Source organism: Sphingopyxis sp. JAI108 (assembly GCF_013410105.1).
Lineage (GTDB): Bacteria > Pseudomonadota > Alphaproteobacteria > Sphingomonadales > Sphingomonadaceae > Sphingopyxis > Sphingopyxis chilensis.
The window spans coordinates 1-56,960 of sequence record NZ_JACCCJ010000004.1; the positions used below are offsets into that span (position 1 = coordinate 1).

Annotated in this window: 51 protein-coding genes (1 of these 51 running past the window's edge); 23 read left to right on the top strand and 28 right to left on the bottom strand. The window is 65.8% G+C overall.

The annotated features are described in order from the left end of the window. Positions 1-127: 127 nt before the first annotated feature. Both HDC29_RS16330 and HDC29_RS16335 read right to left on the bottom strand, forming a co-directional pair. Positions 128-565 (bottom strand): hypothetical protein, encoded by a 438-nt coding sequence (locus tag HDC29_RS16330; protein WP_179499360.1) that lies wholly within the window; start codon positions 563-565, stop codon positions 128-130. A 94-nt stretch (positions 566-659) separates the two neighbouring features. Then, on the bottom strand, positions 660-3,173 hold the full coding sequence (locus tag HDC29_RS16335; RefSeq protein WP_179499361.1) for a TonB-dependent siderophore receptor: 2,514 nt from the start codon (positions 3,171-3,173) through the stop codon (positions 660-662). 198 nt (positions 3,174-3,371) lie between these two features. Here HDC29_RS16335 and guaA point away from each other — a divergent pair, with 198 nt between their 5' ends. After that, on the top strand, positions 3,372-4,958 hold the full coding sequence (guaA, locus tag HDC29_RS16340; RefSeq protein WP_179499362.1) for a glutamine-hydrolyzing GMP synthase: 1,587 nt from the start codon (positions 3,372-3,374) through the stop codon (positions 4,956-4,958). A gap of 131 nt (positions 4,959-5,089) precedes the next feature. On the opposite strand, the gene HDC29_RS16345 is transcribed toward guaA, so the two are convergent. Beyond that, the gene (locus HDC29_RS16345) at positions 5,090-7,183 is read right to left on the bottom strand and encodes a malate synthase G (protein WP_179499363.1); all 2,094 of its coding nucleotides are present in this window, start codon (positions 7,181-7,183) and stop codon (positions 5,090-5,092) included. A gap of 168 nt (positions 7,184-7,351) precedes the next feature. Here HDC29_RS16345 and HDC29_RS16350 point away from each other — a divergent pair, with 168 nt between their 5' ends. Continuing rightward, positions 7,352-7,651, top strand: a complete 300-nt coding sequence (locus HDC29_RS16350; protein ID WP_179499364.1) for a hypothetical protein — start codon at positions 7,352-7,354, stop codon at positions 7,649-7,651. 2 nt (positions 7,652-7,653) lie between these two features. On the opposite strand, the gene HDC29_RS16355 is transcribed toward HDC29_RS16350, so the two are convergent. Further along, positions 7,654-8,829 (bottom strand): GGDEF domain-containing protein, encoded by a 1,176-nt coding sequence (locus HDC29_RS16355; protein ID WP_179499365.1) that lies wholly within the window; start codon positions 8,827-8,829, stop codon positions 7,654-7,656. 239 nt (positions 8,830-9,068) lie between these two features. Between HDC29_RS16355 and HDC29_RS16360 the strand changes: the two genes are divergently transcribed. The 5 genes from HDC29_RS16360 to HDC29_RS16380 are packed head-to-tail and all read left to right on the top strand — an operon-like array spanning position 9,069 to position 14,474. Next, positions 9,069-10,283, top strand: coding sequence for a hypothetical protein (locus HDC29_RS16360; protein WP_179499366.1), 1,215 nt, complete (start codon positions 9,069-9,071; stop codon positions 10,281-10,283). A gap of 48 nt (positions 10,284-10,331) precedes the next feature. Next, positions 10,332-11,543, top strand: a complete 1,212-nt coding sequence (locus HDC29_RS16365) for a hydrolase (protein WP_179499367.1) — start codon at positions 10,332-10,334, stop codon at positions 11,541-11,543. Next, the gene (locus tag HDC29_RS16370) at positions 11,540-12,541 is read left to right on the top strand and encodes an arginine N-succinyltransferase (RefSeq protein WP_179499368.1); all 1,002 of its coding nucleotides are present in this window, start codon (positions 11,540-11,542) and stop codon (positions 12,539-12,541) included. Before HDC29_RS16365 ends, HDC29_RS16370 begins: the two co-directional genes overlap by 4 nt. Positions 12,542-12,544: 3 nt before the next feature. After that, the gene (locus HDC29_RS16375; RefSeq protein ID WP_179499369.1) at positions 12,545-13,795 is read left to right on the top strand and encodes an N-succinylarginine dihydrolase; all 1,251 of its coding nucleotides are present in this window, start codon (positions 12,545-12,547) and stop codon (positions 13,793-13,795) included. Positions 13,796-13,802: 7 nt separating this feature from the next. Continuing rightward, complete coding sequence (locus HDC29_RS16380) at positions 13,803-14,474, top strand: spermidine synthase (protein WP_179499370.1); 672 nt, start codon at positions 13,803-13,805, stop codon at positions 14,472-14,474. 161 nt (positions 14,475-14,635) lie between these two features. Here HDC29_RS16380 and HDC29_RS16385 read toward each other — a convergent pair whose 3' ends face one another. Next, complete coding sequence (locus tag HDC29_RS16385) at positions 14,636-16,201, bottom strand: long-chain-fatty-acid--CoA ligase (RefSeq protein WP_179499371.1); 1,566 nt, start codon at positions 16,199-16,201, stop codon at positions 14,636-14,638. Positions 16,202-16,305: 104 nt separating this feature from the next. On the opposite strand from HDC29_RS16385, the gene HDC29_RS16390 reads away from it, so the two are divergent. Continuing rightward, positions 16,306-17,340, top strand: coding sequence for a 5-methyltetrahydropteroyltriglutamate--homocysteine methyltransferase (locus tag HDC29_RS16390; protein ID WP_373562832.1), 1,035 nt, complete (start codon positions 16,306-16,308; stop codon positions 17,338-17,340). 107 nt (positions 17,341-17,447) lie between these two features. On the opposite strand, the gene HDC29_RS16395 is transcribed toward HDC29_RS16390, so the two are convergent. From HDC29_RS16395 to HDC29_RS16420, 6 genes are all read right to left on the bottom strand, one after another. Further along, entirely contained in the window at positions 17,448-18,140 is a 693-nt protein-coding gene (locus tag HDC29_RS16395) for an alpha/beta fold hydrolase (RefSeq protein WP_179499373.1), read from the bottom strand. 119 nt (positions 18,141-18,259) lie between these two features. Beyond that, positions 18,260-19,180 (bottom strand): NAD(P)-dependent oxidoreductase, encoded by a 921-nt coding sequence (locus HDC29_RS16400; RefSeq protein WP_179499374.1) that lies wholly within the window; start codon positions 19,178-19,180, stop codon positions 18,260-18,262. After that, positions 19,177-20,475 (bottom strand): phosphopyruvate hydratase, encoded by a 1,299-nt coding sequence (eno, locus tag HDC29_RS16405; RefSeq protein ID WP_179499375.1) that lies wholly within the window; start codon positions 20,473-20,475, stop codon positions 19,177-19,179. Before eno ends, HDC29_RS16400 begins: the two co-directional genes overlap by 4 nt. Further along, a complete protein-coding gene (locus tag HDC29_RS16410) occupies positions 20,472-21,449 on the bottom strand; it encodes a phosphotransferase family protein (RefSeq protein WP_373562826.1) in 978 nt (325 codons plus the stop codon). Before HDC29_RS16410 ends, eno begins: the two co-directional genes overlap by 4 nt. Before the next feature lies 1 nt (position 21,450). Continuing rightward, positions 21,451-22,581: a lysophospholipase gene (locus HDC29_RS16415; RefSeq protein ID WP_257018343.1), complete on the bottom strand. Its 1,131-nt coding sequence runs from the start codon at positions 22,579-22,581 to the stop codon at positions 21,451-21,453. Positions 22,582-22,606: 25 nt separating this feature from the next. Continuing rightward, a complete protein-coding gene (locus HDC29_RS16420) occupies positions 22,607-24,241 on the bottom strand; it encodes a long-chain-fatty-acid--CoA ligase (RefSeq protein ID WP_179499377.1) in 1,635 nt (544 codons plus the stop codon). 146 nt (positions 24,242-24,387) lie between these two features. On the opposite strand from HDC29_RS16420, the gene HDC29_RS16425 reads away from it, so the two are divergent. Next, complete coding sequence (locus HDC29_RS16425; RefSeq protein WP_179499378.1) at positions 24,388-24,840, top strand: MarR family winged helix-turn-helix transcriptional regulator; 453 nt, start codon at positions 24,388-24,390, stop codon at positions 24,838-24,840. Here the strand turns inward: HDC29_RS16425 and HDC29_RS16430 are convergent. Next, positions 24,837-25,412, bottom strand: a complete 576-nt coding sequence (locus HDC29_RS16430; RefSeq protein WP_179499379.1) for an NADPH-dependent FMN reductase — start codon at positions 25,410-25,412, stop codon at positions 24,837-24,839. The genes HDC29_RS16425 and HDC29_RS16430 overlap by 4 nt on opposite strands. Positions 25,413-25,478: 66 nt before the next feature. Further along, on the bottom strand, positions 25,479-25,985 hold the full coding sequence (locus HDC29_RS16435) for a MarR family winged helix-turn-helix transcriptional regulator (protein ID WP_179499380.1): 507 nt from the start codon (positions 25,983-25,985) through the stop codon (positions 25,479-25,481). 185 nt (positions 25,986-26,170) lie between these two features. Here HDC29_RS16435 and leuD point away from each other — a divergent pair, with 185 nt between their 5' ends. After that, positions 26,171-26,755: a 3-isopropylmalate dehydratase small subunit gene (gene leuD, locus HDC29_RS16440; protein WP_179499381.1), complete on the top strand. Its 585-nt coding sequence runs from the start codon at positions 26,171-26,173 to the stop codon at positions 26,753-26,755. Here leuD and leuC read toward each other — a convergent pair. Then, complete coding sequence (leuC, locus tag HDC29_RS16445; protein ID WP_179499382.1) at positions 26,752-28,164, bottom strand: 3-isopropylmalate dehydratase large subunit; 1,413 nt, start codon at positions 28,162-28,164, stop codon at positions 26,752-26,754. The genes leuD and leuC overlap by 4 nt on opposite strands. 384 nt (positions 28,165-28,548) lie before the next feature. On the opposite strand from leuC, the gene paoA reads away from it, so the two are divergent. Genes paoA through paoC form a run of 3 tightly spaced genes read left to right on the top strand, consistent with a single transcriptional unit; the run spans position 28,549 to position 32,346 of the window. Then, positions 28,549-29,190, top strand: coding sequence for an aldehyde dehydrogenase iron-sulfur subunit PaoA (gene paoA / locus HDC29_RS16450; protein WP_179499383.1), 642 nt, complete (start codon positions 28,549-28,551; stop codon positions 29,188-29,190). Then, the gene (locus HDC29_RS16455; RefSeq protein ID WP_179499384.1) at positions 29,187-30,137 is read left to right on the top strand and encodes a xanthine dehydrogenase family protein subunit M; all 951 of its coding nucleotides are present in this window, start codon (positions 29,187-29,189) and stop codon (positions 30,135-30,137) included. Before paoA ends, HDC29_RS16455 begins: the two co-directional genes overlap by 4 nt. A gap of 4 nt (positions 30,138-30,141) precedes the next feature. Next, positions 30,142-32,346 (top strand): aldehyde oxidoreductase molybdenum-binding subunit PaoC, encoded by a 2,205-nt coding sequence (gene paoC, locus HDC29_RS16460; protein ID WP_179499385.1) that lies wholly within the window; start codon positions 30,142-30,144, stop codon positions 32,344-32,346. 10 nt (positions 32,347-32,356) lie between these two features. Here paoC and HDC29_RS16465 read toward each other — a convergent pair whose 3' ends face one another. Then, entirely contained in the window at positions 32,357-32,935 is a 579-nt protein-coding gene (locus tag HDC29_RS16465; RefSeq protein WP_179499386.1) for an NTP transferase domain-containing protein, read from the bottom strand. 48 nt (positions 32,936-32,983) lie between these two features. Here HDC29_RS16465 and HDC29_RS16470 point away from each other — a divergent pair, with 48 nt between their 5' ends. Beyond that, the gene (locus tag HDC29_RS16470; protein WP_179499387.1) at positions 32,984-33,976 is read left to right on the top strand and encodes an XdhC family protein; all 993 of its coding nucleotides are present in this window, start codon (positions 32,984-32,986) and stop codon (positions 33,974-33,976) included. Between the two features lie 17 nt (positions 33,977-33,993). Here the strand turns inward: HDC29_RS16470 and HDC29_RS16475 are convergent, their stop codons facing one another. Further along, positions 33,994-34,896, bottom strand: a complete 903-nt coding sequence (locus HDC29_RS16475; protein ID WP_179499388.1) for an EamA family transporter — start codon at positions 34,894-34,896, stop codon at positions 33,994-33,996. Between the two features lie 175 nt (positions 34,897-35,071). Between HDC29_RS16475 and HDC29_RS16480 the strand changes: the two genes are divergently transcribed. From HDC29_RS16480 to cobA, 8 genes are all read left to right on the top strand, one after another. Continuing rightward, entirely contained in the window at positions 35,072-35,653 is a 582-nt protein-coding gene (locus tag HDC29_RS16480) for an ANTAR domain-containing response regulator (protein ID WP_179499389.1), read from the top strand. Then, positions 35,650-36,861, top strand: a complete 1,212-nt coding sequence (locus HDC29_RS16485; protein ID WP_179499390.1) for a CmpA/NrtA family ABC transporter substrate-binding protein — start codon at positions 35,650-35,652, stop codon at positions 36,859-36,861. The genes HDC29_RS16480 and HDC29_RS16485 overlap by 4 nt, the downstream gene beginning before the upstream one ends. A gap of 258 nt (positions 36,862-37,119) precedes the next feature. After that, complete coding sequence (locus HDC29_RS16490) at positions 37,120-38,355, top strand: NarK/NasA family nitrate transporter (RefSeq protein WP_179499391.1); 1,236 nt, start codon at positions 37,120-37,122, stop codon at positions 38,353-38,355. A gap of 2 nt (positions 38,356-38,357) precedes the next feature. Beyond that, positions 38,358-39,560: a hypothetical protein gene (locus HDC29_RS16495; RefSeq protein ID WP_179499392.1), complete on the top strand. Its 1,203-nt coding sequence runs from the start codon at positions 38,358-38,360 to the stop codon at positions 39,558-39,560. Next, positions 39,560-42,037 (top strand): nitrite reductase large subunit NirB, encoded by a 2,478-nt coding sequence (gene nirB, locus HDC29_RS16500; RefSeq protein WP_179499393.1) that lies wholly within the window; start codon positions 39,560-39,562, stop codon positions 42,035-42,037. Before HDC29_RS16495 ends, nirB begins: the two co-directional genes overlap by 1 nt. After that, positions 42,034-42,372: a nitrite reductase small subunit NirD gene (nirD, locus tag HDC29_RS16505; RefSeq protein ID WP_088440948.1), complete on the top strand. Its 339-nt coding sequence runs from the start codon at positions 42,034-42,036 to the stop codon at positions 42,370-42,372. The genes nirB and nirD overlap by 4 nt, the downstream gene beginning before the upstream one ends. Further along, positions 42,372-44,969, top strand: coding sequence for a nitrate reductase (locus tag HDC29_RS16510; RefSeq protein ID WP_179499394.1), 2,598 nt, complete (start codon positions 42,372-42,374; stop codon positions 44,967-44,969). Before nirD ends, HDC29_RS16510 begins: the two co-directional genes overlap by 1 nt. Continuing rightward, positions 44,959-45,744, top strand: a complete 786-nt coding sequence (gene cobA / locus HDC29_RS16515; protein ID WP_179499395.1) for a uroporphyrinogen-III C-methyltransferase — start codon at positions 44,959-44,961, stop codon at positions 45,742-45,744. Before HDC29_RS16510 ends, cobA begins: the two co-directional genes overlap by 11 nt. 171 nt (positions 45,745-45,915) lie before the next feature. On the opposite strand, the gene HDC29_RS16520 is transcribed toward cobA, so the two are convergent. From HDC29_RS16520 to ccoN, 11 genes are all read right to left on the bottom strand, one after another. After that, on the bottom strand, positions 45,916-46,458 hold the full coding sequence (locus tag HDC29_RS16520; protein ID WP_179499396.1) for a cytochrome b: 543 nt from the start codon (positions 46,456-46,458) through the stop codon (positions 45,916-45,918). Between the two features lie 115 nt (positions 46,459-46,573). Next, positions 46,574-47,869, bottom strand: coding sequence for an oxygen-independent coproporphyrinogen III oxidase (gene hemN / locus HDC29_RS16525; RefSeq protein WP_179499397.1), 1,296 nt, complete (start codon positions 47,867-47,869; stop codon positions 46,574-46,576). 56 nt (positions 47,870-47,925) lie between these two features. Beyond that, the gene (locus tag HDC29_RS16530; protein WP_179499398.1) at positions 47,926-48,159 is read right to left on the bottom strand and encodes a hypothetical protein; all 234 of its coding nucleotides are present in this window, start codon (positions 48,157-48,159) and stop codon (positions 47,926-47,928) included. Next, positions 48,156-48,311, bottom strand: a complete 156-nt coding sequence (gene ccoS, locus HDC29_RS16535) for a cbb3-type cytochrome oxidase assembly protein CcoS (RefSeq protein WP_179499399.1) — start codon at positions 48,309-48,311, stop codon at positions 48,156-48,158. Before ccoS ends, HDC29_RS16530 begins: the two co-directional genes overlap by 4 nt. Beyond that, positions 48,308-50,422, bottom strand: a complete 2,115-nt coding sequence (locus tag HDC29_RS16540) for a heavy metal translocating P-type ATPase (protein ID WP_179499400.1) — start codon at positions 50,420-50,422, stop codon at positions 48,308-48,310. Before HDC29_RS16540 ends, ccoS begins: the two co-directional genes overlap by 4 nt. Next, positions 50,419-50,889, bottom strand: a complete 471-nt coding sequence (locus HDC29_RS16545; protein WP_179499401.1) for a FixH family protein — start codon at positions 50,887-50,889, stop codon at positions 50,419-50,421. Before HDC29_RS16545 ends, HDC29_RS16540 begins: the two co-directional genes overlap by 4 nt. Next, positions 50,886-52,343 (bottom strand): cytochrome c oxidase accessory protein CcoG, encoded by a 1,458-nt coding sequence (gene ccoG / locus HDC29_RS16550; protein WP_179499402.1) that lies wholly within the window; start codon positions 52,341-52,343, stop codon positions 50,886-50,888. The genes HDC29_RS16545 and ccoG overlap by 4 nt, the downstream gene beginning before the upstream one ends. After that, entirely contained in the window at positions 52,330-53,262 is a 933-nt protein-coding gene (gene ccoP / locus HDC29_RS16555) for a cytochrome-c oxidase, cbb3-type subunit III (RefSeq protein ID WP_179499403.1), read from the bottom strand. Before ccoP ends, ccoG begins: the two co-directional genes overlap by 14 nt. Further along, positions 53,255-53,413, bottom strand: coding sequence for a cbb3-type cytochrome c oxidase subunit 3 (locus HDC29_RS16560; RefSeq protein WP_179499404.1), 159 nt, complete (start codon positions 53,411-53,413; stop codon positions 53,255-53,257). The genes ccoP and HDC29_RS16560 overlap by 8 nt, the downstream gene beginning before the upstream one ends. After that, positions 53,410-54,174, bottom strand: coding sequence for a cytochrome-c oxidase, cbb3-type subunit II (gene ccoO / locus HDC29_RS16565; RefSeq protein WP_179499405.1), 765 nt, complete (start codon positions 54,172-54,174; stop codon positions 53,410-53,412). The genes HDC29_RS16560 and ccoO overlap by 4 nt, the downstream gene beginning before the upstream one ends. Before the next feature lie 12 nt (positions 54,175-54,186). Then, entirely contained in the window at positions 54,187-55,845 is a 1,659-nt protein-coding gene (gene ccoN / locus HDC29_RS16570) for a cytochrome-c oxidase, cbb3-type subunit I (protein ID WP_179499406.1), read from the bottom strand. A gap of 167 nt (positions 55,846-56,012) precedes the next feature. Here ccoN and HDC29_RS16575 point away from each other — a divergent pair, with 167 nt between their 5' ends. Beyond that, entirely contained in the window at positions 56,013-56,684 is a 672-nt protein-coding gene (locus HDC29_RS16575) for an OmpW family outer membrane protein (RefSeq protein ID WP_179499407.1), read from the top strand. Positions 56,685-56,707: 23 nt separating this feature from the next. Here HDC29_RS16575 and HDC29_RS16580 read toward each other — a convergent pair whose 3' ends face one another. Continuing rightward, on the bottom strand, positions 56,708-56,960 hold the 3' end of the coding sequence (locus HDC29_RS16580; protein ID WP_179499408.1) for a Crp/Fnr family transcriptional regulator. Its footprint extends 440 nt past the window's final position; only the last 253 of its 693 coding nucleotides appear in the window; its start codon lies beyond the right edge, outside the window — the gene reads right to left on this strand; the stop codon is at positions 56,708-56,710.

Sequence of the window (56,960 nt, forward strand, 5' to 3'; positions counted from 1 at the left end):
TTTCCCCATAGCTCTCAGCCTATGACCCCCGCGGTTCGGGCATCGAAGACTTTCCGACGCCTATCGGCGTCCGAAACTCTCAACGATTGCAGACGTTCAGATATCGAAGCGAATTGACGAAAAGCTGTCAATTGGACGGAGCATTGATCACCGGAAATCGTGTCAGAACCGCGTCGCATGACGCGACTAATCCGGGAAGGAAGGACTGATCTGCCTCGACTTCAAAGCTGTGCTGCTGGGTGAGATGGTCGGGCGTAATCTCCACTATGGCTTCGATGCGTCCCAGTTTTTGCATCTTTAACTGCAGTCTGAGGCCGGGTTCCATACCCGTTAGTGCCGCTTCGCCAGTCATTGTATCGACCATCTGCGAAAGGTCGTCACGAAATTGTTCGATGTCGGCAGTCGTGAGTATCGGCCCAGAATGCTCGACGTAAGCACCACTAGCGCGCATCTCAGCGCGTATCATGAGCCAGTTGCTGTCCCAGAAGTCGGTGGCATCGGGAAACTCCCGGCCGTCGACCCACAATGAAAAGCCCAGCAAGCGAATATCCGGTTCGGTTTCCATAGGTTGGGTAGCTATCCGCTTTTAGGTGTTTTCTCCAGTCCCGCCGAAAGCAGTCGTTCCGCTCCCCACCCCAAAGCCGCCTTCCCGCGACGGCCTAGAAGGCCTTGCGCCACTCCAGCTCGACATAGCGGCCGAGCGGATCGGTATAGCCGGGCTGGTAGTTCAGCGGCACGACACCGCTGGCGTCGGTCACCTTGCGCTGCGCGTCGAACAGATTGTTGACCGACAGGCGCAGGCGCGATCCTTTCAGGAAAGGCAGGTCGTCGGTCAGCTTCGGCATCTGGTTGAAATCGGCGAAGAAGCGCAAGTTGAACGTCGCGAGATCGTGGAACTTCAGGTCGCCATTGGCGCCGCCGACGATGCTGCTGCCACTGTCGTATTTCGCGCTGACCCGGGTACCGAAGCCCTTGTAGAACAGGCCGCCGTCGAGTTCGACGAGGTGGCGGTTGGTGCCGCCGCCGCTACCCGTCGCCGATCCGTTCAACAGGTCGAGTTCGGGGACGCCCGGTCCGATCAGCACTTTGTCGGTCAGCTTGACGGTGTGGTAGAGCGACACCTGCCAGCGTCCGCCTTGCTGCTGCCGTCCGCCGAACATGCCGCCACGCCCGCCGCCGCGGCCGCGGAAACCGCCCCCGCCGCCGCCGCGACGCTCCCCTGCTTCGGCCGGGGGCCGCTGTCCTTCGGCGGGCGGCGGTGCGGCCTCGCCGCCCTCACGCGGCGGCGGCACGTCGGCATCGCCCGGGGGCGGACCGCCAGCGCCGGTGCGTCCGCCGCCGAAACGCCCGCGGCCGCCACCCTCGCCCGCGTCGCCCTGGCCAAAGCTCCTGCCGAAATTGAAGCCCCAGCGGATCTGCGAATTGGTCGCGCGTTCGAAATTGACCGGACGCTGGTCGATCGCGAGCAGGGTCCCGTCGTCGTCGCGGATCACACGGCCGGGGAATGCCGCCTCGATCTCCGGGGTCAGCAGCGGGAAATTGTTCGCGGTGTCGTTGCTCTGGTTGCGGTTGTAGTTGATCGAGAAACGCAGGCCTTCGACCATCGGCACCTCCCAGTTCAGCCCGACCTTGAGGTCGCGCCGCTGTTCGGCGAGCAGGAACGGGTTGCCGCCAGTGATCGTATTGATCAGCACCGTCTGACCGGTCTGGAAATCATAATAGGTGACGCCCTCGGTTTCGAGCGGCGCCGCGCCGAGCTGGGTCATGCTGGGCGCCGCTTCGTCGCTGGAGAAGCTCGCGAGCAACGACAGATTGTCGGTGACGCCCCAGTTCAGCGTCGCGCCCCAGCTCGTCAGCGCGGAAAAGTCGCTCGGCCGCTCGGCCTGTGCGTTGAGCGTCAGCGACAGGCGGCCGATATTGCCGATATCATATTCGGGATCGAGCAGCGGAACGGTGAGCGAGCCGAAGACGCTGGGCGTGTCGCGCGCGAGTTCGGTCGTGACGATGTCGATGCCGCGTTCGGTCCGGCTGTCGAAGCGTTGTCCGCTATAGCCGCCGGTGATCGAGGCGCGGATCGGGCCGGCCCAGCCTTCGGTGACGCTGCCCGAAATATTGGCGTTGGTACCGAAGCTTTGCTGGCTGCTGTCGAACCGGTCGAGCGCGCCGCTTTCCTGTTCGGTGAAGGTGCGTTGATCGGCGTCGGCATAATTGCCGGTGACCGACCAGCGCCAGTCGCCGAGCATGCCGTTGACGCTCGCCGAGCTGGTCCAGTTCTGCGAGCGGGTGTCGCGGCGGCGGGGATCGTCGGGATTGCCGTTCCGCGGGCCGAGCAGCGACAGGCTGTCGGTCTGGTCGAAACGCAGGCTGACCGACGCCTCGGTCACCTTGTCGATGTTACGCACGAGCGTGCCGTCGATGACATATTCGTCGCTCGCGGCGGCCAGGCTGCGCGCGGGTGCGCCGGCTGCGAGGACGGGATCGTCGTAAACGAGATCGCGCTCGCTTTCGCGCAGCATCGTCTGATGCTCCCAGCTCGCATTGAGGTTGAGCCGGCCGTTGTCGCCGATCGCCATGAAGGCGGGCTCGAGCTCGTTCTTGAATTGCCCGCCCTGCGTCGGGATCCCGGCTTCCGCCTCGACCGAAATCTGACGGAAATCGGGCTTGAGCACGAAATTGACGACGCGCTCGGTCGCGGCATAGCCATATTCGAGCGCGACTTCCTCAGGGAAAATCTCGACCTTGGCGATCGCTTCGGGCGGGATGTTGCGCACCGCGCCGAAGCCCGAAATGCGCCGGCCGTTGACGAGGATGACCGGCCGCCCGCCGCGCCCGCGGCCCGATCGCGTCTGCGGTTCGAGCGCATCGAGCAATTCCTCGATCGACGAGGCGCCATAGCTCGCGACCGCCGCCTCATCGAGCTCGGCTTCGGCCCTGATGTCGGTGGCGAGCTGGCCCGCGAGCCGCGGGGCCGTGACGATGATCTCGTCCTCGCTATATTCGTCATCCTCCTCCTGATCCTCGGGTGCCGCGGGTGCGGCCTCGGCCGGCTGCTCGGCCACCGCCGTCGCCGCGGCGGGACCGATCGGCGTCGCTGCGATCACCGGCAGCGCGAACGAGGCTCCGGCGGCGAGCAGGGCGGCGCGTGCGGAAATGGAGAGGCGGATGTTATTCATGGGGGAGAGCCTTTGTTTCTTTTCTGTCTTCGTTTTTTTCTTCGCATGGCAGCGCTTAACGCCCGCTGACGCCGCGCTTTGTTCGCGGTTCATCTATGTCGCGCAATTGTCGCAACAATGTGTCGAGGCCATGCCCGTTCGACGGGCGCCCCATATCGACCGCTGGACAGCATGAGCCTTCGCCCTTATCGGCCAGCCATGCCGACTCCAGACTCTTCCACTCCGCCCGAATCCATCCTGATCGTCGATTTCGGCAGCCAGGTGACCCAGCTCATCGCCCGCCGCGTCCGCGAGGCCGGCGTGTATAGCGAGATCGTCCCCTTCACGCAGGCCGAAGCCGCGCTCGAACGGATGCAGCCGAAGGGCGTGATCCTCTCGGGCTCGCCCGCCTCGGTCCCCGCCGACGGCAGCCCGCGCGCGCCGCAGTCGATTTTCGACAGCGGCGTGCCGATCCTCGGCATCTGTTACGGCCAGCAGGTGATGAGCCAGCAACTCGGCGGCCAGGTCGAACCCGGCGGCGTCGATGGCGAACGCGACGGCGAATTCGGCCGCGCCTTCCTGACCGTCACCGAACCCTGCGTGCTGTTCGACGGATTGTGGGAGGTTGGCGAGCGCCATCAGGTGTGGATGAGCCACGGCGACCGCGTCACCCAATTCGCGCCGGGCTTTCGCATCGTTGCGATCAGCGACGGCGCGCCCTTCGCGCTGATCGCCGACGACGAGCGCCGCTATTATGGGACGCAATTCCACCCCGAGGTCGTCCACACCCCCGACGGCGCGAAGCTGATCGCCAATTTCGTCCGCCACGTCTGCGGTTGCAGCGGCGAGTGGACGATGGCCGAGTTCCGCGCCACCAAGATCGCCGAGATTCGCGCGCAGGTTGGCGACCAGCGCGTGCTCTGCGGCCTGTCGGGCGGGGTCGACAGCGCGGTTGCGGCGGTGCTGATCCACGAAGCGATCGGCGAACAGCTCACCTGCGTCTTCGTCGATCACGGCCTCTTGCGCATGAACGAGCGCGAGCAGGTCGAACGGCTGTTCCGCGACCATTACAACATCCCGCTCGTCGTCGTCGATGCCGAGGAGCGATTCATGGCGGGCCTCGCGGGCGTCACCGACCCCGAGAAGAAGCGCAAGTTCATCGGCGCCGAATTCATCAACGTGTTCGAGGAAGAAGCGAAGAAGATCGGCGGCGCCGACTTCCTCGCACAGGGCACGCTTTACCCCGATGTGATCGAGAGCGTCAGCTTCACCGGCGGACCGAGCGTGACGATCAAGAGCCACCACAATGTCGGCGGCCTTCCCGAGCGCATGAACATGAAGCTGGTCGAACCGCTGCGCGAGCTGTTCAAGGACGAGGTCCGCCTGCTCGGCAAGGAGCTGGGGCTCCCCGACATTTTCGTCGGCCGCCATCCGTTCCCGGGCCCCGGCCTCGCGATCCGCATCCCGGGCGAGGTCAGCAAGGACCGCTGCGACATCCTGCGCAAGGCCGACGCCGTCTATCTCGAAGAGATCCGCAACGCGGGCCTGTATGATGCGATCTGGCAGGCGTTCGCGGTGCTGCTTCCGGTCAAGACCGTCGGCGTGATGGGCGACGGACGCACCTATGACCATGTCTGCGCGCTGCGCGCGGTGACCTCGACCGACGGCATGACCGCCGACATCTACCCCTTCGATGCGAGCTTCCTCAGCCGCTGCGCGACGCGCATCATCAACGAGGTGCAAGGCATTAACCGCGTCGTCTATGACTATACGTCGAAACCGCCGGGCACGATCGAGTGGGAGTGATAGGCGAGGCAGGACATAGACGGTCGCCCCGTCCCTGAAACCAAGGGCGCGCCCATGTATCTCGCACCGCCGCTATAAGCGATGGCAGCGCCAGGATCGGCTCATCGGAACCGGAATCGGCCTTGCCCCTTTCAGTCCGCCTTCTTCATCTGGCGATATTTGTGCAGCAGCGGTTCGGTATAGCCCGACGGCTGGCTCACGCCTTCGAAGATCAGCGCGCGCGCGGCGCGGTATGCGATGCCGTCGGGCGACAGCTTCTCATACAGCGGGTCGCCGGCGTTCTGCGCGTCGACCTTCGCCGCCATGCGCGCCAGCGCCGCGTCGACCTGTGCCTCGGTGCAGACGCCGTGGAGCAGCCAGTTGGCGAGCGCCTGGCTGGAGATGCGCAGCGTCGCGCGGTCCTCCATCAGGCCGACGTCGTCGATGTCGGGCACCTTCGAGCAGCCGACGCCCTGGTCGATCCAGCGCACGACATAGCCAAGAATGCCCTGGCAATTATTGTCGAGTTCGCGCGTGATCTCCGCCTCGCTCCAGTTGCGCCCAGTCGCGACGGGAATGGCGAGCAGCCGGTCGAGCGCGGGCACCGCCTCGCCCGCGATTTCCCTCTGGCGCGCGAACACATCGACCATGTGATAGTGTAGCGCGTGCAGCGTCGCGGCGGTCGGCGAGGGCACCCACGCGGTGTTCGCGCCCGATTTCGGATGACCGATCTTCGCCTCGAGCATGCCGCGCATCAGGTCGGGCATCGCCCACATGCCCTTGCCGATCTGCGCTTTCCCTGAAAGGCCGCAGGCGAGGCCGATGCGGACGTTGCGGTCTTCGTAGGAAGCGATCCAGTCGCTCGCCTTCATCTCGCCCTTGGGGATCATCGGTCCCGCGCGCATCGAGGTGTGAATTTCGTCGCCGGTGCGGTCGAGGAAGCCGGTGTTGATAAAGACGATACGGTCCTTCACCGCATGGATGCACGCGGCGAGGTTGGCGCTGGTACGCCGCTCCTCGTCCATCACGCCGACCTTGATCGTGTGGCGCGCGAGGCCGAGCATATCCTCGACCGCGTCGAACAGGCGGTTCGTGAAGCCGCATTCCTCGGGCCCGTGCTGCTTGGGCTTGACGATATAGATGCTGCCGGCGCGGCTGTTGGTTTGCGTGCCGAGGCCTTTGAGGTCGTGGAGCGCGCAAAGGCTGGTGATGACGGCATCGCAGAGGCCTTCGGGCGCCTCGGCGCCGTTCGGCAGCCTGATCATCGGCGTCGTCATCAGGTGGCCGACGTTGCGCACGAACATCACGCTGCGCCCGTGGAGGGTGAAGGGCTCGCCCGATGGCGACGTCCATTCGCGATCCCCCTCCATCGCGCGGGTAACGGTCTTGCCACCCTTGTCGAAGCTTTCCATAAGGTCGCCGCGCATCAGGCCGAGCCAGTTGGTATAGCCGAGCACCTTGTCTTCGCCGTCGACCGCGGCGACGCTGTCCTCGAGGTCGATGATCGTCGTCAGCGCGGCTTCGAGGATGACGTCGGCGATGCCCGCCGGATCGGTTTTCCCGATCGCACTGTCGGGATCGATCACCAGTTCGATGTGCAGGCCATTGTGGCGGAGCAATATGCCGCCGGGCTTGCTGCCCACCCATTGCGACGGGTCGGCGAGCGCCAGCTGTCCGCCCTGCCAGTCGGCCCAGCGGCCCGATGCGAGCGGCGCCGCATCGTCGAGGAACGCCTTGGCGCGCGCGATGACTGCCGCGCCGCGAGCAGGATCATAGCCGCCCGGTTTCGCCGGCGGCGCGTCGAGCGCGTCGGTGCCGTAGAAGGCATCGTAGAGGCTGCCCCAGCGCGCGTTGGCGGCGTTGAGCGCGAAGCGTGCGTTGAGCGCGGGCACGACGAGCTGCGGCCCCGCCATCGTCGCGATCTCGGGATCGACATTCTGTGTGCCGACTTTGAAAGGTGCGGGTTCGGGAACGAGATAGCCGATCTCGCGGAGGAACACCTGATAGGCGGCGGGGTCGTGTGCCTGCCCTTCGCGCGCCTGATGCCAGGCATCGATCTGCGTCTGCAAATCTTCTCGTTTCGCGAGCAAGGCGGCGTTCTCTGGCGCGAACCTGCCCAGCAAGTCCGCGAAGTCGCTCCAGAACTTGGCAGCGTCGAGCCCCGTCCCCGGCAGCGCGCGCTGCTCGATGAAGACGGCCAGTCGCGAATCGACGGACAGGCCGGAACGGTCGAGAAATTCGGTCATGCAAGCACCCTCTGGTCGGCGCGGCTGCGCCAGTGGACCCGGGGAGGAAAGGGCCGCTGCGCTATGCCGCGATTGGATTCGATTGGCAATGGGCGCTTTTCAATGCGCGCCGCGTAGGTTACGTTGCAGCGCACAACGAAATATATATCTCCCCAAACGACCGGATCCATGGACGATACACGACTGAAATTGATGGAAGCCATCGCTCGCAAGAAGCTGGTGACGGCGCAATATAACGGCCAGACGCTGACGCTGGCGCCGCATCTGCTGTTCGAACGCCGCGGCGACCTGTTCATCAGCGCGCTGAATTTGAACAAGAGCTGGCGGTCAGACGAGGATCCGCGGCTCGGCCACTTCAAACTCGGCGGCCTCGCGTCGATCGAACTCAGCGACGAGGGATTCGAGCCCCTCCCCGGTTTCGAGGCCGCGCCGCCGCGCGAGGAAGATACGCCGCTGCTCGCGGTCTGACGTCAGGCAGCGCCCATGGCGGGCGCCGACGACAGTTCGCCGAGCGCGACGCGAACCTGGTTCCTCCCACCGGCCTTGGCGCGATAGAGGGCGGCATCGGCGCGGCGCGACAGTTCGAACAGCGAATCGTCGGACGCGCGCTGGGCGACGCCGAAGGACGCTGTAAAGCCGCGATCGACGCCGAGCACCGGCAATTGCGCCGCAGCAAAGGCGGTGCGCACCGCTTCGGCGTAGATGCGGCCGTCGGACAGCAAGGCATCGGGAAGGAGTACGGCGAATTCCTCGCCGCCGATTCGCCCGACAATCGCATTGGGAGGCGCCGTATCGACCAGCATCGCGGCGAAATGCGCGATGACCCCGTCGCCCGCGGCGTGACCGAAGCTGTCGTTGATCCTTTTGAAATGATCGAGGTCGGCGGCGATCAGCACCGCACTCTCCCCCCCGCGCAGCAACGCCAGTTCGGCATGATGTTCGAAGCCCCGCCGGTTGAGCACGCTCGAAAGCGGATCGGTTTCCGAACGCACGACCATCTCCGCCGTCGTGTCGCGCATCATGATGAGCAGCATGACGAGCGCGATCGCCATCAAGGTGACGACGCTCCCGCTCTGCGAAATCGCAGCATAGGTCGTCGCCATATAACCTTGCGGCGAACTCGCCGTTCCGATCGTCACTGCGATGAACGGCTTGGCGATATAGATGGTCGCCGCGACAAGCTGGAGCGCGATCAGCAGCAGATCGAGCGGCTGGCGGCGGCCCGAACGCCAGATCACGATGCCGATCAGTAACTGCATCGCGAAATAGGGAAGCTGATAGAGTATCAGCCGCGGCATCGAGCCATAGGCCAAGCTGAATATCGCGGGCACGGCGAGGATCGTGAGCACCCATATTGCGGCCATGGCGACCCATGGCGGTGCGGTGCAATAGTGGCGGGCGACACCGACCAGCGCGAAGCTGAGCGCGAGGAGGAAGACGAGGAATATGCCGATGCCGATGGGCGTCGGATCGACCTGCCACGTCAGCAGGAATTCGAGGCCGACATTGACGATACCGAGTCCATAGCCCGCCGCGAGCCACCTGGCGCCGCGCGCGGTGCGGTTCGTCGCCGCAACCACGGCGAAGGCGACGGCAAAAACGCCGGCGACGGACATGTTGATGCCTAGGACGAAGGCGATGGACATCGGCTCACTCAATCTGGTTTCGGCCAGCGTAAGCAGGCTGTCCCGAAGTTTCGGTTAATATATTGCGATCCGGGACGATTCGGGCGCGTTCATAACCGATTATGCGGCCGGCAGCAGTGATTTACCGTATCGCGGCGACATCATTACCCGCGCGCGGACATGGGCCGCAGCACCGCGCCTTGTCGCGAACGGAACCCATGCTATGCGGTCTTTCCCCCGTTCGATCGAGGAAATCGACCATGCCGCATCATGCCCTGGCCTGCCTCCTGCTTTTGCTCGCGGCGGCCTTCCCGCGACCTGCCGAAGCCGAAAAGATCAGGACGCGGCTCGCGATTCTCGGCGTCGACCATAGCGCGCAGCTTGTCGCCGAGAAGGACCAGCCGGGGATGCTCGCGGCGTGGCTCGATCTGGTGAAGCCCGCCGCAGTCTGCATCGAGCGCCCGCCCGAACAAGCGTCGCGGCAAGATTTTTACGAATTCACATACGAGATCCAGGGCATCATCCTGCCTTGGGCGGCGAATAACCCGACCGAGCTTTGCCCGATCGACTGGATGCCGCCGGTCGACGACCAGTTACTCGGCTTCGGGCTCGACCTCGACACGCCGCTCGAAGTGCGCAAAGCACAAGGCTTTCAGGGCTTCCTGACCTTTCCTGACCGCAAGATCCTCGATTGGGATTTCCTTTCCGCCGACGATCCGGCGACGCTTGCGCCGCTGCAGAAATGGGCGGGCGAACCCGCGCCGCGCGCCGATCGCGACCTGCCGCGCCGCCTCTATCTCTATCGCACCTTCATGCAGGCGCAGCGCATCCGCGCGATCGCGCACAAGCGGAAAGGCGAAACCATCGTCGTCGTCGTTGGATATTTCCACAAACCCGACATCGAGGCGATCCTGAAGCATGACCCCGCGATCGAACTCGTGCCGGCCGCGAGCCTCGGCCGCCCCGACGACGCTGCCGTGCGTGCCGCGACGACGGCGGAGCATCGCGGCGCGATCCTTGCCTTCAACCTGCTCGGGATGCAGGCGACTACGGGCGTAGTGAACTGGGGCTGGGTCGAGCGCGTCCTTACCGATTTCACCGGCGCCAATGCATCGCCCGAAGCGCGGCTGTTCCAGACGCGATACGCCGTACTGACGGGCAAACTATCGCTCGCCGAGGCCGCGCGGAGCTATACCGCCATCGCCGGGGACACCGCGAGCACCCGGCCCTTCGCCTGGACCGGGGTCAAGGACCAGGCCCGGATCGATTCCTTCTTCGACCCCTTCGGCAACCTCGACGTGCGGCAGCGCGCGCAGGTCGAACTCGCGCGCACGCTGTTCGCACAGCGCAAGGACGCGCGCGCGCACCAATCGCTCGATACGCTCGCCGCGACGCTTTCGCCGCGCAAGGCGCTGCAACTTCGAGGTTATACGCCGCTGCTCAAACCGGCAGCTCCCGCGGCGAAGACTCCGTAGCGTCGTCGGGGGTGGCAAAAGGGCGGCACGGACGTCTATAGCCGGCGCATGACATCCATCACGACCGCCGAAGCCCCCGTGCTCGACCGCGCCGCCGATGCGCCGATGCTCGCACAGGTCGAGCAATGGGCGGCGGTGAATAGCGGCACGGGCAATCTCGCGGGACTCAAGATCGTCGCGGGCCAGCTTGCCGACGCCTTTGCCGTGCTGCCCGGCGAGATACGGCTCGTCACCCCCGATCCGGTCGAGAACGTCGATGCGGCGGGCCAGATCAAGACCACACAGCGCGGCGACCATCTGCATCTTCGCGTGCGGCCCGACGCGCCGGTGCAATTGCTGCTGACGGGCCATATGGACACGGTGTTCGCCGCCGATCATCCGTTCCAGACGCTGAAGTGGCTCGAACCCGGCGTGCTCAACGGCCCCGGCACCGCCGACATGAAGGCGGGGATTGCGGTAATCCTCGCGGCGCTGAACGCGCTTGAAGCCTCGCCGCTGGCAGGCCGCGTCGGTTACGATGTGATGATCAACAGCGACGAGGAGACGGGCAGTCACGCGTCGGCCGCGCTGATCGCCGAGCTGGCCAAGGGCAAGACCGCCGCGCTGACCTACGAACCCGCGCTGCCCGACGGCACGCTCGCCGGCGCGCGGCCGGGCAGCGGCAATTTCTCGGTGATCGTCCACGGGCTGTCGGCGCATGCCGGGCGCAATCCCGACGACGGGCGCAATGCGCTGCTCGCCGCGGCCGACCTCGCGCTGCGGCTCGCGGCGCTCAAATCGCCGGCGCTGAAGGTCAATCCCGCGAAGATCGACGGCGGCGGGCCCAACAATGTCGTCCCCGACAGCGCGATCCTCCGCGTCAACATGCGTCCGTCCACACCCGAGGCGATGGTCGAGGCGGAGGCGGCGCTGCGCGCGGCGGTGGCAGCCGTCTCGCGCGACCATGACGTGCACTGCTACATTCACGGCAATTTCAACCGCCCGCCCAAGCCGCTCGATGCCGCCGCGACGCGATTGTTCGAACTGGTGCGCGACTGCGGCGCCGCGCTGGGCCTGCCGCCGATCGGCTGGAACGCGACCGGAGGCGTGTGCGACGGCAACAATATCGCGGCGTGCGGTATTCCTGTGGTGGATACGATGGGTCCGCGCGGCGGGGCGATCCACAGCGCGGACGAATTTCTGATCGTCGACAGCCTCGCCGAGCGCGCGCGGCTGTCGGCGCTGACCATGACAAGAATAGCGGAACGGGGGACGGTGTGAATTATGTGATCCGGGCGGCCAAACCGGGCGACCTGCAGAGCATCTACGAGATGGCAAAGCTGACCGGCGGCGGCTTCACCAACCTGCCCCCCGACAAGAAGGCGCTGCGCGCCAAGCTTGAGCGTGCCGAAGCGGGCTTTGCTTCGGAGAAGGAATATCCGGCGGACGAGCTTTACCTGATGGTGCTCGAAGACCTCGACAGCGGCGAAGTGCGCGGCACCTGCCAGATTTTCGGGCAGGTCGGGCAACGCTGGCCTTTCTACTCCTATCGCATCGGCACCGACAGCAAGCATAGCGAGCAATTGAACCGCACCTTCCATGCGCAGGTGCTGATGCTGAGCAACGATCTCAACGGCGCGAGCGAGGTCGGCGGGCTGTTCCTGCACCCGGCGGCACGCGCGGGCGGGCTGGGGCTGCTGCTCGCGCGCTCGCGCTACCTGTTCATCGCGCGCCACCGGCCGCGCTTCGGCGACCGCATCCTCGCCGAGCTGCGCGGGGTGATCGACGAGGCCGGCGGCTCGCCCTTCTGGGACGGTGTCGCGGGCAAATTTTTCGGGATGAACTTCCAGGAAGCCGACCAGTTCAACGCGGTCCACGGCAACCAGTTCATCGCCGACCTGATGCCCAAGCATCCCGTCTATATCGCGATGCTGGGCGAACATGCGCGCAGCGTCATCGGCGTCCCCCACCCGACCGGGCGCGCCGCGATGCGGATGCTGGAGAATGAAGGCTTCGCTTTCGAAAATTACGTCGACATCTTCGACGGTGGCCCGACCATGACCGCGCGCACCGATCAGGTCGCGAGTATCCGCGATGCCCGACATATCGAAATCACCGGCATTGCCGAAGGCGGCGTGGATGCGCTGGTCGCGACGGGGCGGCTTGCGGAGTTTCGCTGCTGCTTCGGAAAGATCGGTGCCGACGGGACGATCGATGCCGAGGCGGCGCGCATTTTGGGCGTCGGCAAGGGCGACGCGATCAGCTGGATCGGACGCTAGGCCATGCTCACCGAAATCAATTTCGACGGGATTATCGGCCCGAGCCACAATTATGCGGGGCTGAGCCGCGGCAATATCGCGTCGGCCAGCCATGCCGGCGATGTATCGCAGCCGCGCGCCGCGGCGCTGCAGGGCATCGAGAAGATGCGCCACAATCTCACGCTCGGTCTGCCCCAGGGCTTTTTCATGCCGCTCGATCGTCCCGACGCGCCGTGGCTTGAAACGCTGGGCACGACGCCGGAGGATGCCGAGGGACATTTGCGCGCGCAGGCCTGGTCGGCGTCGTCGATGTGGGCCGCAAACGCGGCGACCGTTTCCCCTGCGCCCGACAGCGCCGACGGCAAATGCCACCTGACCGCCGCGAACCTCGTCACCATGCCGCACCGCAGCCACGAATGGCCGGGCACGCTGGCGCAGCTGCGGCTCGCCTTCGCCGATCCCGCTTTCGCGGTGCACGCCCCCATCCCCGCTCCCTTCGGCGACGAGGGCGCGGCGAACCATATGCGGCTGTGCGATGGGCATGACGGGCAAGGCGTCGAAATCTTCGTCTATGGCGTCGGGGGCGGTCGCTTCCCGGCACGCCAGCATCTCGACGCGTCGAAAGCGGTCGCCAGGCTGCACCGGCTCGACCCGGCCCGGACGCTTTTCATCCGCCAGTCGGACACCGCGATCCAGGGCGGAGCCTTCCACAACGACGTCGTCGCGGTCGCGAACGAGCATGTCCTCTTCACGCACGAAACCGCGTTCGAGGACCGCGACGCCGCGCATGCGGAAATCCGTGCCGCCTTCCCCCAGGTCGAGATCGTCGAGGTGCCGGCGAGCGCGGTGAGCCTGCCCGACGCGATCAAATCCTACCTGTTCAACGCGCAGCTCGTCAGCCTGCCCGATGGCGGCGGTATGGGACTGGTGCTGCCGACCGAGGCGCAGGCCACGCCCGCGGTGTGGAACTGGCTGCAGGGCATGATCGCGGGCAATGGTCCGATCCGCCGATTGCTGCCCGTCGATGTGCGCCAATCGATGGCGAATGGCGGCGGCCCCGCCTGCCTGCGGCTGCGCGTCGTCGCCGATCCCCGGACGGTCGATCCGCGCTTCATCGCCGACGAAGCGAAGCTCGACCGGATTGCCGGCGTGGTGGCGAAACATTGGCCCGAAGCGATCGTGCCGGGCGACCTCGCCTCGGCGGCGCTGGCAAGCGACGTCCGCAAGGCGCGAAACGCCCTGCTCGCCGAGCTTGGGCTGAGCGAGCTGAACTGATCGACTGGTGAAAGTCCGCGAACTGATCGACACCGCGCAGATTCCGGGTGGCGACGAACTGCGCCTCTACCGGCGCGGCGACGATTTCATCATCGTGATCGGCGGCAATGAATTGATGAACAGCCGGATGAGCGGCTCCGAAGAAGCGCTGGCGGTGATGAGCTGCGAGCGGCTGCGGAACCCCGATACCGCCCACCTGCTGATCGGCGGCTATGGGATGGGGTTCACCCTGCGCGCGGCGCTCGCGGCGCTCGGCCCGGCCGCGAAGGTCACCGTCGCCGAGCTCGTCCCCGAAATCATCGACTGGGCGCGCGAACCGATGGCGGATCTCGCGGCCACCTGCCTCGACGATCCGCGCGTCGAGTTGGTCATCGGCGATGTCGCGGCGGCGATCGCGGCTGGGCGCGACTGTTACGACGCGATCCTGCTCGATGTCGACAACGGCCCCGACGGACTGGTCCGGCAGGCCAACGACGGCATCTATTCGGCCTCGGGTCTCGCATCGGCCAAGGCGGCGCTGCGGCCGGGCGGCGTGCTCGCGATCTGGTCGGCGGCCCCCGACGCGCAATTCACTCGTCGACTGACGGCGGCGGGCTTCGCGGTCGACGAAGTCACCGTCCGCGCCCGCAGCAACGGCAAGGGCGCACGGCACGTCATCTGGTTTGCGCGGACGCGATAGGCCTGTCGTCCACTTTGCGGCCGGAAGCGGCCGATAGAGATGTGTGCCCCGGCGAAAGCCGGGGTCCAGAAAGATGGCGCTAACCTGGAATATTTCCGCACTGGGCCCCGGCTTTCGCCGGGGTGCACGAACGGCCGATAGCCACCCCAAAGCAGACACGCTTACCCCACCGCGCGATCGCGCCCTTCCCAATAAGGGGCACGCAGTTCACGGCGCAGCACCTTGCCCGACGGATTGCGCGGCAGCGCGTCGATGAACTCGATGCTTTTCGGCACCTTGTACGCCGCGATCCGCGTCCGCGCCCACGCGACGATATCGGCGGGATCGAGCGTCACACCCGCCGCCGGCACCACCAGCGCCTTCACCCCCTCGCCCCATTTGTCGTCGGGCACGCCGATCACCGCGACGTCGGCAACGCCGGGGCAGCCCATGATCGCGCTCTCGACCTCGGCCGGATAGACATTCTCGCCGCCCGACACGATCATGTCCTTGATCCGGTCGTGGACGTAGTAGAAGCCGTCGGCGTCGCGGTAACCGACATCGCCGGTGTGGAGCCAGCCGCCCGCAAGCGTCTCTTCGGTCGCAGCAGGACGGTTCCAATAGCCCTTCATCACGATACCGCCGCGGATCGCAATCTCGCCGATCTCGCCATCGCCGAGTTCGCGCCCCTCACCATCGAGAATCGCCATCGCCGCGCCCGGCCACGGCGTACCGCATGAGGTGAGCTTACCCGGCAGGTCATGCGCGCTCGGCGACAGGTACGAACCGCCGCCGGCGGACTCGGTCATGCCGTAGAATTGCACGAAGTCGCAGCCAAAGGTCGCGCGCGCGCGGCGCAGCACATCTTCCGCGATAGGCGACGCGCCATAGGCGATCGACTTGAGCTGCGGATAGGCGCTCGCGGCCGCATCGGGCTGAAGCAGCATCATCTGGATCATCGCGGGCGCGAGGAAGGCGTGCGCGACATTCTCCTCGCGCATCATGCGTACCGCGTCGGCGGCCGTGAAATCCTTGACGAGCACCAGCCGCCCGCCCTGCGCGAGTCCCGAGAAGCTGACATTGGTGCCCGCGACGTGAAACAAGGGCATGACGATCATCACCGTCTCGTCCTCGCCATAGGCAAAGCCATCAACCTGGGTCGCGGCCTCAAGGAAGGTGCGATAGTTGGCGTTGGTCAGCACGACGCCCTTGGGCAGGCCGGTCGTGCCGCTGGTGTAGAGCTGGAGCACATCGTCGGTTAGCCGCGGCGGATCGACGATGGCGGCATCGGATGCCTCGCCCAGCCACGCATCGAACGGCTCGAACGCCGGATGTTCGCCGTACAGCGCGATCAGGCGCGGCCGCGCCGGAAGGTTCGCGACCGCAGCAAGCGCAGAATCAAAGAAATCTTCGCCGACCAACAACAGTTTCGGTTCCGCATCGCCCAGAATGAAGCCGATTTCGGCAGGCGCGAGACGGCAGTTGATGGGCGCCAAGCAAGCGCGCGCACGGGCGGTGCCGAAGAAGAGCGGGTACCAGCTGTCATGGTTCTTGGTCAGCGCCGAAACACGGTCGCCGGGAGCCACGCCCGACGCGATCAGCGCGTTCGCGACGCGGTTCGATCGCGCATCGAGTTCGACAAAACTCGTCTCGCGCTCGCCGAACTTCACCGCGGTCGCGCTTCCCCTGACCCGCGCCTGCGCCGCCGGAATATCCGCCAGCGTCCGGATGGCCTCCAGATCGATCATTTTGCTCTCCCAACCGTCGTTTCGACTTGAATTAGATAGAATACTAAGCAAATGTTTGGCCAGCCCAAAAATCGAGAGGATTGACCTTGTTCGACCGCCCCATATTGCCGACGACGATCGTCGGAAGCTACCCCCAGCCCGACTGGCTGATCGATCGCGAAAAACTGAAGGCCAGCCTGCCGCCGCGCGTGCGCGCCGAGACGCTGTGGCGCATCCCCGAACCCTGGCTCGCCGACGCTCAAGAGGCCGCGACCTTGATGGCGATTCGCGACCAGGAAGAGGTCGGCATCGACATCGTCGGCGACGGCGAGATGCGCCGCGAAAGCTATTCGAACCGCCTCGCGACCGCGCTGTCGGGGATCGACCGCGAGAAGCATGGCACCGCGATCGACCGCACGGGCAACGCCAATCCGGTGCCGCTCGTCTCGGGCCCGATCCGCCGCGTCGCGCCGATCGAGGCGCAGGACGCGGCGTTCCTCCGCCGCCATTCGACGCGGCCGGTGAAACTCACCCTGCCCGGCCCGTTCACGATGACGCAGCAGGCGGAGAATGGCTATTATCCCGACGCGCGCGCACTCGCGATGGACTATGCCGATGCGGTCAACGCCGAGGTCAAGGATTTGTTCGCGTCCGGGGTCGATGTCGTCCAGCTCGACGAACCCTATTTGCAGGCGCGCGCCGCCGAGGCGAATGCCTACGCGATCGAGGCGATCAACCGCGCGCTCGACGGCGTCGGTGGGACGACCGCGCTCCACATCTGTTTCGGCTATGCGATGGTCCACCACGGCGCGGGCGCGACGGGGCCGAAGCCCAAGGCCTATGATTTCTTGGCTGAACTCGAAGCGTCGGCGATCGACGTCATCTCGATCGAGGCGGCGCAGCCCGGGCTCGACCCCGCGATCCTTGCCGAACTGCCGACCAAGACGATCATGTACGGCGTGCTCGACCTGTCGATTCCCGAGGTCGAAACGCCCGAGGTGGTCGCGGACCGCATCCGCGAGGCGCTGCGTTACGTCGACGCCGAGCGACTTTGGATCGCGCCCGATTGCGGGATGAAATATCACAGCCGCCAGCATAGCTTGGCGAAGCTGAAGGCGATGGTCGATGGGACGGCGATGGTGCGGGCGGAGTTGAAATAGCCCCACTCGTCATTGCGAGGAGCGTAGCGACGAAGCGATCTCCAGCTGTCGACCTTGCGCGAGGTCGATAGCTGGAGATTGCTTCGCTTCGCTCGCAATGACGATGGCTATCCGTCCATGAACTCGGTCAGCAACGGGACCACTACTTCGGGCGCCTCAACTGTCGGCAGATGTCCGGCGCCAGGAATCGCCTCCAACCGCGCGCCCGCAATCGCCTCTAAAATCTCGTCATGGTGCGCGCGGCTGGTGATGCCGTCCTTCTCGCCCCAGATCAGCAAGGTCGGCACCGCAATCTCGCCGAGCCGCGGGCGGCTGTCGATGCGCGCCATGATCGCGCGCTGCTGCGCGAGGAAGATGTCGGCGCCGGTGTCCGCCGCCATCCGCCGCGCAATGCCGAGCAGCCGTTCGTCGTCGCGTTTCTCTTCGGGGAAGAGGATCGGGATGCGCTCTTCGACGACCTGGTCGAAGCGGCCGTTTGTCACCAGGTCGATATAACCCTGCCGCCGCGCGGTCTGCGCCGGGCCGTCGGCTGAGGCAAGAGTCGAGATGAGCGCGAGCTTCGCGACCCGTTCGGGTGCGCGGCGCATCACCTCGAACGCGACAAAGCCGCCCATCGCATGGGCGATCAGCACGAATTTCAGCGGGGCGTTGTCGAGCAGGCGCTGCGCAAACCCCTCGATCGTGTCGTCGCTTTGATTGTCGGCGACGATGACTTCGCGGTCGGGCCACGCATCGAGCAAGGGCTGCCAGACGGCTTCGGTCAGAAGCTGGCCGGTGATGAGGACGATGGGGAGAGGCATGGGTTCAATCCTTATGCTTCGTCATTGCGAGCGCAGCGAAGCAATCTCCAGCTTGCGACACGGCATGCCGATAGCTGGAGATTGCTTCGTCGCTACGCGCCTCGCAATGACGGGGTGTTTCATACGACTTGATGCAGCAACGCCTCGCCCGCCGCCAGCCGGCGGCAATTTTCCTGCGCGACGGTCAGGCTACGCACGAGCGTTTCGGGGGTCAGCCAGGCGATGTGCGGGGCGATTACCGCGTTGGACAGGCCGAGCAGCGGGTTACCGCGTGGTAGCGGTTCTTCGGCGAACACGTCGAGCCCGGCGCCGCGCAGATGCCCCGAGGTCAGCGCCTCGACCAGCCGCGCCTCATCGACCAGTTCGCCCCGCGCCGTGTTCACCAGTACCGCACCCTTCTTCATCGCGAAGGGATCGATGCCGGCGCGCGTTTCGTCGGTGAGCGGTATGTGCAGTGAGACGATGTCGCTTTCCGCAAGCAGCCGGTCGAGCGGCAAGAATTCATAGGGCACGTCACGCGGACGGCGCGCGGTGTAGACAAGCTTCGCCCCCAGCGCCGCCAGCACCGGCGCGAGCAACTGCGCGGAATTACCGAAACCGACGAGTCCGACCGTCCGCCCGCCGATTTCGCCGACCTGATCGAGCTCGGACGGGTCGGCGGTCCAGCCCTCGCCCGCTCGCGTCCGCGCGTCGAAGAAGCAGGTCCGGCGGAGCACCGCCATCATCAGCGACAGCGCCATTTCGGCGACCGCCTGGCTGTTGGTGCCGGGCATGTTGCACACCGCGACGCCATGGTCGCGAGCGGCATCGAGCGCGATCGTGTTCACCCCGACGCCGAGCTTCTGGATCAGCTTCAGCTTGGGCGCCGAAGCGATGAACTCACGCGTCACCGGCGTCAGCACGTGGAGCAACGCGGTAATCTCTCCCGCCACGCCGTCAAGCGGCTCGGCTTCATCAACGTGGGTCACGACACCCGCGCCGAAGATCGCATCGACCGCTTCGCGAAAACCCGGGCTCGGGCGTGCGTGGAGGACGATCATGCCGCAACTCCCCCGATCGCACCGGCGAAGGCCGAAAAGCCCGCGAACACCGCGTCGCTTCCCATCGCCTCCTCGATCCGCAGCATCTCGTTCCACTTCGCCATGCGTTCAGAGCGGGTGAAGCTGCCGACCTTCAATTGCCCCGCGTCCCAGCCGGTCGCGAGATGCGCGATGGTGATGTCCTCGCTTTCGCCCGACCGCGCCGAAACGATCGCGCCCCAGTCACGCGCGACCGCCGCATCGAGCGCGGCCTTCGCTTCGGTCACCGTACCGACCTGATTGACCTTGATCAGGGCCGCGTTGCACGCCGCCGCCTCGCCCGCGCGAGCGACACGTTCGGCATTGGTGACGAGCACGTCGTCGCCGATGATCTGCACTGTGCCGCCGATCGCCGCGGTGACCGCAGCCATCGTCTTCCAATCGTCCTGTCCGGCGGGATCCTCGATCGACAGGATCGGATAGCGTCCGGCCCATTCAATGATGCGCGCCGCCATTTCTTCGCCCGAGAGCCGCCCGTCGTCGAGCGCGAGATCATAGCCGCCCGCGTCGCCGAGTTCGTTCGCGGCGATGTCGAGCGATATAAATACCTCGTCGCCCGCGCGATGCCCGCTCGCCTCGATTGCCTTGGTCAGCGTATCGAGCGCATCCTCGTTCGACGCGAAATTGGGCCACCAGCCACCTTCGTCGGCGACACCAGAGAGCGGTCCCTTGGTTTCCATCAGCCGGCCAGCGGCGCGATAGACATCGTCGGTGATCTCGAGCGCGCGGCGAAAACTGCCCGCTTTCGGGCACATCACCATGAAATCCTGCACGTCGGTGCGCCGCCCGGCGTGCGCGCCGCCGCCGAAAATCTGGATCTCGGGCAGCGGCACGCGCACCTTGCGTCCATCGGCGAGATAGCGCCAGAGCGGCGCGCGCGCGCCGGCTGCCGCGGCGTGGAGCACCGCCATCGACACGGCGACGATGGCGTTCGCACCGAGCCGCGCCTTGTTGGGCGTACCGTCGAGATCGCACAGCACGCGGTCGATCGCGGCCTGATCGCGGGCGTCCATGCCGGTGATCACGCCCGCGATCTCCGAACCGATACCCGCGACCGCGCGATTGACACCAAAACCGCCGAAGGCTTTGCCCCCGTCGCGCAAGTCGATCGCCTCGTGCGCGCCGCGCGAGGCGCCCGCGGGTGCGATCGCGCGACCGACCGCGCCCGATTCCAGCACCACCTCAGCCTCGACGGTGGGCCGACCGCGCGAATCCCAGAGCTGGCGGCCGGTGACGGAGGCGATACGCGAAGTCATGGAGAAGTCCTTTTCCAGTTGGCGACGAGCGCGTCGATCGGTTGCGGCGCCATGATCAGCGCGCGCGCCTGATCGCGCACGATCCGCTTATGTTCGGGATCGGTCAGATAAGGTGCAGGCGACTTGCCCTCGACGCGGGCGAGGAGCAGCGCGGCCGCAAGCTTGCCCGCGCGGAGCAGCAGGCCGCCGGCGTCCTCCCAGCCGATGGCCGCGCGATAGGCCGCGACGAGCGCCGCCGCGGCATCGTTCAGCCGTGCCTCGCCGGACCACACCGCCTTGAGCAGCAGATGCGTCGTACAAAAGGCGAGGTCGAAGGCCGGATCGCCATAGACCGCGCATTCGGCATCAAGGAACACCGGGCCAGCACGGCTGACGAGGATATTCTTGGGACTGACGTCGCCATGGACGAGCGCGATCTTGCGCGATGAGACGTCGTCCGCGAGCGCGGTCAGCGCAAACGCCAGTTCGCTATCCAGTCGCGCGACATGGAGCAGGAAGGGATCGACGCGCAGCGCCCGGAACATCTCGTCGTTGGGAAAATCGGTGCGATCGCCCTCATTGTGCGCGGTCGCGGCGTGGACCGCGGCGATCCCCTGCCCCACATGTGCGGCAAAACCGATATCGACGCGGCCCGCCATCAGTTCGTCCTTCCACACCGGGCAGTCGGGGAGGAAACGCATCGCGAAGGCGTGGCCCGGCAGTTCGGCGAGCACCTCGGGCGCCATCCCCGGATCGACGCCGCGCGCGCGCTTGAGCCAGCGCACTTCGCTCGTCCCGCGCTCGACCGGCGCGTGCCATTCGGCGGCGACGCGAAGCTGCGGTAACGGGCGCTTGACGACGATCGACCCCGACGGCGTCTCGACCTTCCACACTTCACAAGACACACCGCCGGTCAGCGGCGACAGGACGACATCGCCCTCGCCCACCAGTCCGGCGGCGCGCAATGCGTCGATGATGTCGGCATCCGCCGTCACGTCAGAGCTTCTCCCTGACCCATGCGCCGACCAGATTGGCGGCATTCCGGCGCTCTGCGATCGAGTCCTCGAAATAATGCGCGCCGGGGATCAGTTCGAGCCTCTTGTCGCTGCTTCCAAGGAAATCGAAAATCTTGCGCGCGTCGCTCGGGAAGACGCCGGTATCGGCGGTGCCCTGAACGACGAGCGCCGGCGTGTCGTGCTTGGCGAGATGCGGTTGGCCCTGACACGGCGAGGTTTCGAGGCTCCACATGTTGAGCCAGGTCTTGATCGTGTTGGCACGGCCGATGCTCGGCGTACGGTTCGCGATTGCCGGATCGCCGCGATAGCACCAGTTGGGCTTGCGATCCGACGGGTCGATCGCCGGATCGACGCAGCGAATATCGCCCCAGCACCGGAACATCGGAAAGATGCGGTCGGGAATGCCCGCATCGTTCAGCCGCTTCAGCTCGGCCTTCGCCCAGTCGGTGATGCGCTGGTTGCGGGTGCGCTGGGCGGCGCGATATCTGGCAATGAACTCCTCCGAATAGGGCGGGCCGTTGTCGGGGTTGAACGGGTCGAGTTCAGGGTCAGTGGCGACCGGATCAGTCTCGTCGATCACCGAGGCGTCCATCCAGTCGGTAAGCACTTCGGGGCGCCCCTGATGCGCGTTGAAACTGATATAGAGGTCACCCTTCACCAGTTCCGCCAGAGCATCCTGCCCAACCGCCGGCAGCCGGTCGGTCAGCGTCGGCGCAATCGCTTCGGCCTGATAGGCGCCCATCAGCGACCCGCCGCCCGAATTGCCAAGGATAACGATCTGCTCCACGCCGGCCTCTTCTTTCAGCCACTTCATGCCGACGCCGATGTCGAGCACCGCATGTTCGAGCAGGAACTGGTCCTCGAAGCCCCGATAGCGCGTGTTCCAGCCCAGAAAGCCGAAGCCCTGCCGCGCGAACCAGGGCGCGATATAATGTTCCTTGAAATCGACATTATAATGGGTGGCGATGATCGCGACCTTCGGCCGCCTGCCTGCCTCCGTCCAGTAAATGCCCTGGCACGGATGCCCGCCCGCGTGGATGCGCGGCGCGGTCGGCGACACCCGCCCGATGAATTGCGCGTCCAGTCCCTCGATCCCGTTCGGGTCCATCATTGTCTCTCCTTTTTATGATTTTGGTTCAGCGGCTAACCTCGAAAGGCAGCTTATACCCCTCAAGCCCGGCACGGATCGCCTTCTTGTCGATCTTGCCCGTCGGTCCGAGCGGGATTTCCTCGACGAACAACACATCGTCGGGCATCCACCAGCGCGCGATCTTGCCATCGAGAAAGGATTTAAGATCGTCGGCGCAAGCGTCGCAACCGGGCTTCAACTGGCACAACAGGATCGGGCGCTCGTCCCATTTGGGATGCGCGATGCCGACGACCGCGGCGTTGGCGACCGCATCATGCCCCATCGCGATATTCTCGATCTCGATCGAGCTGATCCATTCGCCGCCCGATTTGACGACATCCTTCGCGCGGTCGGTGATCTGCATATAGCCCTCACCGTCGATCGTGCTGACGTCGCCGGTGTCGAAAAAGCCCTCGGCGTCGAGCACCTCGCCGCCCTCTCCGCCATAATAGCCGCGCGCAATCGTCGGCCCCTTGATCATCAGCCGTCCGGGTGTCTTCCCGTCATGCGGCACAGGGTTTCCGGCATCGTCGACCAATTTCATCTCGAGCCCGCAGAGCAGCCGGCCCTGTTTGAGCTTATACGACATCTGTTCGTCGTCCGACTTCGCGGCAACCGGCGCATTGGGCACCGACACGGTGCCGAGCGGCGAGGTTTCGGTCATGCCCCAGCCCTGGATGACGTCGACGCCATAATCATCGCGGAAGGTGCGGATGATCGATTCGGGGCACGCCGAGCCACCGATCGTCACGCGCTGCAGGGTCGTGAAACGCTTGCCGTTTTCCTGCATATACTGGAGCAGCATCTGCCACACGGTCGGCACCGCGGCCGAATAGGTCACGCCCTCCGCCTCGATCAGATTGTAGATCGATTCGCCGTCCATCCGCTGCCCCGGAAGCACCAGCTTTGCTCCGACCGCGGGCGCCGAATAGACGACGCCCCACGCATTGGCGTGATACATCGGCACGACGAGCAGCACCGTATCGCGCGCCGACAGGGCGAGCGCGTCGCGCTGGAGGGTCATCAGCGCGTGAATATAGTTGGAGCGGTGCGAATAGAGCACCCCCTTGGGATTACCCGTCGTGCCGCTGGTATAGCAAAGCCCGCAGGCAGCATTTTCGTCGAAGCTTCCCCAGTCATATTCCGTCGAATGCCCCGCGATCCAGTCGTCGAACGCCACCGCCGCAAAGCTCGTCCGCGGCAACGATGCCCGGTCGCAGAAGAAGATCACCTTCTCGATCGAGGGCACCTGCGGCAGCAATTGCTCCACCAGATCGGCGGTGGCAGGATCGGCGATCAGCAGCCGGTCGCCGGCGTGTTTCGCGATATAGGCGATCTGTTCGAGGAAAAGCCGCGGGTTGAGCGTGTGGAGCACCGCCCCCATCCCCGCCGCGCCATACCAGGCGGCGAGGTGCCGTGCGCCGTTCCACGCCATCGTCGCGACGCGGTCGCCCGGCTTGATGCCTTCGGCGGCAAGCGCGTTCGACACGCGCTTCGCGTCGGCGTGGATGTCGGCATAGGTGGAACGGGTGACGCGCCCTTCGGCATCGCGCGACACGATCTCGCGCGAGCCGTGCCAGTTCGCCGCATGGTCGATGATCCGGTCGACCGTCAGCGGCACATTCTGCATCAATCCGTCCATGCGGTCCTCTCTCCCCAATTGTTGCAATAGATAGTATACTAAGTATTTTGCCTTTGCAACGCCGCTCAGCCTTGCTTCGCCCGCATCGCTCTTCTAGCGTGACGCCGTCGGCACCCCGCCGGCAACAGGGGCAAACATAGCGTCATATGCGCACCAACCAGCTTATCATCGCGCTGTTCCAACGGTTCTGCTGGCTCGACGAGGGGCTACAGGCGCGGCTCCACGATCATGGCTGGCCCGACGTCAACCGCCCCCAATCGATGGTGATGACCAACATCGTCAGCGGCATCGTCCGACCGTCGGACATCGCGCGCAACCTGGGCGTATCGCGACAGGCAATTCACAGCACGATCAACCAGATGGTGAAGCTCGGCATCGTTCAGCTCGAGATCGATCCCGGCGATCGCCGTCACATGGTCGTGTCGCTGACCGACCTTGGCGCGCGCATGCGCAAGGATGCGCAGCGTTCGATGGATGCGCTCACCGCGCAGATCGCCGCCCGCCTCGGCCAGGACAAGTTCGACGCGCTGCTTACGGCGCTCGAGGCCGACTGGGGCGACAATATCGCGCGCGCGCCGGCCACTTCGCGCAATCGCTAGGCTGCAAGCGCCTTCGCGACGGCGATCAGCCGCCCCGCCGTCATGTCGACGAGCGAAGCCGGCAACGTCTCTTTGAGGCTACCATCCTCGGCAAAGGCGGCGTGCGCGTTGGGGACGACGACCTGCTCGGGGATCACGATCATCTGGATCGTCGACAATATCTGGCGCAGATGCATCAGCCCGCGCAACCCGCCGAACGGGCTGACCGACGCCGACATGATCGCCGCAGCCTTGCCGCGATAGGCGGTCAGCGCGACAAGCCCCTCGTCGCCGGTCGGCCGCGATGCCCAGTCGATGGCATTCTTGAGCAGCGGCGACAGCGAGCCATTATATTCTGGCGACACGAACAAGAGCCCGTCCTGCGTGGCAAACACATCCTTGAGCTTCACCGCCCCGGCCGGAAAAGCATTCGCTTCAAGGGCCGCCGAATAGAGCGGCAAGTCGAACGCCGCGAGATCAACCCGCGTAACACGCGCGCCCTGCGCCTCCAAGCTTGCCGCGGCGAGTTCGCCCAGGGCGCGATTGAAGGACCCTTCGCGGGTGCTACCGACGATGACGGCGATGCTGGTCATTTTCCCTCCCGGACACAATAGTTAGAATACTAACCTATTGCGGCGCGGGAAAGCAAGGGCAAGCGATCAGGCCTTGATGTCCGACAGCACGGACAGCTTGCGCGTTTCGTCCGCGAGATTATCGATCACGCGGCGCATCAACCCCTGCAGCACCTCGACCTCCTCGTCGCTCATGCCCTTGGTGGCGATCTCGTGAATCTCGGCGTTCATCGGCGCAAGGATCAGTTCGAGCTTCTTGGCGTGCGGGGTCAGGTAGATGAAGGTTTTCCGCCGATCATCGGTCGTTTTCTTGCGCGTGATCAGTCCGGCCTTTTCGAGCCCCTTCAGCGCCACGACCGTCGTCGGCTCACGCATGCCGACGCGTTCGCTGAGTTCACGCTGGGTAATACCGTCCTCGCGCCATAGCTGGCGCAGGAAACGCCACTGCCCCGCCGACACGTCATGCGTCAGCGTGCGGCGCTCGAGCAACCGTGAAAAGGAACGAAAGACGACGCGCGCCAGATAGCCGATGCTGTTTTCAGGATCGGTATAATATTCGGCGGGATGCCGATAATCCTGTGTTTTCTTCGCCAAAACCCTGCTCCCCTGTCGCGGCGCCGCAACGCCGGTCCGCGCCGGGATAAATCTTAGGACGCGAAGGTTCACGCGGCAACCATCTTCGTCGCCACCTTGCATCCGGTTGCCGTTCCAACTTCGCGATAATGTTGGACAAGATTCGCCAATCAATATACTTAGAATACTAAGCTAATGGAGGCGGTGTGCAAAAATTCATTCGGGTGAAAGCGGTCGCGGCACCGCTAGCGCTGGTCAATGTCGACACCGACATGGTCATTCCGGCGCAATATATGAAGGCGCTGACGCGTTCGGGCCTCGGCCAGCATCTGTTTCGCGAGCTACGGTTCGACGAAACCGGCCGCGAACGCACGGATTTCATCCTCAACCGGCCCGCGTGCCGCAACGCGCAGATTTTGGTGGCCGATCGCAATTTCGGGTGCGGATCGTCGCGCGAACATGCGGTTTGGGCATTGACCGATTTCGGTATTCGCTGCGTCATCGCGCCTAGTTTCGGTGACATCTTCGCGGGCAATGCGCGCAAGAACGGGCTGCTGCTGATCCGCTTGCCCGACGAACGCTGCGCGCGTCTTCGCAGCGCGCTCGAAAATGCGCAATATGCGCCCATCGAAGTCGACCTCGAAGCGCAGCGCATCCGCCTTGCCTCCGGCGAGACGATCGCTTTCGATATCGACCCCGTCGACCGCCACGTTCTGATGGAGGGGCTCGACGATATCGACCGCACGCTGCGCCACGCCGACGCCATCGCACGGTTCGAGGCGTCGACCTAGTCGAGCATCGCCGGCGACGCGATTACGCCAGCAATCGCACTCGCCGCCGCGAGCGCCGGACTCATCAGGTGCGTGCGCCCGCCGCGCCCCTGCCGGTTCTCGAAATTACGGTTGGACGTCGCGGCGCAGCGCTCGCCGGACCGGAGCCGGTCGGCGTTCATGCCGACGCACATCGAACAGCCGGGCTCGCGCCAGTCGAACCCCGCGGCGCGGAGCGTATCGGCGATGCCCTCTTCCTCGGCCTGTTTTTTGACCAGCCCCGATCCCGGCACGACCATCGCCCGGATGTGCGGCGCGACACGGCGGCCGCGCACGACGTCCGCCACGACGCGCAAATCCTCGATCCGGCTGTTGGTACAACTGCCGATGAATATGCGGTCGAGCCGCTGACCGGCGATCGATGCCCCCGGCGCCAGATCCATATATACGAGCGCGCGTGCCGCGGCGGCGCGCGCGTCGGGATCGTCGAGCGTAGCGGGATCGGGAACGGGATCGTCGATCGCGACGACCTGCGACGGGTTGGTCCCCCAGGTGACCATCGGCCGCACCTCTCGCGCATCGATTTGCAACTCGCGGTCGAATGCCGCTCCGACATCGCTTGCCAACGCCGCCCAGCGGGCCAGGCCCTCCTCCCATGCCTCGCCGCTCGGCGCCGCCGGTCGGCCCTGCAGATAGGCGATGGTCGCCGCATCGGGCGCGACCAGCCCGGCGCGCGCGCCCATCTCGATGCTCAGGTTGCACAGCGTCATCCGCGCCTCCATCGATAGCAGGCGGACCGTCTGCCCGGCATATTCGATGACATGTCCCGTGGCGCCATCGACCCCGATCCGGCGAAGCAGGTGCAGCGCGAGGTCCTTCGCATGGATATCCGGCGCGAGCATGCCGTCGATCGTCACGCGCATATTGCGCGAGCGACGCTGGCGGATCATCTGCGTCGCCAGCACATGTTCGACCTCCGACGTTCCGATTCCGAACGCGAGCGCACCGAACGCCCCGTGCGTCGAGGTATGGCTGTCGCCGCACACGATCGTCATTCCGGGTTGCGAGCGCCCCTGCTCGGGACCGACGACATGGACGATGCCGCCGCGTGGGTCGCCCATCGGAAAATTCTCGATCCCGAAGTGCCGCGTGTTCTCGACCAATGCCTCGAGTTGCGCCCGCGCCTCGCTGTCGGCAACCGCGGCAGGCCCCGCCGCCTGCCCCGTCGTCGGAACATTATGGTCCGACAGGGCCAGCGCGCGCTCGGGACGCCGAACCGCCCGCCCCGCCGCCGCGAGCCCGGCGAAGGCCTGCGGCGAGGTCACCTCGTGCAAAAGATGCAGGTCGATATACAGCAAGGTCTCGCCGTCATCCTCCGCCACCGCGTGCGCGTCCCATATCTTGTCGTAAAGCGTGCGCGGCCCCGTCACGGTGTCCCCATCATTGTTTTCGGCCTCCGATACCGACCCGATGCGCAGCGACCTCGCGTAGCTTCATTTCAGTTGCCATTTTGCTTAGTATACTAACTATATAGCATGATTCTTCTCACGGCAAGCGGCGTTTACGGCTGGGAGGACGAATCGGGGCCGAACCGGTTTTCGAGTCACCTCATCAGCCCCTTCCGCAAATCGCGAGGAACCGGGTTTAAACTTATTGAAGCAAGCGATTGCTCCTCACGCCCCCCCTGTGATACGCTTTGACGATAACCATAAATTGTTGTGGGTCCGGCAACGCACCGGTCCATCAGGTATCGATATACCAAGGCTTCGCGGGGACTGCAGTCCGCGAGCATTGACGATGATCGGGGACAGAGCATGGCAACAGCGGACGAGTTTCCTATTTCGCGGCGCGGCATTCTGATCGGCGGGGCCGCCTCGGTCGCCACGGTGGGCATTATCCCTCCGTCGACCGCTGCGCCCGCCTCCGCCAGCTCCGATCGACCGCCGACTGCCCGCGTTCGTCTCGACGTCAATGGCGCGGCGCGCGACCTCGAACTCGATACGCGGACGTCGTTGCTCGACGCGCTGCGCGAGCATCTCCATCTCGCCGGCACCAAAAAAGGCTGCGATCACGGCCAGTGCGGCGCGTGCACCGTCATCGCCGACGGGCGGCGCATCAACAGCTGCCTGACACTCGCGGTCATGCACGACGGGGAGAAGATCACCACGATCGAGGGCCTCGGCACACCCGACAAGATGCACGCGATGCAAGAGGCGTTTGTCGTCCACGACGGCTTTCAATGCGGCTATTGCACGCCGGGCCAGATCTGCTCGGCGGTCGCGGTGCTCGACGAGATCGAGGCCGGCATCCCCAGCCATGTCACCGCCGACCTGAATGCAGCACCCCCGTTGACCGCGACCGAGATCCGCGAGCGGATGAGCGGCAATATCTGCCGCTGCGGCGCCTATTCGAATATCATCGCGGCGATAACCGACGTGGCGGGAGTGAAGGCATGAAGAGCTTCACCTATGAGCGGGTCGACACGCCTGCTGCCGCCACCGCCGCCTTCGCGCGGACCAAGGGTTCGCGTTTCATCGCCGGCGGCACCAATCTCCTCGACCTGATGAAGCTCGAGATCGAAACACCCGGACATCTGATCGACATCAGCCGCCTCGCGCTCGACAAGATCGAGCCGACCCCCGAGGGCGGGCTGCGCATCGGCGCGATGGTGCGCAACACCGACCTTGCCGCCGACGCACGGATCCGCCGCGATTACGGTCTCGTCTCACGCGCGCTGGTCGCCGGCGCCTCGGGACAGCTCCGCAACAAGGCAACAACAGCGGGCAATCTGCTTCAGCGGACACGCTGTCCTTATTTCTACGACACCAACCAGCCGTGCAACAAACGCCAACCGGGCAGCGGCTGCGCCGCGATCGGCGGCTTCAACCGGACGCTCGCTATCATCGATGCCAGCGAAGCGTGCATCGCGACGCATCCGAGCGACATGGCGGTGGCAATGCGCGCGCTCGATGCCAGCGTGGAAGCGATGAGCGCCGAAGGAAGGACGCGCGCCATCCCTCTCGGCGATTTCTATCGCGCGCCGGGCAAAACCCCGCATCTTGAAACGGTGTTGGCACCCGGCGAACTGATTACTGCGGTGACCTTGCCCAAACCGATCGGCGGCACGCATCTCTATCACAAGGTACGCGACCGCGCCTCCTATGCCTTCGCGCTGATCTCGGTCGGGCTGGTTGTACAAGAGGACGGCACCGGGCGCGTCGCGCTCGGCGGCGTCGCCTACAAGCCATGGCGGATCGAGGCGGCGGAGGCCGAGCTGCCGCGCGGTTCGAAAGCAGTCACCGCGAAGTTGCTCGCGGGCGCCAAGACCACGCACGAAAATGCCTATAAGCTGCCCCTGGTCGAGCGCACGCTCGCCGGCGTGCTGGCGCAAGCGAAAGGCTGAGCCGATGAAATTCGACACCCCCGCAACCACCAACCCGATCGACCAGCTCAAAGTCGTCGGCAAACCCACCGACCGCATCGAGGGGCCGCTCAAGACGACGGGCACCGCCCCCTATGCCTATGAACATCAGGATTTCGCCGCGACGCAGGCCTATGGCTATGTCGTCGGCTCGGCGATCGCCAAGGGCCGCATTTCGTCGATGAACCTCGACGCGGCGCGCGCCGCGCCGGGCGTTCTCGCGATCGTTACCGCTGCCAATGCGGGTAAGCTCGACAAGGGGAATTTCAACACAGCAAAGCTGCTCGGCGGCCCCGACATCCAGCATTATCATCAGGCGATTGCCCTCATCGTCGCCGAGACTTTCGAACAAGCGCGCGCCGCCGCGTCGCTCGTCCGCGTCGAATATGTCCGAGGCAAAGGTGCATATGATCTTGCCGCCGCGCTCGACACCGCCGTGACGCCGCCCACCGTGTTCGGTACCGCACCGGATACCAGCATCGGCGACTTCGCCGCCGCTTTCGCTGCGGCGCCGGTGCAGTTCGACGAACGCTACACCACCCCCGATCACACGCATGCGATGATGGAGCCGCACGCCTCGATCGCGAACTGGGATGGCGACAAGTTGACGCTCTGGACCTCGAATCAGATGATTGCGTGGTCGGTCGGCGATGTCGCCAAGACGTTGGGCATTGCAAAGGAGAATGTCCGGCTCGTCTCGCCCTATATCGGTGGAGGTTTCGGCGGCAAATTGTTCGTGCGTACGGACGCGATCCTTGCGGCCTTGGGCGCCAGGGCGACGAAACGTCCCGTAAAGGTGGCCCTGTCGCGCCCGCTGATGATCAACAACACGACGCACCGCCCCGCCACGATCCAGCGCATCCGGCTCGGCGCGACCCCCGATGGAAAGATAACTGCGATCGGTCACGAAAGCTGGTCCGGCGATCTGCCCGGCGGCGGCCCCGAAGTCGCGGTGGCTCAGACGCGGCTGCTCTACGCGGGGGCAAATCGCATGACCGCCATGCGCCTCGCCGCACTCGACCTGCCCGAAGGCAATGCGATGCGCGCGCCCGGCGAGGCCCCGGGCCTCATGGCGCTCGAAATCGCGATGGACGAAATGGCGGAAAAGCTGGGCATCGACCCGGTGGAATTCCGCATCCTCAACGATACCCAAGTCGATCCCGAAAAACCCGACCGACCCTTTTCCCAGCGCCGGCTCAACGAATGCCTGAAAACCGGTGCCGAGAAATTCGGCTGGAGCAAGCGCGCGAAACCCGGCGTGATGCGCAACGGGCGCTGGCTCGTCGGCATGGGCGTCGCCGCGGCGTTCCGCAACAATCTCAACGAAAAGTCGGCGGCACGCGCGCGGCTCGATGCGTCGGGCATCGTCACCATCGAAACCGACATGACCGATATCGGGACCGGCAGCTACACGATCATCGCACAGACCGCCGCCGAAATGATGGGTGTCCCGCTCGACCGCGTCGTGGTGAAGCTCGGGGATTCCAGCTTCCCCGTCTCGGCCGGTTCGGGCGGGCAATGGGGCGCGAACAGCTCGACCGCGGGCGTCTATGCCGCCTGCGCGAAGCTGCGCGAGGCGGTGGCGCAAAAGCTTGGCGTGGCCTCCGCCGATGCCATCTTTGCCAATAGCAAGGTCACGGCAGGTCGGCGCAGCTTCGCGCTCGGCGACGCCGCGAAGGACGGCGGGATCGTCGTCGAGGACATCATGGAATATGGCGACCTCGCCGAGAAGTTCCAACAATCGACCTTCGGCGCGCATTTCGCCGAGGTCGGCGTCGACGCGATGACGGGTGAAATCCGCGTCCGGCGGATGCTCGCGGTGTGCGCGGCGGGGCGCATCCTCAACCCCAAGGCGGCGCGCAGCCAGGTCATCGGCGCGATGACGATGGGCGCGGGTGCGGCGCTGATGGAGGAACTCGCTGTCGACAAGCGCTTCGGCTTTTTCGTCAACCACGACCTCGCCGGCTATGAAGTGCCGGTCCACGCCGACATTCCCCATCAGGAAGTGATCTTCCTCGACGAAACCGATCCGACAACCTCGCCGATGAAGGCAAAGGGCGTCGGCGAACTCGGCATCTGCGGTGTCGCCGCAGCCGTCGCAAACGCGGTTTACAATGCGACGGGCGCGCGCGTGCGGAGCTATCCGATCACGCTCGACAAATTTATCGATCGCCTGCCGGACATCGCATGACACCGGCGCATCAGCCCGGCGGCAGGTCGGTCCGCCGGTCGATGTCGGCGAGCTCATCCGATGGCGCGGGAACGAGTTTTGCCGCGGTCAGAAGCATCCGCCCGCCCTGGTCGCCGCTCATCCCTTCGAGCGCCGCGAACGTCGAGCGCGCCAACATGGCGGGCGGCATCGGCACCCCCTCTCGGCTCGACGCCACGACTGGCGCCGTTTCGGGATCGAAGGCGGCCAGCAAAGCTCGCAGGTGCGGCAAACGGACGAACGGCATGTCGGCAAGGCAAAGCAGCGCGGCTCGTTCGGGGCCGGCGCGAACCGCACCGATGCCGAGCCGCAGCGATTCGGAAAGCCCGCGCCCGGGGTGTGGGTTCGGCCATATTTCAAAACCCTGTTCGGCCAACAGTTCGGCGAGCGCCCCGTCGCGGTCCGGGCAAATCGCGACCAGCCGCGCCGGTGCGAGTTCGATCACGGTCCGGGCCGCATGCAGCGCGAGCGGCATATCGCCGAGCGGCGCCAGCAACTTGTCGTCGGCACCGAAGCGGCTCGACCGGCCCGCGGCGAGGAAAATGGCGGCGACAGCGCCGGGGTCGATCATCGCAGCTTCTCCTGCCCTGCACGGCCACGCATCCTCCTGTCCGGCAAAATGACCGCGCTGGCAATCTCTCCAGCCGATATTCTGCATTTCGCCCATAAACATGCGGGCGCAGGCGTGGTGCTCGTCACTTTGGTCGGGATCGCAGGATCGTCGCCGCGCGCGCTTGGCGCCCAGATGGCAGTAGCGGCGGACGGCGATTATCGCGGCTCCTTTTCAGGCGGCTGCATCGAGGCCGCGATCGTCGCCGAAGCGCTCGCGGTGCTCGACGACGGGGAAACGCGGATGGTCCGCTTCGGCGCGGGGTCGCCCTATATCGACATCCGCCTGCCCTGCGGAGGCGGCATCGACCTGTTGTTCACCCCGCGCCCCGATGCGGCGGCGCTGGGCGCCATTCTGGCTGTGCTGGACAAGCGCGAACCCGCCGCGATGCGGCTTTCGCGCCATGGAATATGCGTAGCAGGACCGGCTACCATCGAAACGGGATGGCACGGCGACGAATTCGGCGTCACCTATTCTCCGCGCGTCCGTATCCTTGCGATGGGGCACGGCGACGCGTTGACCGCGACCGCGCGACTTGCCCATTATTTCGGGGCCGAAACTCGCGCATTCTCGCCTTCGAAGGACGATGTGACCGCCCTGTCGGCAGAGGGGATCGCCGCGACGTTGCTCGACAGCCGCTCGCGTACCCCCATGATCGAGGCCGATCGGTGGACCGCCTTTGCCTTTCTGTTCCACGACCATGACTGGGAGGAAATGCTGCTGCCTTGGGCGCTGCGCCAGCCCCATCTCTTCGTCGGGGCGATCGGCGGGCGGCAGAGCCGCACGGACCGGATTGCGATGTTGCGCAGCCATGGACTGTCAGCCGCGACACTGACCCGTTTCAGCATGCCCGCCGGCCTTATCCCTCAGGCGCGCGACCCGGCGACACTCGCGCTGTCGGTAGTTTCCGAAATCATCGGCGCTTATCACTGCATCGAACGGGACGTCCAAATCGCGCGGCACAAAGAGGAAGGCGTCGACGATCCGTTGCTGCCGGTCTGAACCGCACCGGCGCCGAGCTATCTGCTGTCAAAGGGCGGCTCCGCGGCCGGGAATTCGCCCGCCCCTTTCGCGGTGCCGATCGATGACAAGACAATCAGTCCGATCGCGACCCATTGCGTGAAGGACAGCAATTCGCCGAGCAGGAAAAAGCCCATCAGCGCCCCAACCGCGGGTTCGGCGCTGAGCAGCGTTCCAAAGCTGTTGGACGGCAGGCGGCGCAGCGCGACCATTTCGAAGCCATAGGGTATCGCGCTCGACACAAGGCCGACGACGAGGCCCAGCGCCAATATCTCCGGCTGGAGCAGTTCGGCGCCGGCGTGGATGATACCCACCGGCGCGACGACGAGGGCCGCGACGATCGTGCCGCCCGCTGCGGCGGCCGGCCCGTGCTGCGCCCCCGCGCGTTTGCCGAGCAATATATAGGCGGCCCAGCAGAGGCCCGCGAACAGCGCCAACGCAACGCCCCGCCAGTCGATATGCGCCGTGCCCGCACGAATCGGCAACAAGAGAAACAGGCCGAACACCGCGATCCCGATCCAGAGAAAATCCGCGCGCCGGCGCGAGGTCAGCACTGCGACGCCGAGCGGGCCGATGAATTCGATCGCAATCGCGATGCCGAGCGGAATATAGCTCAGCGCGCTATAGAAGCTGAGGTTCATCGCGCCGAGCACGACGCCATAGGCGAGGATCGACCGCCACCCCTCGCGATAGTTCAGCCGCCACGGACGAAGCACCGCCGACAGCAGGATCGCGCCAAAGATCAAGCGCAGCGCCGTGGTTCCCGCCGGCCCAACCAGCGGGAACAGCCCCTTTGCCATCGCTGCGCCCCCGGTCACCGAAACGAGCGACAGAAACAGCGCGCCCAGTGCGAGCAAATCGATTTTCCCGCTGGCGCGGTTCGGGGCGGCGGGGACGGTCATCGGCGCCCGTCGTTGGACAAGGCCGGATCATTTCGCAAGATGTGATCGGTATGAGCGCTGGCCCGATACCGTTTCCGTAATGAAAATGTCCGGATCGCGCTATCCAGCTATTCTTTTCGCGCCTGCAACACGATGAAGCTGGAAGATTCGAACGTCGCCGCGTAAGGCGCGGGCCATGAGGATCGCGATCATCGATACCAGCACGACGCGGGCGGCCATCATTTCCGACGGCCTGCGCGAGGCGGGACTCGATGATCTCGTGCTGATCGACCCCGCCGGCGCGCTCGCCCGCCAGATCGAGGCGGCGCAGCCCGAGGTCGTCCTGATCAACCTTGAGAACCCAAGCCGCGACCTGCTCGAGGATTTCTTCGCGATGTCGCGTGCGCTGGCGCGGCCGATCGCGATGTTCGTCGACCAGAGCGACGCCGAAGCGACCGGTGCGGCGATCGACGCGGGGGTGTCGGCCTATGTCGTCGATGGCCTGTCGAAGCAGCGAATCAAGCCGGTCATCGACCTTGCGGTGCGCCGCTTCCAAGCCTTTTCGCGGCTTCAGCGCGAGCTCGACGAAGCGAAAAACGCCTTGGCCGAACGCGCGACCATCGACAAGGCCAAGGCGATCCTGATGAAGCGGCGTCAGGTCGACGAGCCTGCCGCCTATGCGTTGCTCCGCGGCCAGGCGATGCGGACCAATCGCCGGATTTCCGAAATCGCCGAGGCGATCGTGACCAGCGAAGCATTGATGGGAGACATGGAATGACCAGCGATCGCTTCCGCATCGGTTTCCTGCCGCTCGTCGACGCCGCCTTGCCGATCCTGGCGCACGAAATGGGATTCGCCGCCCGCGAGGGCGTGCAGATCGAACTCGTCCGCGACATGACCTGGGCGACGGTACGCGACCGGCTGCTTTATGGTCACACCGATGCGGCGCATATGATCGCGCCGCTCGCGATCGCGACCACGCTTGGCCGCGACCGACCTTCAGTGCCGCTCGCGGTGCCGTTCGTGCTCGGCCTCAACGGCAATGCGGTGACTTTTTCAACCCCGCTCGCCAGCGAGGCGGGCCTCGGCGACGCGCTCGGCGACCCGGCGAAGACCGGCGCGGCGCTGCGGGTGATCGCGGCGGCGCGCAAGGCGGCGGGCAAGCGGCTGCGCTTCGGCGTCGTGCACCGCTATTCGAGCCATAATTATATGCTGCGGTACTGGCTGGCGGGCGTTGGCATCCAGCCCGATGTCGATGTCGAGATCGTCGTAACCAGCCCGCCCTTTGCCGCCGATGCGCTCGCGGCGGGCGAGGTCGACGGGATCTGCGTCGGCGAGCCGTGGAACTCTATCGCCGTCGATCGCGGCGTCGGCCATATCGCGCTTGCGACGGCGCAGATCTGGCGGCGCGGAGTCGAGAAAGTGCTCGCGATGCGCGCAACGACCCTCGACGAGCGACGCGATACGGTCGAGGCCCTCGTCCGAGCGTTGCACGCGGCAGCCGCACATTTCGTCGAACCCGACGCGGTCGAGGCGAGCGCGGAAATATTGGCGCGGCCCGAATATCTCGATGCGCCGCGCGACGCCGTGCTCCGCGCGATCACCGACCGGATCCGGCTCGCTCCGGGCGGCGAACCGATCCACTATCCCGACTTCATGTTCCAGTATCGCGAGGCTGCGAATTTCCCCTGGCGCAGTCAGGCGGCGTGGCTCTATTCGCAAATGGTCCGCTGGGATTTCATGACCTTCGATCCGGTGCAGGCGGCCGCGGCGGGGAACGTGTTCCGGCCCGATGTCTACCGCAGCGCGCTGGCGGGTTCGGGTGCGCCCCTGCCCGGCGCGAGTTCGAAGCTCGAGGGCGGGCTCGACGAACCGATCGGCGCCGGCTCGACGCAGGGCCGCCTGACGCTCGGCAGCGACCGTTTCTTTGACGGCCGCGCCTTCGATCCCGACGATATCGAGACCTATCTCTCTGACCTTCCCTGATTTTCCTGTATTCATCATTTTTTGCTGCACCTGCGAAAAGAAGGCTTGCGGCAATCCGGCGAATCAGGCAGTCTAAACGCACTCGGCAAGGCTGCCGGGGCAGGACAAGGCGGCGGCGGCTCCAACGAGGGGGCCGAACCGCAGGCGGACGGGGAGCCTTTTCCCCGAAATCCCACAGGCAATGAAGCCGTCAGGATGCGCCCGCGTGGCCGCCGTCCTGGCGGCTTTTTTATTGCCCGTCGCACAAGGGGACGGACGATGACGACTGCAAGCGTAGGTGCCGGCACGGCACCCAAATCGAGTTTCTGGGCGAGCGGCCACTGGCCGACACTCGTGGCTGCATTTCTCTATTTCGACCTGGCCTTCATGGTTTGGGTCATCCTTGGCCCACTCGCGCCCGCGATTTCGGAAGACCTTGGCCTGACGCCTGCCCAAAAGGGTCTGATGGTCGCCGTGCCGACGCTGGCGGGCGCGATCCTGCGGGTCGTCAATGGCCTGCTCGTCGACCGTATCGGACCGAAGCGGGCGGGCGCGATCAGCCAGATCATCGTTATCGTGGGTCTCTTCACTGCTTGGCTCATGGGGGTGAACAGCTTCGCGGGCACCCTCGCGCTCGGCGTGATCCTCGGCTTCGCGGGCGCAAGCTTCGCGATCGCGCTGCCCCTCGCCAGCCGCTGGTACCCGCCCGAGCATCAGGGCAAGGCAATGGGCCTTGCCGGCATGGGAAATTCGGGGACCGTTCTCGCGGCGCTGTTCGCGCCGGGTCTCGCCAAGCTCTTCGGCTGGAACGCGGTGCTCGGGCTCGCCTGCATCCCGCTGACGATCGTTTTCTTTCTCTATCTCGCGATGGCGAAGGACGCACCCGCTGCGCCCGCACCAAAGAAGCTCGTCGATTATTTCGAGCCGCTCAAGACCGCCGATGCCTGGTGGCTGATGGCCTTTTACTCGGTGACCTTCGGCGGCTTTGTCGGGCTCGCCGCCTCGCTCCCCATCTACTTCACCGACCAGTTCGGCCTGACGCCGGTGATGGCGGGCTATTGCACCGCGGCGTGCGTTTTCGCGGGGTCGCTGGTGCGGCCGATGGGCGGAGCGCTTGCCGACCGGATCGGCGGGGTCAAGGCGCTGATGATGGTGTTTGTCGTCGCGGCGCTCGCGCTCGCCGGCGTGCCGCAGGCCGATACCCTGCCCGCCGCGCTCGGGCTGTTCGTGATCGCGATGCTCGCGCTTGGCACCGGCAATGGCTCGGTATTCCAACTCGTCCCGCAGCGTTTTTCAGCCGAGATCGGGGTAATGACCGGCCTGGTCGGCATGGCGGGCGGCGTCGGCGGATTCTATCTCGCCTCCTCGCTCGGCTTCGCCAAGCAGTGGAGCGGCAGCTTTGCACCGGGCTTTTACATCTTCGCGGGGCTCGCGGTGGCAGCGCTGATCGCCCTGATGTTCGTAAAGGGTCAATGGCGCGCCACCTGGGGCGCCGCCGAAGGCGTGCGGATCTAGTCATGACCCGCACCCTTATCCTGCTGCTGGCGGTCGCGCCGGCCGGGGCCGCGCACGCCGAGGAGGCAGCACTGACGCCCGTCGGCGAAGCCCGGCTCCGTTATGAAACGGTCAGCCAGGAGGGGCTTGCCGCCGATGCCGAAGCGCTCACCGTCCGCATCCGCGCCGGGGTGGAAGCAAAGGCGGGCAACTGGTCGGCGCTCGTCGAGGGGCAGGGAAACCTTGCCATCGTCGATGACTATTTCGACGGATTGCACGGTGCCGCGACCCGGCCGCTCATCGCCGACCCCGAAAATATCGCCCTCACCCGCGCGCAGCTTCGCTACGCCTCGCCTGCCTTCGCGGTGACCGCCGGCCGTCAGCGGATCGGTTTCGACGACGAGCGTTTCGTCGGCGGCGTCGGCTTTCGCCAGAACGGCCAGAGCTTCGACGCCGTGCGCGCGGAAGTCACTCCAGCCCAGGGCGTGAAGGCCGACATCGCCTATATGTGGAGCGTGCGCACCATCTGGGGCATCGACGGCGACGGCGCGCGGCAGCACGCGGTGTCGGGCGACAATGTCCTTGGCAACCTCAGCGTGCAAACACCACTCGGGAAAATCGCGGCCTTCGCCTATCTCGTCGATCAGGATGAAGTCGCGATACAGGGCTTTCGCCTGTCGAGCCAGAGCTACGGGGTGCGCTTCAACGGCGATCAGCCGCTCGGCAAGGTGAAGCTCGCATACCAGTTTTCCTATGCGCGCCAGTCCGACTGGCATCGCAACCCCAACGACTATGCGGCAGACTATTGGCTCGCCGATGTCGCGGTCGATCTTGGCGGCCCCCGGCTCGGCGTCGGGTATGAAATACTCGGGGCCGACGACGGGGCGGCGCTAACCAGCTTCCAGACCCCGCTCGCGACCGGGTTCAAATTCCAGGGTTGGGCCGACAAATTCCTCGTCACCCCACCCGACGGCGTGCGCGACCTTTATGCGACTGCCGGATGGGGCTGGAAGGCGGTCGGCCCGTTCAAGGCCGTCAACCTGCAGGCCGCGTATCACCATTATCGCAGCGATCGCGCCAGCCGCTCCTATGGCGCCGAGATCGACCTGCTCGCGAGCGCAAAGCTCGGCAAGACGACCGCCTCGGCGCGCTACGCGCATTACGACGCCGACGGCTTCGCAACCGACACCGACAAATTTTGGCTCCAACTGGACTGGACGCTCTGATGGAACATCGCCCCCTCCACCCCGAAACCGACACGCGCGAGCATCTCGTCGTGATCGGCAACGGCATGGCCGGTTGCCGCGCGGTCGAAGAACTGCTCGCGCGCGATCCCGACCGGTACCGCGTGACGATCTTCGGCGCCGAACCGCGGGTCAATTACAACCGCATCATGCTCTCCCCGGTGCTCGCGGGCGAGAAATGCTTCGACGACATCGTGATCAACGATGCTGACTGGTATGCGTCGAACGGCATCGCACTGGTCGCGGGCGATCCGGTCGCCGCGATCGACCGCGAAGCAAGGACGGTAACGACGCGGGGCGGGGTCAGCGAACGCTATGACAAGCTGCTGATCGCGACGGGTTCCGATCCCTTCATCATCCCCGTGCCCGGCAAGGATCTGCGCGGCGTCGTCGCGTTCCGTGACATGGACGATGTCAGCGCGATGCTCGCCGCAGCCGATGCGGGCGGCGACGCCGTGGTGATCGGCGGCGGCCTGCTCGGGCTCGAAGCAGCACACGGCCTCAGCCTCCGGGGCATGAAGGTCACGGTGCTTCACCTGATGCCGACGCTGATGGAACGCCAGCTCGACGAAGCGGCAGGCTGGCTGCTCAAGCAGGCGCTTGAAACGCGCGGCCAGACGATCCTGACCGGCGCCGACACAGCCGAAATCGTCGGCGACGGCAAGGTGGAGGGCGTCAGGCTCAAGGACGGGACGCTGATCCCCGCCAGCCTCGTCGTGATGGCGGTCGGCATCCGCCCGTCGGTCGCCCTCGCGCGCGATGCCGGGCTTGCGGTCGGCCGCGGCATCCAGGTCGATGACCATATGGTCACCAGCGACCCCGCCGTGCTCGCGGTCGGCGAATGCGTCGAGCATGACGGGCAGGTTTACGGCCTCGTCGCGCCTTTGTGGGACATGTGCCGCAGCCTCGCCGACGGGCTGGTCGAAAAGCACACGGGTTATCGCGGATCGGTGACCTCGACCAAGCTCAAGGTGTCGGGCATCGACGTCTTCTCCGCGGGCGATTTTTCCGGAGGCGATGGGTGCGAGGATATCGTGCTGCGCGACGCCAGCCGCGGCATCTACAAGCGCGTGATCGTCAGGGACGGCCGCATCGTCGGCGCGGTGCTCTATGGCGATACCGCCGATGGCAGCTGGTATTTCGACCTGCTCAAACGCCAAGAGGATGTGTCCGGGCTGCGCGACCTGCTCATCTTCGGCCAGGCCTTCGCCTCGGGAGGGGGCGCCTCGGACCCTAAGGCGGCCGTTGCGGCGCTTTCCGACGATGCGGAAATCTGCGGCTGCAACGGCGTCACCAAGGGCCAGGTCGTCTCGTGCATCGCCAAGGGCGCGCACAGCCTCGACGCCGTGCGCGGCACCTGCAAGGCATCGGCAAGCTGCGGCAGCTGCACCGGCCTCGTTGAAACCCTCCTCGCACTGACGCTCGGCGACGATGTGCAGAGCGGGCCAAAGACGATATGCAAATGCACCAGCTTCGGCCACGACGACGTCCGGCGCGAAATCGTCGCGCAGGACATGAAATCGATCCCCGAGGTGATGCAGAAGCTGCACTGGTCGACCCCGGATGGCTGCTCCTCGTGCCGCCCGGCGCTCAACTATTATCTGCTCTGTGCGCTGCCCGGTGACTATGCCGACGACCAGCAGAGCCGCTTCGTCAATGAGCGCCTCCACGCCAATATCCAGAAGGACGGCACCTATTCGGTCGTCCCGCGCATGTGGGGCGGGCTCACCAACCCGACCGAGCTGCGCGCGATCGCCGACGTCGTCGAGAAATATAACGCGCCGATGGTCAAGGTCACCGGCGGCCAGCGGCTCGACATCTTCGGGATCAGGAAAGAGGATTTGCCCGCGGTGTGGGCCGACCTGAACGCCGCAGGGATGGTGTCGGGCCACGCCTATGGCAAGGCGCTGCGAACCGTAAAGACCTGCGTCGGCTCCGAATGGTGCCGTTTCGGCACGCAGGATTCGACCGGGCTCGGCGTCAAGCTCGAGCGGATGAGCTGGGGCAGCTGGATGCCGCACAAGTTCAAGATCGCCGTCTCGGGCTGCCCGCGCAACTGCGCCGAGGCGACGATCAAGGACTTCGGCGTCGTTTGCGTCGACAGCGGCTACGAACTGCACGTCGGCGGCAACGGTGGCATTCACGTCCGCGCCACCGACCTGCTCTGCAAGGTCGCGACCGAGCAGGAAGCGATGGATTATTGCGCCGCCTTCATCCAGCTCTACCGCGAGGAAGCGCGCTACCTCGAACGTACCGCGCCGTGGATCGAGCGCGTCGGGCTCGATCATATCAAGGCGCGCATCGTCGAGGACGACGCTCGCCGCGAGGCGCTTCGCGCGCGCTTCCTTTTTTCCCAGAGTTTCAGCCAGGACGATCCATGGGCGCAGCGCGCCGCGGGCGCCGAAGCCGAACATCATGCGCCAATGGCGCGCTTCACCCCGCAGGAGGAACTCGTATGACCGGCGACTGGCTAGACATCGGCTGGGTCGATGAGATTCCGGTGCGCGGCAGCCGCACCGTGCAGGTCGCGGGCGGCGACGACATCGCCGTTTTCCGAACCGCCGAGGGCAAGGTCTTCGCGCTGCGCGACCGCTGCCCGCATAAGCATGGACGCCTCTCCCAGGGTATCGTCCATGGCGGCGCGGTCGCCTGCCCCTTGCACAATTGGCGGATCAGCCTGTCGACCGGCGAAGCGCTGGGCGAGGACAAGGGTTGCACCCCGACGGTGCCGGTCAAGATCGACGCCGGCCGCGTGCTCATCTGCCGAGCCAGCACGCTGAAGGCCGCGGCCTGATGAAGGAGGCCGTCCGCACCACCTGCGCTTATTGCGGCGTCGGCTGCGGCATCCGCGCGACGGTGACGGGCGAGCGGACGGTCGAGATCGCGGGCGATCCCGACCACCCCGCCAACCGGGGCAAGCTCTGTTCCAAGGGGACCCATTTGGGCGAGACCGTCGGCCTCGAGGGCCGCCTGCTCCACCCCATGATCGGCAACAAGCGCGCGAGCTGGGACAAGGCGCTCGACCTCATCGCGAAGCGCTTCAAGGAAACGATTGCGCGCCACGGCCCGAACAGCGTCGCTTTCTACGTCTCGGGCCAACTCCTTACCGAGGATTATTACGTCGCAAACAAGCTGATGAAGGGGTTTATCGGCACCGCGAACATCGACACCAACTCGCGGCTCTGCATGTCGAGCGCGGTCGCGGGCCATATGCGTGCCTTCGGCGAAGACGTCGTGCCCGCGACCTATGACGATCTCGACGCCGCCGACCTGTTCCTGCTCATCGGGTCGAACACCGCCTGGTGCCACCCGATCGTCTACCAACGCATCCGCGCGCGCTGCGAGGCAGGCGCCAAACTTGTCGTCATCGACCCCCGCCGCACAGAGACCGCCGAGGAGGCCGATTTGCACCTCGCGATCCGGCCGGGCAGCGACATCGCGCTGATGAACGGCCTGCTCCAGCATTGCCGCGACGCCGGCGTCGTCGACGAAGACTATCTCGCCGAGCATGTCGCGGTGCCGGCGGATTTCTGGGATCAGCTCGGAGAGGAGAATGACCTGTGGTCGGTGGCGCGGACATGCGAAGTTCCGGCTGCCGACCTCAGGCGCCTCTACGAGCTGTTCGCCGCGACGCCGCGCACGGTCACGATGTTCAGCCAGGGTATCAACCAGTCGACATCGGGGACCGACCAGGTCAACGCGATCACCAACCTCCACCTCGCTACCGGCCGCATCGGCAAACCCGGCGCGGCGCCCTTCTCGATCACGGGCCAGCCTAATGCGATGGGGGGGCGCGAGGTCGGCGGCCTTGCCTCGACGCTCGCCGCGCATATGGATTTCGCATCGGAAAGCCGGGACCGCGTCCAGCGTTTCTGGGCGTCGCCGGCCATCGCAGAAAAGCCGGGATTGAAGGCGGTCGACCTCTTCCGCGCGGTCGGCGAAGGGCGCATCAAGGCGCTGTGGGTGATGGCGACCAACCCCGCCGTATCGATGCCCAACGGCAGTGCCGTGCGCGACGCGCTCGCAGCCTGCCCCTTCGTCGTCGTGAGCGACGTGATCGAAAAGACCGACACCGGCGCCTTCGCCCATGTCCGCCTGCCCGCCGCCGCGTGGGGAGAAAAGGACGGCACCGTCACCAACAGCGACCGGACGATCAGCCGCCAGCGCGCGATCTTCGAACTTCCGGGCGAAGCGATGCCCGACTGGTGGATCGTGAAAGAGGTTGGGCGGCGGATGGGGTGGAAGAACGGCTTCACCTATGACCGCGCCGCCGATATCTGGCGCGAACATTGCCGCCTGTCGAATTACGACAATGACCGCGCGCGCCTCTTCGCCCTGCCCGGTGCCGCGCAGGGCGGCAACGCCGCCTATGATGCTATGGAGCCCTTTCGCTGGGGCGGCGACCATGTCTTCGCCGACGGGCGCTTCTCGACCGAGGACGGCCGTGCGCGGCTGGTCCCCATTGCGCAAAAGCCGCTACCCGAACCGCTGGCCAAATGGCCGCTTACCCTCAACACCGGCCGTTACCGCGACCAATGGCACAGCATGACGCGCACGGGCCTTGCCCCGAAACTGGCGCGTCACCGCGAGGAGCCGCTCGTCGAGGTTCACCCCGAAGACGGCACGCGGCTCGGCCTCACCGACGGCGGGCTGGCGCGCGTGGAGACACCGCAGGGCGACAGCCTCTATCGCGTCGCCTTCCACAACGGCCAGCGTCCCGGCGAGCTGTTCGTGCCGATCCACTGGACCGATCGCACCTCCAGCGGCGGGCGCACCGGCCTGCTCCCGCGTCCGCTCGTCGATCCGGTCTCGGGTCAGCCGGGGTTCAAGCGCACCCCTGCGTCGATCGTCGCCGTCACGCCCAAATGGCGCGGCTTCCTGCTCCTCGCCCGCGAACTGTCCGATACGCCGCGCTGCCTGTGGGCGACGCGCGTAGCGGTGCCGGCCGGCGTGATGTGGGAGGTCGCAGGCAATGGCGATCTCAAATCGATCGAGGCTTTGCTGCCCAAGGGCGAGCGCATCGAGGCGCAGGATGCCGCGCGCGGCACGCGGCGCATCGCCATCGTCGCAAACGGCCGCCTCGCCGGCGCGCTCTTCGTCACCGAAACCGGCGAATTACCGCCGCGCGGCTGGCTGATCGCTCAGCTCAGCGCCCCCGACGTCGCCCCCACCCTGCTCGCAGGCCGCGCGCCGGGTGCGCAAGCCGACCGTGGCCCGATCATCTGCGTCTGCTTCGATATCGGCATCAAGACGATCGTCGCCGCGATCCGCGACCAGGGCCTCGCCGACGTCGCCGCCATCGGCAGCGCGATCGGCGCCGGCACCAACTGCGGATCATGCCGCCCCGCGCTCGCGCGCATCCTGACCGAGGAGACCAGCAATGCAGCCTGACGATTTCGCACCCGGCACGGTGTGGTTGGTCGGCGCCGGCCCCGGCGACCCTGAACTGCTGACGATGAAGGCGGTGCGTCTGATCGAGCGTGCCGACATCGTCTTTTATGACGCGCTCGTTGGGCGCGGCGTCCTCGACCTCATCCCCGCGCGCGCCGAGACCGTCAGCGTTGGCAAGCGGTCGGGGCGCCATTCGAAAGACCAGTCGGCGATCGACGCACTCCTTGTTGCCGCCGCGCACGCCGGCAAGTGCGTGGTCCGGTTGAAGGGTGGCGACCCGACGCTCTTCGCCCGCGCCACCGAAGAGATCGAGGCGCTGAAGAACGCGGGCTTTCCGGTCCGCATCTGCCCCGGCATTACGGCCGCGAGCGCCGCCGCCGCTTCGGCCGGCATGTCGCTTTCCCTGCGCGGCGTTGCGCGCGACGTCCGCTTCGTGACGGCACACAGCCGCCGCGGCGCCGCGCTCGACATCGACTGGGCGTCGCTGGCGCGCGGTGGATCGACCCTCGCCTTTTACATGGGCCGCGAGGCTGCGGGTGAAATCCGGCGCGGTCTGACGCAGGCGGGGATGCCGGGCGAAATGCCGGTGATGATCGCCTGCGAAGTCAGCGCGCCCGGCGAGCGACACCTCGTTACAAGGCTCGACCTTCTCGATCTCGCGACCAAATCCTTCGCAGCCGATGCCCCGACGCTCATTCTGGTCGGCGCCGCGGTGATGCTCGCCGGCGGCATGCCGGCGCTACCGGCCAACGCCTCGCGCGCCTGCCGGCAATAGCAACCGCCAGCGAGCCTGAATTGGCCGGTCCCATCGCATAACACGATGAATATGCTACAAAGATACGCGGAACCGATGCCCAAGATGCCGGCCTCGACGATCAGCACGTCGACATGTGCCGCATCTTCGCCCCATCCTCGCTGCCGACGGATAGATGATTTGCGGTTTGCGTCATGTTCCTGCTCTCATGCGCGCCAAGCCCCTGTCTTCGAGAATATAGTGGTGGAACAGCGACGCCGCGGCATGAAGCCCGATCAGCCAGTATCCGATCGTCCCGCCCAGTTCATGGATATCCTCTACATTCTCCGCCAGTGCCGCATTCGCGGCGATCAGCGGCGGCAGGTCGAAACCGAAAAAGGGGATGGCCTCGCCTTCGGCGCTCAGGATGAGCCATCCCGCGACCGGCATCGCGATCATCAAGACATAAAGCGCGAGATGCGTCGCCCCAGCGACGGTCTTTCTCCAGACTGGACCACTTGCTGGCGGCGGTGCGGCCCATATCAACCGTGCCGCGATCCGGAACCAGACAAGACCGAAGACCGAAAGGCCGAGCATGAAATGCCAGGTCTTGAACGCCTCGCGGGTAGCGCTGCCTCTCGGCCAGAATTCACGTAGTTCGATGGCCGCATAGACGCCGACAATAAGCGCGACCATGAGCCAGTGAAGCATGATAGAGGGGAGCGCATACCGTCTTGGATCGTCTTCGGCGGTCACGTCGGTTCTCCTCAAAACCTGTTCACCATATTCGAGAGATCGACGCTTTGATCTGCGTCAAACACCGCGGACCAACGCATAATCGAAGGCAAGAAACGGCCCCGCGATCGCGCGCTTACAATTCCCCCCGGACGCGGTCGAAATGCGCCGCGACATGCCGCGCATAGGGCCGTCCGGAATCGCGGATAAGGAGGTCATCACCCTCCCAACCGATCAAGCCCCGGTCCTCGAATCCAGCCAGCGCGGCATGGGCCTCCTTGTTGAAGGGCGCATCGATTTGCGCCCGCCCGCTGCAAAGAAGCGCGCGAATGATCGCGCCGCGCCTGCGTTCGTTCGCATCGATTATCACCCCGCGCATCGCGGCAAGCCCACGGGCCTCGACCAGATCGCGATAATGTCCGGCGCGCTTTTCATTCTGGACGATCAGGTCGGGAAATTTGCTGATCGCGCTTGCGCCAAAGCCAAGCAGGACCTGGGCATCATCATCGGTAAAGCCCTGAAAGTTCCGGTTCACCCGCCCCTCGTCAGCGGCAACGGCGAGCGGATCGTCGGGGCGGGCGAAATGATCGAAGCCGATGGGCCGATAGCCCGCAGCGACGAGACGTTCGTAGCCGCGCCGGGCTTGTTCGAAGCGCAACTCATGGCCCGGCAGGTTGCTGGCATCGATACGGCGCTGGCGCGGGATCATCGCGGGGAGATGCGCATAGCCGAATAGCGCGACGCGGCCTGGCGCGAGCCGGATTGTCTCGTCGAGCGTCGCGTCGAGATCGTCGAGGCCCTGCCCCGGCAATCCGTACATCAGATCGAAATTGATCGCGTCGATCCCGCGCAAGCGAAGACTTGCCACGGCATTTTCGATATCGGCGAGCGGCTGGATCCTCCCGATCGCGTGCTGGATTTGCGGTGAAAATGTCTGCACCCCAAGGCTGACGCGCGCGACGCCCGATGCCGCGAGAACGCGCGCCCAATCGGCCGAAAAGCCGCGCGGGTCGATCTCGATCGAGATTTCCGGCGCGATGGCGTCGAAGACGGTCAGGATCCGGTCGAGCAGGCGGACGAAATCGACCGGCGCGATCGCATTGGGGCTGCCGCCTCCAAACGCTATCCGCTGAACGCGCGCGCGGCCGCCTAGCCGCCTGGCGACGTCGGCGATTTCGGATCGCAGCGCCGCCAGATAGTCCGCCAGCCGCTGCGTGCGGTTGGCCGCGCCTGTGTTGCAGCCACAATACCAGCAAATCTGGTCGCAGAACGGGATATGGACGTAGAGCGAGACCGGCGTGGCCGGTTCGATCCGGTCAAGCGCGGCCGCATAATCGTCAGCGCCGACGTCATCGGCAAATTCGACGGCGGTCGGGTAGCTTGTGTAGCGCGGCACCGGGGTCGCCAGAAGATCGGGGTGATAACTCCACATTGCGCTTGCCTAGGTTGCCGGATGCGACATCGCATTGACGCAGATCAAGAGGATCATCAGCAGCAGCCCTTCCGGGCGCCGGTCGGCCCGTGGCGCCGGTCGGTCATCGCGTGGCACGCCTTCGCGCAGCCTCCACCCTCTTCCGTGGGCGTGTCCGCATCGTCCGGCACGATCATGATGTGCCGGCCGCCGCCGCAATCGGGGACCACCAGCACCCGCGTGTCGCCGGTCAACGGCGCCAGCGCGAGCCCGGCCACCCCCGCGAACGAGGCGAACGCCCGAACGATCATGCGGCCCGGTCCTCTTCATCCTCGACGAAGATGCGCAGCGCAGCGCCGTCGAGGTCCTCGAACTGCCCCCGGCGCAGCGACCAGAAAAAGGCCGCGAGCCCGAGGAGTCCGAGGCCCAACGCGATCGGGATCAGAAAAACGAGCCCGTTCACCGGATCGCCCTTTTCAGCCGCATCGCATTACCGACGACGAGGAGCGACGATCCCGACATCGCGAGCGCCGCGACGAGCGGCGTTACATGCCCCAGAAAGGCTAGCGGCACGGCAACGACATTATAGCCGATCGCCAGCGCGAAATTCTGCCGGACGATCGCCTGCGTCCGCCGCGCGATGCGGAGCGTCTGGACCACTGGCATCATGCGGTCGCCCAAAAAGATGCAGTCGGCGGCGTTCTTGCCGACATCGCTCGCCGAGCCCGGCGCCATCGATGCGTGGCCCGCCGCAAGCGCGGGGCCATCGTTCAGCCCGTCGCCGATCATCAGGACCTTGCGCCCCAGCCCCGCCTGCCGCGCGATCGCCGCGAGCTTGTCCTGCGGGCTCATGCCCGTCTGCGCCGTCATGCCAAGCGCCCGCGCCACCGGCGCGACGGCTTCGGCGCGGTCGCCCGACAGGATCATCGCATCGAGCCCCTCCGCCCGCAGCGCGTCAACCGCGCTGCGGGCATCGGGACGAAGCTGGTCGGCGAAGTGGACGGTCGCCACCGCTTCCCCATCGATCGAAAGCTGCGTGGCGAGCGCGCTGTCGTTCAAATTCTGGTGCGGCCGGCCAAGCGACACCCTGAGTCCCTTCCACATGGCCTCGACGCCGAAGCCGGGGATTTCGCGGATATCTTCCACGGCTTCGGGCTCGATCCCGCGCGCCGTCAGATCGCGGAGCAAGGCCTCGCTCAGCGGATGACGGCTGACCTGCGCCAGCGCGAGAAGCAATCCTTCGGCTTGAACGCCGAGCCCGTCCAGATCGAGCGCGACGGGACGGCCGAGCGTGAGCGTGCCGGTCTTGTCGATCAGCGCGCAGTCGACTTCGGCCAGGCGTTCGAGCGCGGATCCGTCCTTGATGAGCACGCCGACGCGCATCAGTTCGCCCGCCGCGACGATCTGCGCCGCGGGAACCGCGAGGCCGAGCGCGCAGGGGCAGGTGATGATGAGCACCGCGACCGCGATCAGCAGGCTGTGATGCCATCCCGCGCCCGTCACCATCCAGCCGACAAAGGCCAGCAGCGCGAGCGCGTGGACCGCCGGCGCATAAAGCCGCGCGGCGCGGTCGGCGATGCGGACGTAGCGCGACTTGCCCTGCGCCGCCTCGCCCATCAACCGCGCGATGTCGGCGATCGCCGTATCGGCGCCGGCAGCGGTCACCCGGATCCGGATCGGCGCGTCGAGATTGAGCGTCCCGGCGTGAACATGGTCGCCGACATGCGCCGCGACCGGCGCGCTTTCGCCGGTGAGCAGCGACAGATCGAGCCGGCTTTCGCCTCTCACGACGACACCGTCGGCGGCAAGACGCTCGCCCGCCGCGACCAGCATGACCATGCCACGCTCGAGCGCGGTCGCGTCGACCCAATGTCCCGACCCTTCGCCGCGCAGCACCAGCGCGCCCGTGCCCATATTGCGCAGCAGCGCGGCAACGCCGCCGCGCGCCCGGTCGCGCATCACGCTGTCGAGCCAGCGCCCGCAGAGCAGGAAAAAGAGCAGCATGACCGCGCCATCGAAATAGGCGTGCGGCCCATGCGTCGCGGTTTCATAAAGGCTGAGCGCGCTCGCGAGCAGCACGCCGATGCTGATCGGTACGTCCATATTGGTCTGGCGATGGCGGAGCGCGCGCCACGCCGAACGGAAGAAGGGCCGGCCGGCATAAGCGATCGTCGGCAGCGCAATCATCGCCGAGAGCCAGTGGAAGAGATCTCGCGTGGCCCCCGCCGCACCCGACCATACCGACACCGACAGCAGCATGATGTTCATCATCGCGAAGCCCGCGACGGCGACGGCGCGCAGCAGCTCGCGGGTGTCGGCCGCGGCAAGATCGGTCTCACCCGGCCCGTTGCCGACGGGATGCGCCTCGAACCCCAGCGACGCGAAGGCGCCGACGAGATCGGGCATCTCGGCATCGGGCAGGCACGAGAGGTGGACGCGCTTTTCGGTGAAGTTGACACGCGCGGCGGCGATACGCCGGTCGCGGACGAGCCCCTGTTCCAGCTTGGCAATGCATCCGGCACAGCGAATGTCGGGGACCGCAAAATCGCGTTCGATCAGGGTCGCGGCGCTCATTGCAGGTCGATCCGGAAGCGCGCTTTGTCCCCGCCCTTCGCAACGCGGATGTCGAGCCGCTGGCGCCCCATCGCCAGCGGCTCGACCGAGCGCCACCCGCCCTCCTCCACGGCCACGAAACGAAGCGTGACGGGAGCGGTGCGCCCAAGGGGATGGCTGGCCGCCGCGCGCACGCGCAGTCCCGAGAGCGGCCGGCCATCCTTTCGAATTTCAATGCGAACGCGCCGATCGGGATCGAGCGTTACCGTCGGCGCCCATCGCAGACGATCCTGCGCCTTCGCGCGTTCGAGCCATGTGTTGTAATGCTGGCTCGCGACATAGCTGTTTTCGACCACCTTGCCGCCAAAGGTCGACATGGCGAGGCGCGCCATCGTGAAATTGACCACGACGACGGTGGTAAAGAAGGCCACAAGAATGGCCGTCATGTGCCAGCCGGTGAACGGCTTGGGGGCCCGTTTTCCTGTCATTGTCCTGGCTCCGGCCGGTCGAACTGGATGATGTCGCTGTCGCCGCGCGGATCGCCGTCGAGGCCGCGCGTCGCGATGGTGAAATCCTGCCGCGCCGGACCGGCGCCCGGCGCCGCAATGAACAGCTTGAGCCGCGTGACGCTGTCGGGAGCGAGCGCAATTTCGATGCGCTGCTTCGCGGTTTCGCGCGACCCCGCTTCGGTCCACAGCGCGGCACCCTTCAGCCCGTCAACCGTCACCGCGACGCGGCGCGGGCGCGTTTCCATGTTGCGCAGCTTCAGCGTGTAATTGTTGCGGATATGGCCGTCGGACAGCTGGACATAGAGCGGGCTGCGCTCGTGCTGGACCGCGAGATCGAGCCGCGTCCGCTGCCCCAGCGAGAACAGCATCGCGGCGCCGATCGCGCTCCATATGCCGAAATAGACGAGCGTGCGCGGTCGCAGCAGCGTCTTCACGACCGGTTTGCCGACGCCGCCCGTCTTTTCGATCGCAGCATCGTCGAGCGTGCAATAATCGATCAACCCGCGCGGGCGTCCGACCTGTTTCATCACGCCGTCGCAGGCATCGATGCACAGCGCGCAGGTGATGCAGCCGATCTGCGGCCCTTCGCGAATATCGATCCCGGTCGGACACACCGCGACGCACTGGTTGCAGTCGATGCAGTCGCCAAACGCGCCGGGATGCGCCTCTGCCTTCTTGACGCTGCCGCGCGGTTCGCCGCGCCACTCCTTATAGGTCACGAGCAGCGACTTTTCATCCATCATCGCGGTCTGGATGCGCGGCCAGGGGCACATATAGATGCACACCTGTTCACGCATGAAGCCGCCGAAGATGAAAGTGGTCGCGGTGAGCACGGCGACAGTGCCATAGGCGACCGGCGCGGCCTGTCCGGCCCAGAAATCGGCGGTCAGCGTCGGCGCATCGGCGAAATACATGATCCACGCGCCGCCTGTCCAGAAGGCGACCACGAGATAGATTCCATATTTGACGGTGCGCTTGGCGAGCTTCTCGAAGGTCCAGGGACCGTTCGCAAGCCGGATCTGCGCATTGCGGTCGCCATCGACCAGCCGGTCGACATGCTGGAAGAGGTCGGTCCACACCGTTTGCGGACAGGCATAGCCGCACCAGGCGCGCCCCACCGCACTGGTGACGAGGAACAGCCCGATCCCAGCCATGATGAGCAGACCCGCGACATAATAAAATTCGTGCGGCCAGATTTCGATCTGGAACATGTAGAAACGGCGGTTCGCGAGGTCGACGAGCACCGCCTGATCGGGCGCATAAGGACCGCGGTCCCAGCGGATCCACGGGGTGCCATAATAGATCGCCAGGGTGACCCCCATGATCGCCCATTTGAAGCGGCGAAAGGGGCCGTCGACCTTTTTGGGATAGACGCCTTTGCGCGCCGCATAGAGCGGCGCGTTTTCGCCGGTCAGGTCGTCAGGGCTGGCCATCGGCTCCCTGCCCTTCGGATGCCGCCGCCGCCGCGCGCGCCGCTTTCTCGCCGCCACCCAGCGAATAGACATAGGTCGCCAGCATCTTGACCGTCACCGGGTCGAGCCGGTGGCCCCAGCGCGGCATCACGCCGTTGCGCGGCTGCGCGATCGTCGCGGTCAGGCTGTCGCGATCGCCGCCATAGAGCCAGACGGCGTCGGTCAGTTTCGGCGCGCCGACGGTGCGATCGCCGGCGCCAGTCGCGCCGTGGCAAACAGCGCAGTTCGCCTGGAACAGTGCCTCGCCGCGCCTCGACGCCGCGCTCGGTTGTTCCTGCCGGCTGATGAGGCGAACATGGCTGACCAGGTCGGCGATCTGCGCGGCATCGAGGATGCCGTCGCGTCCGAAAGCGGGCATCTGGCTGATGCGCGTTGCCTCGTGATCGGGGTTCCGGATGCCGTGGGCGATCGTATATTCGATGCTCGCGAGATCGCCGCCCCACAGCCAGTCATCGTCGGTCAGGCTGGGGTAGAGCTTCTTCACGCCCGCCCCGCCGGCGCCGTGACACTGGACGCAATGCACGCGAAAAGACGCGGCGCCGCCTTGCACCGCCGCCTGCATCAGTTCGGGTTTGGCGGGCAGGTCGGTCAGCGCCGTCGCCGCGATGGCATTGGTGATCGGGGCGCGGCGCACCGCGTGCGCCTGCATCGCCTGCTCCAGCTCGCCGCGGCTGCTCCACCCCAGTACGCCCTCGGTCGCGCTGTTCACCAGCGGCCAGGCGGGATAGAGGATGACATAGCCGAACGCCCACACGATGCTGGCGTAAAAGGTCCATAGCCACCAGCGCGGCATCGGTGTGTCGAGTTCCTCGATCCCGTCCCATTCATGGCCGACCGTGCTCGTGCCGGTGGCTTCGTCGATGCGCTTGCGGTCAGCCATGCTCGTCGTCCTTGAAGATCATCGTTGCGGCCTCTTCGTTGCGGCGGCGCGACCCCTTGCGGAACGGCCAGGCGACAAGGCCCAGAAACAGGATGGTCATCGCGAGCAGCCCCCAGCTGTCGGCGAAATGGCGCAGATCGTTGTAGGTCACCGCTTCGTCTCCTGCGGCGCGGCGCCCTGTTCCTGCGGGGCGGCCTTTTCGACATCGACGAGCGTGCCGAGCATCTGGAGATAGGCGATCAGCGCATCCATTTCGGACAAGCGATCGGGATTGCCGTCGAAATCGCGCACCTGCGCCTTCGGATAGCGTTTCTGCAGATCGATGCCCGCCGCCGGATCGACCTGCGCCTTCAGATCCTCGTTCGCCGCGGCGATGGCTTCCTTGCTGTAGGGCACGCCGACGCGCGACAGCGCGGTGAGGTCGCTGCGCATGTCGCCGACGTATAGGTCGCGCTCGGCGAGAAAGGCATAGGGCGGCATGATAGACTCGGGCACGACGCTGCGCGGGTCGATCAGATGCGCCTTGTGCCACTCGTCCGAATAGCGCCCGCCGACACGCGCAAGGTCGGGCCCGGTGCGCTTCGACCCCCATTGGAAGGGATGGTCGTACATGCTCTCGGCCGCCAGGCTGTAATGGCCATAGCGTTCGACCTCGTCGCGAAACGGGCGGATCATCTGGCTGTGACAGGTGTAGCAGCCCTCGCGCATATAGATGTTGCGGCCCGCCAGCTCGAGCGGAGTATAGGGGCGCATTCCGTCGACCTTCTCGATCGTATTGTCGATCCAGAACAGCGGCGCGATCTCGACGATGCCGCCGATCGCGACCGCGACGAGCGCGAACAGGCCGAGCAGGCTGACGTTGCGCTCGAGCTTCTTGTGGCTCAGGCGCTTTTCGGCGGGGTGGGTGGCCATTGTCCGGGCTCCTTATTCGGCGGGCACGGGCGCGAGCGGGCGGTCCGCTGCGGCGCTGTAGGGGGTTTCGGTCATCGGCTTTTCGGCGCGAACCCTGCCCGCGAGCGTCGCCCAGACGTTGACTATCATGATGAGGAAGCCGGCGAGATACATCGCCCCGCCCGCGGCGCGGATCAGATACATCGGATGCATCGCCGCGACGCTTTCGGCAAAGCTGTAGACGAGGTAGCCGTCGGCGCCATATTCGCGCCACATCAGTCCCTGCATGATGCCGGCGACCCACATCGAGGCGGCGTAGAAAACGATCCCGACGGTCGCGAGCCAGAAGTGCCAGTTGACCATGCGCAGGCTGTAGAGGCGCTGGCGGCCCCACAGGCGCGGTACCAGATAATAGACGCTGGCAAAGGTGATCATGCCGTTCCAGCCGAGCGCGCCCGAATGAACGTGGCCGATCGTCCAGTCGGTATAGTGCGACATGGAGTTGACCCATTTGATCGACATCATCGGGCCTTCGAAGGTGCTCATGCCATAGAAGGCGAGCGCCATCACCATCATGCGGATGATCGGGTCGGTGCGGATCTTGTCCCACGCGCCGTTGAGCGTCATCAGCCCGTTGATCATCCCGCCCCAGCTCGGCATCCACAGCATGATCGAGAACACCATGCCCAGCGTCTGCGCCCAATCCGGCAGCGCGGTGTAATGGAGATGATGCGGACCCGCCCAGATGTAGAGGAAGATCAGCGACCAGAAGTGGATGATCGACAGGCGGTAGCTGTACACCGGCCGCTCGGCCTGCTTCGGCACGAAATAATACATCATCGCGAGGAAGCCCGCGGTCAGGAAGAAACCGACCGCATTATGCCCGTACCACCATTGCGTCAGCGCATCCTGCACCCCGGCGAAGGCGGCATAGCTTTTCGACCCGAAGATGCTCGCGGGCATCGACAGATTGTTGACGATGTGCAGCATCGCGATGGTGATGATGAAACTGAGGTAGAACCAGTTCGCGACATAGATATGCGGTTCGCGGCGCCTGACGATCGTGCCGACGAAGACCGCGAGATAGGCGACCCAGACGACCGTCAGCCACAGGTCGACATACCATTCGGGCTCGGCATATTCGCGCGCTTCGGTGACGCCCATCAAATATCCCGTCGCCGCGAGGACGATGAAGAGCTGATAGCCCCAGAAGACGAAGCGCGCGAGGTTGGGAAAGGCAAGCCGCGCGCGGCAGGTGCGCTGAACGACGTAAAAGCTCGTCGCGATCAACGCATTGCCGCCGAACGCAAAGATCACCGCCGAGGTGTGGAGCGGGCGCAGCCGCCCGAAGGTCGTATATTCCAGATTGAGGTTGAGCACCGGAAAGGCGAGCTGGAGCGCGATGAACAACCCCGCCGCCATGCCTGCAATGCCCCAGAACAGCGTCGCGATGACACCCCAGCGGACGGGATCGTCGTCATAGACGCCCTGGTCGGCGGGCATCTTCAACAGGCCGCGCGCGATCGCGCCATAATCCGCCCGGGAAATGGTCGCCCAGAGCACCGCCAGGCAGGCAGCCGCGACGATGACCATATGCACGGCGAACGGCGCATCGACCGCCAGCGCCGCCATGACCAGCGCGAACAGCGCCAGCGCCAGCCAGCCGCCCGCTTTCATCACTAGACCGTCCATATGCTCGTCCCCGCTTCCAGCGGCTTCGCGCCGCGCTTCCGGTCGCTCTTGGACGCGCGCAGGCGGCGAAACATTGACCGGGATCAACGAATTGGTTGTGCTCCATCAATGCGGCCGGCGGACGCGCGGCGCAGGGACGGCTCTGTCAACAACAGGAGCAAAGTCCCATGAAATGCCGATATATGTCCCTGGCCGCCCTGGCTGTCGCGCTGGCCACACCGGGGCACGCCGCCGCGAAGAGCGGCGACGTCCAGTTCAAGCTGCTCGCAACCTATGTGGCGCCCGACGGCAAGATCAAGGACGTGAAGCTCGACCTGATCGGCCTGCCCGCGGACGCGCAGACCAAGGCGGACGACAATGTCGTCCCGACCGTCGCGATCGAATATTTCGTCACCGACAATATCTCGGTCGAAACGATCGCGGGCGTCACCCAGCATGACGTCGTCGGGCGCGGCGGGCTCGCCGGGGCGGGGCTGGTGTCCAATGCGAACATCGTCCCCGCGACGCTGACGCTCAAATATCATTTCGGCACGGAGGGCGGCGTTCAGCCCTATGTGGGTGCGGGGCCGAGCTATTTCATCTTCATCGACGAAAAGCCCGGCGCGACGGCCGTCGCGCTCGGCGCGACGCGGCAGAAGATGGACGACACGCTGGGCGTCGCGCTGCAGGCCGGCATCGATGTGCCCGTGAATGCCAAGGGGCTGGCGGTTACGCTCGATGCCAAGCGCTATTTCTTGCGCCCGGCCGCGCACTGGTTCGCCGGGGCGACCGAGGTGCTGCGCACCAAGCACAAACTCGATCCCTGGGTGATCAGCGCCGGCGTCGCCTTCCGCTTCTGAGCGTCCCCAACTCGCGCCGACGGTCAGCCCGCCATATCCTCCATCGCCGCGCGGTCGTGGATCACGATCTCGCGGCGCGAGGGCAGGTCGATCACACCGTCGGCGCGCATTTTGGTGAGTTGGCGACTCGTCGTCTCGATCGTCAGCCCCAATATATCGGCGATCTGCTGGCGACCGAAGGGCAGTTCGAAGGCGCCGCGCGTCGAACCCGCATCGCACCCCCGCCCCGACAGGCGCCCGGACATTTCGAGCAGGAAGGACGCGACCTTTTCCGTC

What these genes read in the sequence shown, in the direction of transcription:
- HDC29_RS16335 (WP_179499361.1), bottom strand. Translation starts at nt 3,173, where the DNA reads ATGAATAACATCCGCCTCTCCATTTCCGCACGCGCCGCCCTGCTCGCC.
- HDC29_RS16475 (WP_179499388.1), bottom strand. Translation starts at nt 34,896, where the DNA reads ATGACCGTCCCCGCCGCCCCGAACCGCGCCAGCGGGAAAATCGATTTG.
- HDC29_RS16480 (WP_179499389.1), top strand. Translation starts at nt 35,072, where the DNA reads ATGAGGATCGCGATCATCGATACCAGCACGACGCGGGCGGCCATCATT.
- HDC29_RS16430 (WP_179499379.1), bottom strand. Translation starts at nt 25,412, where the DNA reads ATGACCAGCATCGCCGTCATCGTCGGTAGCACCCGCGAAGGGTCCTTC.
- HDC29_RS16365 (WP_179499367.1), top strand. Translation starts at nt 10,332, where the DNA reads ATGACATCCATCACGACCGCCGAAGCCCCCGTGCTCGACCGCGCCGCC.
- HDC29_RS16385 (WP_179499371.1), bottom strand. Translation starts at nt 16,201, where the DNA reads ATGATCGATCTGGAGGCCATCCGGACGCTGGCGGATATTCCGGCGGCG.
- HDC29_RS16530 (WP_179499398.1), bottom strand. Translation starts at nt 48,159, where the DNA reads ATGATCGTTCGGGCGTTCGCCTCGTTCGCGGGGGTGGCCGGGCTCGCG.
- HDC29_RS16465 (WP_179499386.1), bottom strand. Translation starts at nt 32,935, where the DNA reads ATGATCGACCCCGGCGCTGTCGCCGCCATTTTCCTCGCCGCGGGCCGG.
- cobA (WP_179499395.1), top strand. Translation starts at nt 44,959, where the DNA reads ATGCAGCCTGACGATTTCGCACCCGGCACGGTGTGGTTGGTCGGCGCC.
- HDC29_RS16330 (WP_179499360.1), bottom strand. Translation starts at nt 565, where the DNA reads ATGGAAACCGAACCGGATATTCGCTTGCTGGGCTTTTCATTGTGGGTC.
- nirD (WP_088440948.1), top strand. Translation starts at nt 42,034, where the DNA reads ATGACCGGCGACTGGCTAGACATCGGCTGGGTCGATGAGATTCCGGTG.
- HDC29_RS16355 (WP_179499365.1), bottom strand. Translation starts at nt 8,829, where the DNA reads ATGTCCATCGCCTTCGTCCTAGGCATCAACATGTCCGTCGCCGGCGTT.
- HDC29_RS16545 (WP_179499401.1), bottom strand. Translation starts at nt 50,889, where the DNA reads ATGACAGGAAAACGGGCCCCCAAGCCGTTCACCGGCTGGCACATGACG.
- HDC29_RS16345 (WP_179499363.1), bottom strand. Translation starts at nt 7,183, where the DNA reads ATGACCGAATTTCTCGACCGTTCCGGCCTGTCCGTCGATTCGCGACTG.
- guaA (WP_179499362.1), top strand. Translation starts at nt 3,372, where the DNA reads ATGCCGACTCCAGACTCTTCCACTCCGCCCGAATCCATCCTGATCGTC.
- ccoO (WP_179499405.1), bottom strand. Translation starts at nt 54,174, where the DNA reads ATGGCCACCCACCCCGCCGAAAAGCGCCTGAGCCACAAGAAGCTCGAG.
- HDC29_RS16495 (WP_179499392.1), top strand. Translation starts at nt 38,358, where the DNA reads ATGACCCGCACCCTTATCCTGCTGCTGGCGGTCGCGCCGGCCGGGGCC.
- nirB (WP_179499393.1), top strand. Translation starts at nt 39,560, where the DNA reads ATGGAACATCGCCCCCTCCACCCCGAAACCGACACGCGCGAGCATCTC.
- eno (WP_179499375.1), bottom strand. Translation starts at nt 20,475, where the DNA reads ATGACTTCGCGTATCGCCTCCGTCACCGGCCGCCAGCTCTGGGATTCG.
- HDC29_RS16490 (WP_179499391.1), top strand. Translation starts at nt 37,120, where the DNA reads ATGACGACTGCAAGCGTAGGTGCCGGCACGGCACCCAAATCGAGTTTC.
- HDC29_RS16425 (WP_179499378.1), top strand. Translation starts at nt 24,388, where the DNA reads ATGCGCACCAACCAGCTTATCATCGCGCTGTTCCAACGGTTCTGCTGG.
- HDC29_RS16350 (WP_179499364.1), top strand. Translation starts at nt 7,352, where the DNA reads ATGGACGATACACGACTGAAATTGATGGAAGCCATCGCTCGCAAGAAG.
- HDC29_RS16540 (WP_179499400.1), bottom strand. Translation starts at nt 50,422, where the DNA reads ATGAGCGCCGCGACCCTGATCGAACGCGATTTTGCGGTCCCCGACATT.
- HDC29_RS16375 (WP_179499369.1), top strand. Translation starts at nt 12,545, where the DNA reads ATGCTCACCGAAATCAATTTCGACGGGATTATCGGCCCGAGCCACAAT.
- HDC29_RS16575 (WP_179499407.1), top strand. Translation starts at nt 56,013, where the DNA reads ATGAAATGCCGATATATGTCCCTGGCCGCCCTGGCTGTCGCGCTGGCC.
- HDC29_RS16455 (WP_179499384.1), top strand. Translation starts at nt 29,187, where the DNA reads ATGAAGAGCTTCACCTATGAGCGGGTCGACACGCCTGCTGCCGCCACC.
- HDC29_RS16400 (WP_179499374.1), bottom strand. Translation starts at nt 19,180, where the DNA reads ATGATCGTCCTCCACGCACGCCCGAGCCCGGGTTTTCGCGAAGCGGTC.
- HDC29_RS16510 (WP_179499394.1), top strand. Translation starts at nt 42,372, where the DNA reads ATGAAGGAGGCCGTCCGCACCACCTGCGCTTATTGCGGCGTCGGCTGC.
- hemN (WP_179499397.1), bottom strand. Translation starts at nt 47,869, where the DNA reads ATGTGGAGTTATCACCCCGATCTTCTGGCGACCCCGGTGCCGCGCTAC.
- HDC29_RS16415 (WP_257018343.1), bottom strand. Translation starts at nt 22,581, where the DNA reads ATGATGGACCCGAACGGGATCGAGGGACTGGACGCGCAATTCATCGGG.
- ccoP (WP_179499403.1), bottom strand. Translation starts at nt 53,262, where the DNA reads ATGGCTGACCGCAAGCGCATCGACGAAGCCACCGGCACGAGCACGGTC.
- HDC29_RS16485 (WP_179499390.1), top strand. Translation starts at nt 35,650, where the DNA reads ATGACCAGCGATCGCTTCCGCATCGGTTTCCTGCCGCTCGTCGACGCC.
- HDC29_RS16420 (WP_179499377.1), bottom strand. Translation starts at nt 24,241, where the DNA reads ATGGACGGATTGATGCAGAATGTGCCGCTGACGGTCGACCGGATCATC.
- ccoG (WP_179499402.1), bottom strand. Translation starts at nt 52,343, where the DNA reads ATGGCCAGCCCTGACGACCTGACCGGCGAAAACGCGCCGCTCTATGCG.
- paoC (WP_179499385.1), top strand. Translation starts at nt 30,142, where the DNA reads ATGAAATTCGACACCCCCGCAACCACCAACCCGATCGACCAGCTCAAA.
- paoA (WP_179499383.1), top strand. Translation starts at nt 28,549, where the DNA reads ATGGCAACAGCGGACGAGTTTCCTATTTCGCGGCGCGGCATTCTGATC.
- HDC29_RS16395 (WP_179499373.1), bottom strand. Translation starts at nt 18,140, where the DNA reads ATGCCTCTCCCCATCGTCCTCATCACCGGCCAGCTTCTGACCGAAGCC.
- HDC29_RS16360 (WP_179499366.1), top strand. Translation starts at nt 9,069, where the DNA reads ATGCCGCATCATGCCCTGGCCTGCCTCCTGCTTTTGCTCGCGGCGGCC.
- HDC29_RS16470 (WP_179499387.1), top strand. Translation starts at nt 32,984, where the DNA reads ATGACCGCGCTGGCAATCTCTCCAGCCGATATTCTGCATTTCGCCCAT.
- ccoN (WP_179499406.1), bottom strand. Translation starts at nt 55,845, where the DNA reads ATGGACGGTCTAGTGATGAAAGCGGGCGGCTGGCTGGCGCTGGCGCTG.